The sequence below is a fragment of the Hahella sp. CCB-MM4 genome, from assembly GCF_002260525.1.
Lineage (GTDB): Bacteria > Pseudomonadota > Gammaproteobacteria > Pseudomonadales > Oleiphilaceae > Hahella.
In genome coordinates this window covers 1-57671 of sequence record NZ_MRYI01000018.1, presented here as the reverse complement: position 1 = coordinate 57671, position 57671 = coordinate 1, and the positions used below count along the sequence as shown (strand labels likewise).

The following is a 57671-nucleotide window of genomic DNA, read 5'->3' as shown; positions in this document are numbered from 1 at the left end:
TTCGTGGGCTGGCGGAATCGACTAAATCAGAAACACTTTCCGAGGTTTTGGAGGATGTTGCCCGCAGACTGGAGGGTGGGGTGAATCTGGCCACGGCGATGCGGGCCCACCCGAAAGTGTTTAATGATCTGTTCGTGTCGATGATCCTGGTGGGGGAAAACACCGGCCAGATTGAGGAAGCGTTCAAGCAACTGGCCAATAACATTGAATTAGAGCGGGAGACCCGTAAGAGGGTAAAACAGGCGACTCGTTATCCGCTCATGGTCGTGACAGCGATACTGGTGGCTTTGCTGGTCGTGAATTTCTTCGTCATTCCGGCATTTGCCAGCGTATTCGCGAAATTTGGTGCGGACCTACCGCTGCCCACCAAGATTTTGATTGCCACCTCGCACTTTCTGACCACCTATGGCTGGTGGCTCGTTATCGGTCTGGTGTTGGCGCTGTATACCTTTCTGCGCTGGATTAAAACACCGACAGGGCGCTACCGCTGGGACCGTTTCAAGCTAAAGATACCCATTGTCGGTCCACTGTTTGAGCTGGTGGCGTTGTCCCGCTTTTCCCGCAATTTTTCGATGATGCTGGCTGCGGGACTTCCCGTGACAACTGCGCTGACGTTGGTGTCGGAAGCGGTTAACAACGCCTTTATCGGCAAGGCTATCGCTGAAATGCGGACCGGCATTGAACGGGGCGACACATTGGTCCGTACTGCCAGGACCTCTGAGATGTTCTCCCCGTTGGTCATGCAGATGCTGTCTGTGGGAGAAGAGACCGGGGCGGTGGATGCGCTGTTAATTGATGTGGCGAATTTTTATGACGAGGAAATCGATTTCTCATTGAAGCGTCTGTCTGAATCCATTGAGCCTATACTGTTGGTCTTTATGGGGGGGATGGTGTTGGTGCTGGCACTTGGAGTATTCCTGCCAATGTGGAACCTCGGTGCAGCGGCATTGGGCCGTTGATAGCTTGATTTATGGCCTGGAAATGCATGCTTTGGATACACCCGCTTTGGAAATATATGGTCTTGATCGCTAATCGCAGGCCAGGAAATTTGATGTCTGGTCTGGAGAGGTCGTAATGGGAAGGCTGGTGCAGTCATTAACCAGAGTGGAGCTATGGATGGTTATAGGCCTGATCGCGCTGATTGTGGTGGTGTTTTTTCGCAGCCTGAACAGCACGATCAATCTGGTGGAAGAGTTCAAGCCTGAACAGGTGAAGTCTGCACTGGAGGCGTCTCTCAGGGAAATCCATATCACTTGGCTGGCGAGGGGGCGTCCTGTCGGAGCCGGGGGGGAGATAGAGATTGGACAACAGCGGCTGAATGTAAACGATCAGGGGTGGCCGGTTGCCGTTGGAGGCGAGAGCGCACATGCAGAAATGACCGACCACTCATGCGAGGAAATCTTCTATGCCTTACTGACGGATTATGTGGCAGGGGAACTGATACCCAAGGGAAACGCCGCAGCACCTAAAGTGGGTGTCGTCGCTAGAGGGTTGGAAATAAGAGCGCTGGCAGTGGGAACTGTCTGCGTTTACCAGATTGGTATCGGGCGACAGGTAGGTTTCTCGTTGCTATATAACACTGCCAGCGGTGAGGTCAGGGGGGCAACCTCAGGTTCTGCCGGGCAGTAGGGTGGTGTTATCTTTCAATTTTTAACAAACGGACTTAAACAAACCATCTATACTTTTGATAAGTCAACGTAAAATTTACCTAGCTAGAGGTACTACTTGTGAAGAAGCAGCAATCAGGCTTTACATTGATTGAGTTGGTTATGGTAATCGTAATCTTGGGGATTCTGGCGGCGTTTGCTTTACCCAAGTTTGCGGACCTGACCGGTGACGCAAGGACCGCAAGTATCGAAGGGCTTGCCGGGGCACTGAAATCTGCCGCGGCGATATCTCGGGCCCAGCAACTGGCAAACCAGGGAACCCTGGGAGCGTCCGTGACTCTGGACGGCCAGGCTGTGACAATGGTGAATGGATACCCAACGGCTAATGCTGCCGGCATAGGTGCCGCAGCCGGTGTTGACTCAGCAGATTACTCGTCCTCCGGCGGCGGTACTGCAGGGAACACGACCATTACTTATACGATTAACGGCTATACCGGTGGTACCTGCCAGGTGACCTATACCTCTGCCAATGCTGCCACAGACAATACTGCACCGATTACCGCACAGCCAGCTGTTGCGGTGGATTCATCCGGATGCTGATTGTTGTGGTATGTGGCGTAGACAGGCGGGATTCACTCTGGTTGAACTGATTCTGGTTCTTATCCTTATATCTGTCTTAGCTGTATCCGCAATAGGGCTTTTTTCCACCAAGGGCGGTTATACCGCCCGCACTACCGCAGACCTGATACTCGCTCAGGCCCGGGTTGCACAGCAAGTGGCGCTAGGGCGAGCATTGGCGTCCAATGTCAGCTTTTCTGTCTCCCGCAGCAGTGATGAGATGACTCTCGGGGTCACACAGGACTCGTTTTCCTCTTCCCGCACCACTGACGTTCAGGACGTAACGGTAAGTTGGAAGGAATCAGGAACCACAAGCTGCACCGGTGGCAGCACTTCTGACTTCACGATGCAGTTTAATCGTAACGGCGATGCCTTTTCTCCGGGAGGTAATCCGGTCAACACGCTGATCTGTGTTGTGGGCAGCCAGACCATTCCTATCTGTATTTCCTCTCTGGGATATGCTTATGAAGGCCTGTGCGATTCGTAAGCGATGCCGTCAGAATGGCATCACCCTGATAGAGCTGGTGATCTCTATCGTTGTCCTGGGAATTGCCCTGACGGCCATTGTTTCAGCCATCAGCACATCCGTCAGCCGTAGTAGCAATATATTATTGCAGGATAGAATGATTGAGCTGTCACAGGCATATATGGATGAGATTGTCGGAAAACGGTTTGATGAAGACACGCCGATAGGCGGCTACCCGCCGGTGACCAACTGTACGATCAACACTGAGGAAGGGGATCGTGGCAGCTTTGATGACGTCGACGACTATGATGGTCTCGATGAAGCTCCCACCTCCCAGACGACTGCAAACTTTGCCAACTACACCGATTACCGGGTGACCGTATCGGTTGTTTGTGCCGGTACTGATATGGGGTTGTCTGCTGACAAATGGGCAAAACGGGTCCAGGTCGCGATTACGGCACCTAATGGTCAGGTCATGGTGTTTACCGCGTATAAGGGGAACTATTGATGACCCTTCGGCAACGCGGATTCACGCTCACGGAACTGGTGATGGTGATCGTGATTGTGGGTATTCTGGGAGTTGCTGTGACCCGGTTTATTACCGCCACTGTCGGTGGTTATGTCGATACTGCTGACCGCCAAAAACTGGCTTCGGCCGGTTATATCTCCTCTGAAAAAATATCCCGGGAATTGCGGACGGCACTGCCAAACTCCATTCGCCTGAATGCCTCTAATAGCTGTATTGAATACATTCCAATTTTGGCCGGCACCTACTATACCTCTATCCCGCTGGATGCAGCAGGAAACAGTATAGAGGCCGTTGGTGCGCGGGTCAGCAGTGCGGTGAGCGGTAGGGCCGTGGTCTATCCGGTTAGCGCCTCCGCGCTGTATTCACCGTCCAGTACCGGAGCCATTACATCGGCCACCGCGACACTGCCGGTAGGTACCGATGCTATTACGATCAGCTTGAGTGCCAACCATCAGTTTGATGCTGATTCCCCGGCTCGCAGGGTATTTATTGTTGACTCCCCCAGAGCCTATTGTGTGGTTGGGGGACTGATGTTCCTGTATCGGAATTATGGCTTCAACAGCAGCATTACGCTGCCCCCAACTGGAGGGCAACGAGCGGTTCTCTTGGACAATATATCGACCAGCACCAATGCTTTTGATTATACCCCGGCCTCGCTGGTCCGGAACGCAGTGGTGAACTTTCGTTATACTCTGAGTAAGAATGACGAAACCTGGCAGACTGAACAGGAGGTACACATCCGTAATGTGCCTTGATGTCCATCATTCAGACTTCCTGCCGTCACCTAAAGGTCGACTGGCTGTTGGTAGCCTTGGGTACCAGAGAGGCTCTGGGAACCCTAGAGGCCGTGGATACCAGAAAGGTCTGGGGTTGCCGGCGACCTTGTTCCTGATTGTGGTATTGGGGTTGCTGGTGGTGGCGATTACGGCGCTGGAGCGGTCCACGGCGGAAAGTGTTTCCATCAACGTACAGTCAGCTCGAGCATTTTATGCCGCTCAGAGTGTTGCAGAAGCCGCATTGGTGACGCTGTTTCCGATCAATGAAAGTGACCCGAGCGATGCGGCGGCCCCTACCGATTGCCCAGCACTGGGGGCGATAAATTTTGCCAATGACAATACCGGCTTGATTGGTTGCTCAGCCACGGTGGAATGCTTCAAAGACGAAGTAGGCGGTGAGTTTTATTTCACTCTACGCAGCACCGGAACTTGTGGTTCTGGCGGTGAAGCTGCCGTTCGGGTCGTGGAAGTGAGGGCTCGGTAATGGCGAAAATGAAGCTGCTACTGAAGCCGGTGTGCTATCTGGTATTCATGTTTGCGCTGTTCGCAAACCTGGCTAAAGCTGCCTATACGGTGGAAGAGATCACTGGAACGCCCTTTGATGCGACCAGTACGGCGGTAGCCTGGACCAATGATTCCAGTCTGACGGCGTATCCCCAGGATGATGATTTCGAGCTGGTGAATATTGGATTCACCTTCTATCTGGGGGAGATCGCGTACACCCAGGTCAGAATTCTTTCCAACGGCGCTTTGCACTTTGGTGATGATCAGGGCTTTTACAAAGACTACACCAATGAAAGTCTGCCGATTACCAGCGCCTGTAGTGGGGGCAATTGCCCAGGGTATGAAGAACCGGCAGATCGGGTGATTCTGGGGTATTGGGATGATCTTGAACCGTCTCTAGGGGGTAGCGTCACTTATGACACCCTGGGAAGCGGTTCAGATCGTCGCTTTGTGGCGACCTGGGACTCCGTGCCCCGATATAACGGAGCCTCGACAGCCTACAGTGTTCAGATTGTGCTGTATGAAACCGGGGAAGTGCTATTTCGCTACGGCGATGATGATGCCACTGGCACCAGTGCCACGATAGGAATCGAGGTGGACGACAGTGACTACACAGAGTTTTCTCACAGTTCTGACCGGGTTTCGGATGCCAAGGATTTGTTCTGGGTTCGGGAGTTTCCGGCCATTGCCAGTGTTAGTGCCAGTTGTACTGACTTCAATACCGTGACGGTGCAATTTGATTCGGCAGTACAACCATCGAGAGCAACCAATACCGCCAATTACAGCATTGATAACGGGGTCACCATCACAGCTGCAACGCTCGTCGACAGCACGACCGTAGAGCTGACCACCTCAACACTGTCTGCAGGAACCACCTACACTCTCAGCACGACATACCCGGATCAGAGCCAAAGTTTCAGTCTGACGACCGGGGCTGTTAGTGGAACGTTTGCCGATAACTTCAATTCCAGCAGTTACAGCAATAACACGGGAGACCTGAGTTGGGCCGGGAGCTGGCAGGAGGAAAATGACTATGGCGGTTATAGTAGCGGAGACATTCTGATCAGCGGAAACCGGCTGGTGTTTGATGATGATCAGGGAGATGGTCCTGCCATTTATCGCGCTCTTGATCTCTCGCCGTATGATAATGTCACGCTGACATTTGATTACTATACCCAAGGTTTCCTTGAGAGTAATGACCGGTTTGCTGTGCAGGTGTCCACCAACGGTGGTGTCAGCTATACCACCTTAGCCAGTTACTCCGATGATACCAGTGGCTCTGCGAGTATTAATCTGACTCCTTATATTTCCTCTTCCACACGAATTCGCTTTGCCGTCACTCAGGGATATGGCGGCAGTGGCGAGTTCATGAATATCGATAACGTTGCCGTGGATGTGTCCGGGTCCGGAACTGCCTGTATCAATCCGTTGGTAGGCTTGTGGCGAATGGAGTCCGGTCCTTGGGACGGAACTTCCGGCGAGGTATTGGACAGTTCGGGTAATGATCTCAACGGACGTACCGTCGGCGGTGCGTCCTCTGTAAATACGAATCCGGCGATTGCCGGTGACCCTGGGACCTGTTCCTACGCGGATTTCAATGGTAGTACCCAGTATATTGAAGTGGCAGATAATGATTTATTGGATCTCAGTGATGAGCTGACCATTACTGCCTGGGTTTACCCCAACGCACTGCCGGGGAGTGGGTTGATGAGTATCCTGTCGAAAGATGAGAACTACGAGTTTCATATTACCCCTGCCGGTGAGATCAATTGGTGGTGGAATGATGACACTGGAACGACCAGAGAGTTTGACAGTGTGGGAGCCAATATCACGCCGGGTAACTGGTATCACATCGCCATTTCCTATACATCCGGTGCCCAGGCGATATACGTTAACGGGGTGCAGCGTGCAACGCGCACTTATACCGGCGGCCTGAGAACCAATAGCGATCCACTTCAGATCGGTCAGGACCAGGTATTCGCCGGACGCTATTTTAATGGCCGGATTGATGAGGTCAGAATATACAGTAGTGCGCTTGATAGTTCGGAAATTAATGATATCTATGCAGACACTCATGATTGTCCGAGCTGTACGCTGGGCGGCTTCGCTATCACCCAGCCGTCCTATGGACTGGCCTGTCCGACTACCCGAGCGGAAATCGAGATCCGGGCTATGTGCGATGATGGCGTGACAACTCATGATGCCTATGCAGGTATTGTCGATCTGAGTTCCAATGAAAACAGTCTCAGTGAGTTCTATTCGGTTTCCAGTGGCGGTACTGAAATCAGCAGTATCACGTTTGATGGAACGGAAAATGGGCGACAGAGTGTCTATCTGTACCATAAAAACGAGAATGCGGATGTGGAGGTGACGGCCACTGATCGAGTGACTGGGCTTGATGGTACCGCTTCATCCGGTACAGACTTCAGAAGTGCAGGCCTTCAGGTGTCCTTACCTAATGCATTCAATTGTGCTAATTCCGTAACGCTGACTTTAACGGCTATAGGGCAGGATTCGGGCGGCGGGGCTTCCTGTACGACGTTGACTGGGTTTGATGGCTCAAAGAGTTTAAAGGCGTGGTATTCAGTTAATATCCACACATCAGGGCAGCCAGATGCGGATACTGTTTCCACCCCCATGGTTATTGGAGGGACAAGTTTCAATGACCAGAATAAGCCTCTGACAGATAATTTGTCGTTGACCTTCAACAATGGCGTTGCTACGACGTCGCTGACATACGGTGACAGTGGTGAAATTTTAAAGTTGGATTTTGAACATGATGTGTCTCCTTATGGGGATTCGGACTCCGGTCTGCCTGTATTGGATGGCAGTGCGGCAGGCATTATTGTAACGCCTGAGCACCTGAAAATTACCATCGATACCTCAAACTCTGATTGTGCCAGTGAAGACGAAACCTGTAGCAAATTTGTAAAAGCGGGTGATCCGTTTAGCATGACGGTGTCAGGTGTCTGCTCTGATGAGAGTGTGGCACAAAGTTATCAGGGAGCCGTTAATCTTTCCCATGGCCTGTTAGCACCGTCTGGTGGGTGGGATGGAAACATATCGATGTCACAAGCGACTATCTCGCTGAGTGACAATGGATCAAAGACCATCACAGACCAATCGTTTGATGAAGTGGGGGTTATTTCGTTAACCGCATCTGCCGTGGATAACTATTTCGGTCAAAACGTTACTGAGTCCCCAACAATCACGGTTGGTCGTTTTTACCCAGCCTATCTGGATGTCACCGCTAACGACCCGACGTTCAAGCATGATTCCATGTGTGATTTTATCTACCAGGATCAAGAATTCGGTTACGACACTGGCGCTGAGCCTGAGTTGACCATAACAGCCTACAACCGTAACGGAAGTGTGACTCTAAATTACGATAGCAGCTTCTATAAGCTGGGTGATCCCGATATGAGGTACGAGAACAAACTTATGGATACTCACCCCTCTGTATTCAACGATAATCGGGTTGGGCGAAGTTATATCTATCCAGCAGGAGCTACGCTGGATGGAAAGCGAGCCGTTCAGATTTGGGACGATATACTTACCTTCCAAAAGAGTAGCTATTCAACACCGGATGCTATGGATAAACCTTTTGCTGCTGATATCGATCTTATCTTTGATAGCAATACGCTGACCGATGACGACGGCGCCTGTTATCAATCCAATCCTCCCGCAGGAACCTGCCTGCCATATACCATCTCGAAAGTTGACGGCACTCAAATCCGTTATGGTCGCCTGCATATGGAAAACGCCTTCGGTCCAGAAACCGATCCCCTGACGGTCCCCATACAAGTGGAGTATTGGGACGGAAGTAATTTTGTGGTGAACGATGCGGATGGTTGCACGAGCTATAGTACGGAAAACTCCTGGATCACCATGCAGGATTACACAGACAATCTGGATGACGGTGAAACCAAGCTGGAAATTGACGGTAGTTCAGGAGCGTCAGAAGCCTTTGTCGGAGGCAAGTTTAACTACGGCAGCCGTAAGCAAATGTACCTGACCGCACCTGGTCTGGGTAATGATGGCAGTGTGGAGCTGGCGCCATCGGTTGATGTGTGGTTACAGCATGATTGGGATGCCGACGGAGATCTCGACAATCCCACTTCCCGTGCCACCTTCGGTCAGTATCGTGGACACGACCGCATTATTTATTGGCGGGAAGTGGTGAATTGAAGCGGTGACAGAATTAAATTTTTAAATCGAAATAGACTTCGAACTCGCCTGAATACTCGCCATCATCCTGTCCTGTAAACGAGAATGTGCCGGACATTTTTTCGTCGTTGTATTCAATGAGATTAATTTCGACGTTTGTTAGCCAAAAGCCATTAGAGCCCACAGTGTTGACGAACTCTGTGGCGTTAGAGCCTATATGAAGAGAGATCGGCAGCGTAGTGGGAACATTTAAGGTGGCATATCCATAGCTACCGACTGATAGGTCGTCGTAAATTTCAAACCGCATGCTGATCACTTCATCCCCATAAGGGACAATAAGTTCTATCGATCTGTGAATATCCCAGCTTCGACTCACTTCCCAAGCGCAGACATGGCTATACTCAGTAATAGAGACCGGACCATTGAGTATGAAAGTTCCACTATCTATTTGTACGTTCTCAGATATTTTGCGAAGTGTATAGGTGCTTCTATCTATGTATGCCTCATCGAGGTGGTGCGGCTCTTCAGAAGTCCTTTGTAAGCTATTATCCGATTGAAGACGAAAGCCAGACGAATCATCAGCGGATAAGTAGAGATAATCTTTTGACTTCTGGGCGTATGCTGGAGGTCTATGTCCATATCCCCAGCACCAATCATTTGCTATTCCATAGTTTGTTTCCTCGAAGACATATCTCTGCAGCGTGTAGTGAGTAGACAAATACTTATTGGTGGATTTTTCGTAAACGTCTACTTTAACTTCGTGTAGCCAAGTTCCAGTTAAATCCATTTCCGAGAGGGACTTAATCTGCAATGAAGACTCTTCTGAAGAATTGTTTGAAGTATTATCGGAACCAGAACAACCTTGTATGCATAGAAAAATAGAGTTTAGGAGTAGAGCGAAAATTCCTTTTGACCAGGACACTGCAGTTTCCTCTAGATTTTAAAGTGACAAATTATCTATTTTATAGCAAAGGGTTGGTGGCAGGCCAGAGTCGGGTTAGTTGTTGAATGTGCTAATTGTCCCGTGTAAAGGATAGGTAGTCTTTTGCACGGGACAACGCTTCGTTTTATGCTTTCACACACCGATCTTCCGCCCAGGCACGCAGGGCTTCGATATCTTCTGATCTGACCACCGACAATGGCTGGGTCTTGTACACCTCATCCAGAATTAACTGGGTTGAGAGAGCTTCCCCTTGGGCTGCTGCGGAGTAGAGCGCCGAGACGACGGCCTGTTCAATTTCCGCGCCGGAGAAACCATCGGTGCTTTCCGCCAGTCTGTAGCAGTCAAAGTCCTGTGGGTTCTGGCCGCGTTTCTGCAGATGAATGCTGAAGATCAAGTTTCTGACCGGCGCTTCAGGTAAGTCGACGAAGAAAATTTCGTCCATACGCCCTTTGCGGATCAGTTCCGGTGGCAGGTCACGGATATTGTTGGCGGTGGCCACCAGAAATACCGGATGGGTATTCTCCGACATCCAGGTCAGCAGCGTTCCTAAAACCCGCTTGGACACCCCCTGGTCATTGGTACCCTGGCCAATACCTTTTTCAATCTCATCAATCCAAAGTACACAGGGAGACATCAGCTCGGCCAGTTGCAGGGATTCCCGCATATTGCGCTCGGTTTCGCCGAAGAACTTGTTGTAGAGCGCTCCCATGTCCAGCCTCAGGAGAGGAATGTTCCACATACCTGCAACGGCTTTGGCAGCGAGACTCTTTCCGCCCCCTTGGATGCCCAGCAGCAGAATGCCTTTGGGAGGATCCAGCTGTGGGCTGCCAGAGGTTGCATCACCCTTGCCATCAATAAATGCGTGACGGCGTTGCTTTAACCACTGCTTCAAGCCTTCCAGGCCTCCGACATCATTAAATCGGGCCGTGTCGTACTCGAAGCTCAGTACTCCTTCCATATCCATCAGCTCAAACTTGGCTTTGTTGATTTCAGGAATATCTGACTGAGTGATAGCGCCGTCATCAAAGATTGCGCCCCTGGCAAGACGGCGGGCTTCTTCGAAGCTGACACCGGAGAGGTTGCGCACAATCTGCTGGAGGGTTTTGTTGTCGGTTTTTACTTTCTGGTGCTGATTCTGTTCAGACCACCGTTGCGCCTCATCCCGGATGATATTCATCAACTGGTCCGAATCGGGAAGTCGCATTCTGAAGTTTGCGCTGTAATTTTTCAGCTCGGCCGGGATTCTGACTTCATGACTTAACAGAACCAGCGTATGGCCGTTGCTGCGATGAGCAATGGCGATATCCTTGAGTAACCGGATATGCTTTGGATCATCATCCAGAAACGGGTGAAAGTCGCATAGGACGAAAATGCTGGCAGTACTGGCCCGCTTGATGTGCTCAAGAACTTTGGTGGGATCCTGCAGCTTGTCTTCGGGCATCAGTTCAAGGCCAAAGCCCAGTCGCCGAAGTCCATCCGTCATCGTCCACTGAAATAGAGGCAGCCCGCGTTTTATCGCGAGTCTGGTCAGGGTGTCCAGGGTGCGGGTTTCTTCATGGCTCTGAATGGCGATCAACGGGATTCGCGAATCAATCATCAGTCCAAGGTCATGAACTTCGGGCATAATCTCTCCTTTGCATTGGTGTTATACAGTTTACCGAACCTTGGTATCTCTGCCTATCTCCCTGAATCTTAATGTGGGTGGCCTGATGCCTGGATATGACTGGGCATGGCTGGGTATGCCTGGATATGGACAGAAAGCCGGGATTTTGGGATTTGCAGGGAGTGGGTCCAGTGGAATGTTAGAAATATTGTTCAAAACCACCTATAGTGCCTGCTTCGAAAAGGATTAGCATTATGTCAACTCATCACCCCATCATCGCGTTAACCGGATCGTCCGGTGCCGGCACGACCACTTCCGGTCTTGCCATGCAAAAGATTTTCAAGGAAGAGAAAATCAACGCGGCTGTGGTGGAGGGCGACAGCTATCACCGCTATACCCGCGATCAAATGGCGGCACTTGCCAGTGAAGGAAAATATGGGCAGTGGAACCACTTTTCTCCAGCGGCCAATTACATTGATAAATTGGAAGCTCTGTTTGCTGATTATGCCGCCACTGGGAGTGGGCGTTATCGCTTCTATGTTCATGATGAAGATACACAGCTCCTGCAGCAGGGGTTCCAGCCCGGGAACTTTACACCCTGGGAAGACTTGCCTGCCAACACGGACTGCCTGTTCTATGAGGGGCTGCATGGTGGCTTGAAGGTTGGGCAATACAATGTGGCGCGTCATGTGGATTTCCTGATTGGAGTGACTCCGATAGTGAATCTTGAATGGATACAGAAAATATACCGCGATACCCATGTGCGTGGGTACAGTAAGGAAGCGGTGGTTTCCACTATTCTCAACCGAATGGAAGACTACGTTCGCTATATTGTTCCCCAGTTTGCCAGGTCGGATATCAACTTCCAGCGTGTCCCTACGGTCGATACCTCTGACCCCTTTATCATGCAGGATATTCCTTCAGAGGACGAAAGCATGGTGGTGATACGCTTTCGTCACTATCAGGAGGTTGATTTTCCCTCGTTGATTAACCTTATCCCCGATGCCTTTATGTCCAGGTATGACACGATTGTGATACCCGGCAACAAGCTGTCTCTAGCTATGGATCTGATTGTTCGTCCCAAGGTGATGGAGTTGATTGAAGTGGGTCGCGGGTCCTGATCAGGGCCTCAGCAACGGCTGTCACGGAACTGTAATTGTCATAACAGTGTCACGGAGCTGTCATAACCGGCGTTTAGGTTGTGAATTCGACAATAACAGGCAATGCAGGAGAAATACCGTGCGTTTAGCGAACATTATCCTGGTGGCTGGATTGGGACTGGCCACAGTGGGCTGCTCCACAATGCAGGGAACCATGGGAAATACTACAGCAGAACAATCCATGTCTTCTCTGTATGAGGCTCACACAAAAGGCCGCATATATGTATTTTATGATCGTGGACTCTACACTGAATTTCTGGAATCAGGCCACACACCTTATATGTATACTCAGATCGGAGCGGGCCCCAAAGGTGAAACCCTGGTGTACGCACTGACCAGTGAAGACAAGAAAAAGCGTGAAGGCATTCCCAGTGTTGATATGCTGGCAGGAAAAATGATGCAGGAACCATTCTACGGCGAGACCTATTCCGACGGTCGTATCTATGTCTTCTCTTCGTTGGAAATGATGAATGATTTTCGTCAGACCGGAGAGGCGACATACCGTTATACGGATATCGGTTCAGGCCCTAACGGTGAAACCGTGGTATACGTTCTGTCTAAAGCTGACAGCAAGGAAAGGCCGGACTCTCTGATCAACAGGTTTCACAAAAACCATTCCTGATCACCGCTTATCATTGCGATCAAAAAAGCCCGGGATGCTTTCGCATTCCGGGCTTTTATTCATGCTGACAGGCCTTAGCGAAATGCTCGGGTAATTCTGGCTCCCACGACAATGAGGATGCCTCCCACAGCTCCCAGTAAGTGAGCCTGTTCGGCAACCGGGCCGCCAATCATGCGGGCAATATGACTTTCATCATAATAGGGTGACTGCTCCCAGCCCACTTTGGCTATTACCCCGCCGATAATCACCCAGCGTACCCAGTCCGGGTAACGTGAGCACCACGCGGCGCCGACCAGTGTCAGGCCGTGCAGCACTCCTGACAGGCCGTAGTAGTATTTCAGTCCGGGATAGAAATAGTACAACCCGGCAGAAATAATAATACAGAGCAATACCATGACGATCGGTAGACGCCAGCGATACAGGCCGCTTTCAAAGGCGTCGATAATCAGATACGTGGCAACGGCATTAATCAGCAGATGGGGGATGCTGAGGTGGACAAAATGTCCGGTGATGGCCGGCCAAAACACACCGCGGCTAATTGCCGGGCGGGAGTAGGCCAGTCCCAGATTGAACCATTCAGCTATGAAATAGAGACAAATAAGAAGGGCTGCCATCAGCAGCCCCGTTCGACTCAAGGAAATATTGATCCGTTGCATGTCCTGCCTAAATCACCTTGGGGGATTGATCAGGGCATATTACGTGAATAGAAGATTTCCAACATTTCTTTTTGTAAACGTTCCTGAATGTCCTGACACTCTTCTGCTGGAAGGTTGCTTGCTTTCTCGGCGAAGAGATAGTTATCCAGGTTGAATTCCTTCAGGATCATTTTGGTGTGGAACAGGTTTTCCTGATACACGTTGACGTCAATCATCTGGTAAGCCTCCTGGGTGTCTTCACTCAGGAAGTTCTGGATGGAATTGATGTCATGGTCAATATAAAGCTTGGTCCCGTCTTCATGGCGGGTAAAGCCGCGTACACGGTAGTCGACCGTGACAATATCCGAATCAAAGCTGTGAATCAGGTAGTTCAATGCTTTTAGAGGCGAAATCAAGCCACAAGTGGATACGTCAATGTCGGCACGGAAAGTACTGATCCCATTATCCGGGTGACTTTCAGGATAGGTGTGTACCGTAACGTGGCTCTTGTCCAGGTGGGCCACAATGGTATCCGGCAGTGGGCCTGGTGATTCTTCATCAGATCCGGCTGGCGGAGGTACTTCGTGTTCCGCAATCAGCATGGTAACGCTGGCGCCATGAGGATCGTAATCCTGGCGGGAAACATTCAGTATGTGGGCTCCAATGATCTCGACCACATCGGTCAGGATCTGGGTCAGACGCTCGGCATTATATTGTTCGTCTATATAGGCGATATATTCCTGCTTTGCCTTTTCAGACTTGGCATAGCATATATCGTATATGTTGAAACTTAGTGATTTGGTCAGGTTGTTGAACCCGTGGAGTTTGAGCTTATCAGACATCTCAGACCCTCATAACAGACGATAAAAATAAAGCCGATATAATCGACTGGTTCACCGCAAATTCAATCGTAAGTTGCGCTTCAAACGAGCGGCAGGTGCTTACCCCTATTGCGAAAAGGTCGCATATTATGCAGACAACGAGCCCACTTGAATAGCAAAAAATAGTCTCTTGGCAAAATTCGGCTGGCTCGTGCCAAATTACAATTTTAACTGCCAAGTTTGACACGTTCGTGAACAGTTTCAACCATGTCGGTATGAAAATTGAGCAATAATTGCGTCCCGATAATCCGGCCTGTCAGCGAGTTTTTATATCCCCCAGAAAATCAGACAGTTAAGTCTGTTTCGTTAGAAAGTGGCCGGGGCTATTGCGGTCTTGTGAGATTGTCTGCATAGAATACAGTACGGTTTTTACCGGTTTCCTTGGCTTTCAGGAGGGCCTGATCGGCTTTTTCGATACATTCGCCGATGGAAGTGTCATCTGACCGGGTAATGTAGGCTCCAATTGAAATGGTGAGTGGCGGAATGTCCGAGTGACGAATATTGGCCACGGACTCCAGTGAGCGGCGGGCGGTTTTTCCAGCCTTGGCGGAGGAAACCCCCGGTAGGAAAATGATGAATTCTTCACCCCCGTAACGTGCCAGAAATGCCTGCTCTTCAACCGCAAGCTCCTGTAAACGGTCGGCAACAAGCTGCAGAGCCAGATCTCCAGAGTGATGCCCGTGTCTGTCATTCAATTGTTTAAAGTTATCCACGTCCAGCATCATGATCAGCATATCCTCAGGAACCTCTCCCTGAAAGCTTTCCAAGTGTCGCAGCAGGGCGTAACGGTTGGGGAGCTGGGTCAGGGCATCAGTTAATGCCTGTTTCGAGGCCTGCTGCTTCTGTTCATTCAACTCCATGGATTTCACAAAGTAGGCCACCAAATAGCGTTCTCTATGCTGTACCGCCAGCAACCCCATAAGCACAGCCATGCCGGATACGAGAAGGTTGTTCAGCAGAACCAGTCGGTCCGTATGGGTAAAGACAACGATGCCAATCAGATAAGTGGTCCAGCAGGTAAATGAAATAACGGCGGTATACCGCAGAGGGGCCTGGAACAGAGTACAGCAATAGATAATGATCAGGATGGTTCCCTGCTGATAAGCATACAAACCTTCATTGGCCGCAAGTACGCCGACGTAAACAATCGCAAGGTTATACAGAATCAGCCCAGCTGCCAGCGCCATGAATGCCTGTTTGAGTGAGGCATATTTCAAACTGTAAAGCATCAGCATTGCAACACTGGTCACTGCCACTCGTATCCACAGTACCTGCTGAAACTGTGCCCCCAGAAACTGGTGATCTGAAACCAGAAACAGGAGTGATGCCAGCAATGCGATCAGCGTATATAGCCTGGATGTCCTCAGCTGTGCTTTGCGCACCTGATGATTGAAAGCCTGCTGATCTTTGATGGGTAAGTCGGTAATGAGTTTGATGGTGCACCTCTAACAGAAATTCCGGCAATTTTAGTCTAGTACACAATTTTCCAGCTGCTCTGGCCGACAAGCGGGGAAGCATTTTTATGGTAAATAACGGATGCTGTTAGTGGCACATGTTGGCTTTATCAATACATAGAAAATTTTCTGGCTGATGCGGTAAATTCTGCTGTTAAATGAGCAACCGAGAGGGCTGTGAACTATACTTTTTCCAAGATAGCCGATTTGGAGAGGGGGAGCCCAAATGCCATATGCGGTTAACGGTAAAGTTCGAATCTACTATGAGACCCGGGGAGAGGGGACACCTCTCTTGATGCTGATGGGCTGGCTGGCCAATCGCGCCTGGTGGCCTGAATCGCTGCTGGCCAGTCTTGAATCACATGTACAGATGATTCTGGTAGACAATCGTGGAGCCGGGGATTCCAGTGATACGACTGGAATCTATTCGATGGCAGACCTGGCCCATGATGCGGTTGCGGTACTTGATGATCTTGGTTTGGAGCAGGCTCATGTACTGGGAGTGTCCATGGGAGGCATGGTGGCCCAGGAAATTGCCTTGCACCATGCAGAAAGGGTAAAACACCTGATACTGCTTTCCACGTCTGCCAGTCCTGTATCCTTCCGCTATTTTACCCGCAATCAACAACAATTCTGGTTGAAGAATCTCCTTAAGCGGGACCGGTCGTGGCGGGAATTGCAGCTTGATCTGATGTTTTCCCGTGAGGCAGGGGAAGAGATGAATTCTGAGCTGGAAACCTTCGTTAACCGTATCTATTCCCTTCCTAACTCCAAAGTCACCCATATCAAGCAATATCTGGCCATTATGCGTTTTAATACGTTGAAACGTCTCAGGCAATTGCAATGCCCGACTCTGGTGGCAACAGGGACCAACGATTTGATTTTATCCCATCATCATTCTCGCGATTTACACCGACGAATCCCGAATGCCCGCCTTTATGAAGTGCCCGGAGGAAGTCACGCGATGCTCGGGGAAAGTGAAGAGCTGGCGCGGACCTTTATTGAATTCCTGCATGATCCTGAACCCTCTCGCAAGGCGGAAGCCGGATAGGTGATCGCAAACATCTGCCGGACAGAGTAGGAAGTGGCATTTTGGTAAGAGGCTAGATTGGAAAAGGTATGAGGCTAGATTGAAAAAGTAGGAGACTCGATTGAAAAAAGTAGCCTGGAACGCCTATTGGGGTTAAGGCATAGCCAGGGGACGGGACCTAGTCGGGAACCAGAAGCAGGCCGTTGGAGATTAATGGCACTAGGTCTTTGTGTCGTTCATTGATGTATAGATAAAGCGGCATATCAAAAATGTTGATAACAACAAAGGATTCATCGAAGTTTGGCTGGTGGGTGATTACGTCTAGTGAGTAAGCGCTGACGATGGCAGCATCCAGATGCTGGCTCCTCACCAATTGGAAGAGCGCGGGCATTTCAGAGTGAATACGGGCATCAGGGAACTTTTGTTCCAGAATCAATACACTTTTCTGGAGTCCGATGCGAAGATCCCGCAGGGCTTTGATATCGCTTGTATGGGGGACGTCTTTGTGAAAAACGGCATAGAAGCGTGCCGTTATGATCGGAGTACTCACCCGAATCAGATGGTCTGTAAATTCGGGCTCAATATCGTGAATATCGGCAACCCTCATGAGTTCCGCATCCCCAATAGTGTTTGCCAGGGCCAGACTGCGTCGATAGGGAGCAATATTCAGAGAGGGAGTGAGGTCCAATGTTTCCATCACATATGTCAGGCGGGTAAGGGCTGCTCTGGACATTTCCGTGTCAAAGGAACTAAATATTTGAAACTCGCCGGGTTGTTCCCACTCGTCCTTTATGGCGTCGCTTTGTGCCACCGAAGAGATCATTGTCGTGGCGAAACATATGAGAAAGATGATGACTTTCATAAAGCATGTTTCGGACTTTGATTATACGAAAGCAACCTCCTTACCGGGCGTCAAATTGATGCCAAATTCCTGGTCTCCCATATAAAAATGTTAGATAGGGATAAGCAAAAAGTGAAGCAATTCCACGGGAATGTACTAAAAATAAAGTAAGAGCTGTAATCGAAAACCGCTTCTGAGGTGACAGGATGTTGTTCGCCCGTTTGGATATTCAGGTGCCGCTGGAAGATCTAAAAAAGGAAGTGAATACCCTAAAGGAGACCGATTGGATTCCACACGTTAATCAGCGTGGCTATTCGGGGACATGGGATGTTTTGCCATTGCGTAGTCTGGAGGAACATAAAAACGCCCATCCAATCCTGCAGGGATTTGCCATTCAATGCGGGAATAACTGGGTGAACCTTCCTGTTCTCAGTCAACTTCCTACTGTTGTTCGTGTGCTGGATAGCCTGCAGTGCCCAGTCAAATCCGCCCGCTTTATGCGACTTCACGCCGGCGCAGAAATCAAACCTCACAGGGACCGCGGGCTATCAGTATCCTTTGGTGAAGCCCGCCTTCATATACCTGTTGAATGTAACGATCATCTGGAGTTCTGGATCAGCGACCAGCGTGTGCCGATGCAGGAAGGAGAGATGTGGTATCTCAATGTCGACCAGACACACCATGTTCATAACAGAGGAACCCGTCACAGAATTAATCTGGTGATTGATTGTGTCGCCGATGATTGGCTGTTACGGAAAATACAGGCCAGCAAACAGGGAAGAATTCTGATGAATAGTACTCATCGATTCACATCCGATACATTGTCTGAAAATGCCGGGATTTCTGAAAGTGCCGAGATATCTGAAAGGGCTAAGAGTAAGGTCACTCTGTCCACTACGGCAGGCCGGATCATAAAGCAGCACAGCAGGCCCTTGATGGAGAACTCACCCGATGCCGCGGTGGCCAAACCACACGTAGATGCATTGGTGGAGGCTTTGGCAGAGATAACCGGCATCTCTGCAGATGATGATCTCGGTAATACTTTGGGGATGAGTCTGGATTCGGGAGTGGCGCTGTCACCGATTCAAGCGGCCAAGTGCCTGAAGGATCTGATGCGCACCCACACCTTTATCCGTGCGGTGGCGCTGGCGCTGGCAGAGCAGTTAAGGTTGAAAGGTGGCGTAGACATCCTATACGCGGGTACCGGACCCTATGGATTACTGTTGCTGCCGGTCCTTGCCTGTCTTAATGAACCCCGCATACAAGCCACTCTCCTGGATATTCATCCGGAGAATATTCAGGCAGTAAGGCAAGTTGTCGATACCCTGGAAATTAGCCACTGCATTCGCTCAATCGAGCTGGCGGATGCTACCCGCTGGAACCCTCCGGATGGGCAAAAGTTCGATATCATTCTTTCAGAGACCATGAATTGGATGCTGAAGAATGAGCCTCAGGTAATGATCTTCAGTCACCTGGTTCAGTACTTGAGGGACCAAAGCAGTACCTTGATTCCACAGCAGGTGATTCTCGACGGGTGCTTATTCAATGCCGGGCAGTTTAACGAGTATCGGATGGGAGAGGGAAAAGAGCCGTCGGTCACCGAGTTGGGAATATTTGCCTGTCTTAACCAGGAAGCTTCCATTTCTATAGCAGCAGGGAATCATCGACTTCTGGACGGTACCCTGGTCATTCCAGAATCGGTTCCTGTTGAGCACAACAGTCTAAAACTGCGAACGGAAATACAGGTGTATCAGGATTTATGGCTCAAAGACCGGCAATCCTGCCTGACCAATCCATTGTGCCTTGACGCCAGGCACTTTAAACCCGGAGATCGTATCAGTCTGGAGTATATGCTGGGGCAGTCGGCAGACGGTTCACCTCCAGGGTATAAGATCTATTGGCCTGAGCCACCTAAGACTTTTCAAAATCCGGTTTCTTCAGAAGATACCGGGAAACTGGGAATTAAGCACCTTAAGCGGCTTTGGCAAAAAACCGTATTGGACAGGGAGGGGCGACTTGATCGACGCCTGCGCGGAAGTGAGTGGGAAAAGGATGTCATGCTGATGGATCTGCTTGGGCTTGGGATGGAAGAGTGTGTGGGCCTTCTTTATCGGAAGTTTATAGACTTTGAAAGTTTCGAAAAGTGGGTGTTGGAGAAAAATGGTGGTTCGATCAGTAATGAGCTTATCTCCGAGATTAACCGTTGTCTTACCGGCAGCGGGGAAATATCGAATTCGCGATGCCAAAAGCCCGGCGGCATTCTTAGCAAGGAACAGAAGTCATTCTGGGACCAAAACGGTTACCTGGTCGTAGAAGGTGTTCTGGATAGGGAGCAGTGTCGTCAGTCTGTGGAAAGGATTTATCAACATCTCGGCATGAACCCAGATCAACCTGAAAGCTGGTACCAAATGCATTCCAGTCAGCAAAACATTATGGTCCAGATGTTTCGCGATACAGTACTCGATGCAAACCGGAAATCTGATAAAGCCCGTCGGATATATGAGGATATTTGGGGAGATCCCGAGTTGAGGCCGACGATCGACAGAGTCGGGTTTAATCCTCCGGAAACAGATGGTTACCCGTTCTCCGGCACTCGCCTTCATTGGGATGTTGATTTCACCAGGCCTTTATCTTTCAGTACTCAAGGGTTGATATATCTCTCCGATGTTGCGGAGGATCAGGGCGCTTTTCAATGTGTGCCTGGATTCCATCTGCAATTGAAGCAATGGTTAGAACAGTTGCCTGAGGGGGCAGACCCCAATCAGATGGATCTCTCAAATTTGGATGTTTGTCGAATCGCCGCCCCAGCGGGCTCCCTGATTGTATGGAATAGTTTTTTGCCGCATGGAGGTAGTCCCAATCGTGCAAGCAGTCCGAGAATTGTTCAGTATTTCAATATGCTGCCGATGAATTTCCAGGCCTTGGATTTAATGGCGAGTCTGGAGTGAGGGGGGCAAAAAGGAATTAGCCGCTTATGTTGATTGATGATTTTAATGTCCTGATTGATTCACCAGAAATTCTGAAGCGATGCGCAGGATATTCTGACTTTCAGGTGTTAATGTCTGCGCTGGTCGATCAACTGAAACGTCCGGGTCTGGAGCCTGATCAGTTATATGAAGAGATCCTGAAAGGGAACAGTCGATCAATAGAACCGGACATAAATCAGTTCCGACATCACTGGTATCCTGCCGGGTATTCACAAAACGGTGAAATTAACTGGCGGATAAAAATTGCCGAACTCCCTTTCGCACCATTTTATGATGATCGGGTCTCGCAATTGACCTGCCGTTCGCTGCTTGCAACCCTGATCAAACCCAAACTGAAACTCGACTATTTATTGAAGCATTTCAACGAGTTTGAAGAGGCTGCTCCTGCCGGATTTATCTTCCACTTGTCACGCTGTGGATCCACATTGCTGGCCAATGGACTCTCGGCAACCGGGCGTTTCAGTGTGTTGTCGGAGGCGTCCTTTCTCACAGATCTTTTGTTGGATTCGTCGTTGGGTTTTCAGGATAAAGTCCGGGCGTTACGGATGCTACTTTCGCTATTCAACCCTTCTCCGGTGATCAAACTGAATGCCTGGGATATTGTATATTTCTCTTTGATACGGGAAGCATTTCCAACGACTCCGATAGTGTTCGTCATTCGGGAGCCATTAGAGATCCTTGCATCACACAAGCGCCTGACAGGTATTCATATGGTTCCCGGAACCAAAGTGGCACATTGTTTAGGCCAACCGGCAACAGACTCATTGCTTGAATATCAGGCGGCTGTCCTTCAGCAACTCATGTGTCTTATGTTCGAACATCGCAGCAGAGGCTCGCCGGAATATATCCGGGTCATCGATTATCGCCAGATAGACTTAGAAGCATTGGAGCGAATTGCCGAATTTTTTGGAGCAAAAATTCCCGCAATGCAGATGCTTGATGTCTCCCTGATGCTGCAAAAAAATTCCAAAGCACCGGACGATGCGTTTTGTCCATATGCTCATAATATTGTTCAGAATTTCGATTCAAATGAGATTGATAAAGTAGCTGACAGGCTGGTTCCGCACTATCAGAAACTAAAGTTAAGCTTTGTTGATTTCAACACACAGAAAGTATCCATAGCAGGATATCCGGCAATGTAACTTAACAAAAAAAATCATTATTGGATTTCACGGTTTCAAAAAATGTTGTCTATATTTTATTCAAGTTGGCTGTCTGTTGCTCAAGCTTTACAGCAGTCAGTGATAAACCAACATGGAGACGGAATATGGGTTGGTTGCTATCGAGAGATGTCCGAAAGGCTTTATGTCATTTAAGGCTTCACGCCCTTCACCTATTTCCAGACAGATTAAGTCAGATGGAAATAGAGTCCCAAGACAAGTCACTCTGTAAGCGGTGTTAGGCAGTCAGTTAGTCTGGCTGTGATCGTCGTGACACTGTTGCATTCATTCAGCTGTATACCGGGAAGAATTGTCTCTCAGGTAGTCCGGAAAACTTCCACAAGTTAGCAAGGATTTGGCATGGATGGTTATAAAGGTGATGTAGGAGTTAAAACTCAGCCGAGTTCCGTCGGACTGGCAGGCAATGCGAGGTCCATGTCGGCGAGTGCTACCATGAGCGGCCTGATCAGTGATCATATACGGCGACAGATCGCCGGTTATGAAACGGCCGCACCCTGTAAAGTTGACGATGTAACGACTAAGTCGGAGTCTGCTCTACCTGACCTGCTACAGGCTGCAGTCCTGGTAGTGCAGGAAATCATGGAAAATGATATTGATCGGCAGCAGTTGGATGAGCGGCTGGCGGATTTGTTTGAGCGGCAGGCGAGTCTCTATTACAAACTGCCGATATCCAATGAGCATCGCAAGAAGCAATATATCTCCCGTCACGGATTGGTGATGTCCCCTGATCAGTGCATTACCACGCAATTGGATTCATTGAGAGTTCGCGCATATATTCGAGGGATCCATGCGGCGTTGACCAATCTGGCGTCGAGAGTCACCGGTCCCATCCACATTGTATATCCCGCCTGTGGTCCTTTTGCTCCTCTCCTGCTCCCGCTGCTGGCCTACTATCACAACGAACATTTATACACCCCGGACGAACTGAGGGTGACACTGATCGATATGCAGCCGGGCGCTATTCTGGCGTTACGGGCATTGCTCGCAGAGCAAAATCTTGAGGATTATATCCACGCCGTAGTATGTCAGGATGCCGTCGACTATCAACCGGATATGCCCGTGCACCTGGTGGTGTTGGAAGCCATGCAGCATGGTTTCAGCAGGGAAGGGCACCTGGTTATTGCAAGACACTTTGCCCGCATTATGGAGCCTGATGGTGAGTTTATTCCCCATAAAGTTACTGTCAGAGCGGTATTAAATGTCGGACAGCGGGAATATGTGGATCAATGGAAAGATGTTGCCGGATGCTCTGAAGGAGAAATGAATCAGCAAATAAAGGATGAGCGGACGGACCTGGGTGAAATACTTGAAGTCACTCCCGCAAGCCTAAGAAAGATGGAAATGGAACTCCTGGATGAATTCACGTCGCTGGTGAAGTGTGGCTGTGTGCAGGTGCCTGAACTAAGTCGGGATCATGACAAGCAGCTGTTGTTGATCTGTTCTGAAGTGCAAACATATGAGCTGGAGAGAGTGGGAGAATACGATTCCGGGATCACTCACCCGCTTCCGGACGAACAGGTTTGCATCAACTTCCAGCCGCACAGTCATCGTCCGGGAGATTTACTGGTCAAAAGCGGTGATAGGTTGAGGTTCTATTATTGCATTAACGGACTCCCCGGATTTATGGCGACCATTGAGAGCCATGTTGACAAATCCCGGGAAGTCGATAGCCAGAAAGTCGATAGCCAGGAAGGTGGATATGAATGAGTCAAGATTCCTGAAATTCGTTGTATTCACTTCCAGTCAGATTGCGGCCCCTTTGGTCTCATTCCTTCTGCAAAAAAATATGCTGGGAGGTGTGGTGCTGGCGGGAACCTATAGTGCAGATGAGCAACACTTCGCAGCGGAGCTTCAAAAACACCAGATTCCCTGTGCCTGCTATCCGGCAAAGGAACCGGAGAACCTGAAGGATACCCTGATTCGCTGGGAAGTGAATGTGGGAATAGCCTTTGCCTTCGGACATATTTTTCCTGCCAGCCTGATTGAACAGCTGGAGCTGGGAATATTTAATCTCCACCCGTCACCGTTGCCGGCCTATAGAGGCGCATGTCCTCTGTTTTGGCAGTTAAAAAACGCTGAACGTGAATCTCAACTCTGTGTTCATCGGGTGACGACAAAAGTGGATCAAGGATCCGTTGTCACCAGAGTCCCGTTCCTCATTCATCCCTTGGATACCTATACAAGCCTGATCAATGTGGTGGCCAATACGGTCCCTGAGGCGATGAGCCGGTTTGTCGAAACGCTCAGTTCTGCGGAGATTCGTTTAAACGAGGAGCTAACAGATCCCAGTATGACGGTTTCCAATCTTTCAGAACCGCTAGCCCCTCATCCTTCAGCGAAAGATCTGGCCATTGACTGGATGAGGATGACACCCGAAGAGATCGTCGATCTTACCCGTGCTGCCAATGGTGTGACCGGCGGGGCGATTTTGTATCTGCGTCAGGTTCCTGTGGGGTTGATTCAGGCGACGGCGATGACAGTTCCGATCTATGGGACCCAGCCGGGAACCGTTATCCATGTGGGAGAACCGGATGGCGTTCTGGTGGCGTGTTCTGATGGGGCTGTGAGGTTAGATGTGCTGACAACTGCCGATGGTGTTTTCGGTGGGAATGTGTTTGCGAACAGATTCCGGGTAGACGCGGGGATGCGATTTACCGTACCGGAAGTCCAACAACCACAGAGTGGGGAGAAATAGAGATGGAAAGCTATATTGGTCAAATTACGATGTACGGATTCAACTGGGCACCGAGAGACTGGGCAGTATGTGGGGGGCAACTGATTCAAATCAGCCAGTACCAGGCATTGTACTCATTGATTGGAACCATATACGGCGGTGACGGCCGAATCACCTTTCAGTTGCCCGATATGCGTGCCAGATCTCCTGTCGGCTGGGGGGATGCTCCAGGATTACAGAACTACCCAATAGGTACCAGGCTCGGCCATCAGCTTGTTGCACTTACAGAAACACAGTTACCCAAGCACAGCCATAGTGCGACGTTTATTCCCTCTGGTGGTGGCACTGGTGGTGGCATAGAGGTCGGAGTCGCTGTGTCCAAGGATGACGCAACATCAAGCAGCCCACTTGCTGGTGGTTACCTGGCCACAACTGTTGCGACAGGGGGAGCTCAAGACAAGCCTGAAAATATTTATCGCCCGGATGCCGGTACCAAGGGAGTGGAGTATCTGGGAGGCGTTCAGGTCTCCGGTGGGGGAGGTGGTTCAGGCGGTACCGTCGTCCTGGCAGATACCGGGTTGGGGCAATCCTTTTCCATTGTGCAGCCGGTTCAGATAACGAATTTCTGCATTACGATGGAAGGCGTTTATCCTCCCCGAAATTGAGAAATATGGGGGCCGTTATGGCTCCCTTTTCCCCGTGTCCGGAACTGCGGCTGGGGGCAGGGAAATGCAATGGGGCTGGTTCCCCAAGGATGCGTTATTGATGTCGAGATTTCATTTTATCTCCGGGCTTCCCCGCTCAGGGTCCACTCTGTTAGCGGGTATCCTTCGACAGAATCCGCGTTTTCATGCGGCAATGAGCAGTCCCGTCGCTGCCCTGATGCAGTCCAACCTTGAACTGATGGGGGCGGGCAGCGAATTTTATACTTTCTTTGACGAACCCCGGCGAAAGGACATTTGCCGTTCCGTCTTTGATGCCTATTACCGGCAGTATGAAGACAAGAGTGTCATCTTTGATACCAACCGCCACTGGACCGCGAGAATGCACCAGTTGGTGGAACTCTTTGACGACTTTAAAGTGATTTGTTGTGTCCGTAATCCGGCCTGGATCGCGGACAGTTTTGAGTGTATCTACCGCAAGAACCCATTCGATTACAGCAAGATGTATTCGCCTGCAAGCCGGCTTACCGTGTACTCCCGATGTGAAACACAAATGAGTGCGACGGGAACCGTGGGCAGTGCCTGGACAGCTTTGAAGGAAGCCTATTACGGCGAATATTCCCACCGGCTTTTACTGGTTGACTATGACTTGCTGACCCAGCATCCCCATAAAACCCTCGAACTACTCTATGGCTTCCTTGAAGAGCGATGCTTCGACCATGATTTCGATAATGTTGAGTACGAAGAAGGTGAGTTTGATACGAATTTAGGCGTACGCGGCCTGCATACGGTCAAGCGCAAGGTTTCTTTCAACCCCAGACGCTCAATTCTCCCTCCGGACCTATTCAACAAATATCAGGAAATGGATTTCTGGCAGGACACCAAAGGAACGGCTGCACACATAATTGCCCCCAAAAAAGCGATTCCGGCTGAAGGGGCTTGAGGTAATGCTATGAATAACAGGGTGTTCAATGGGCTGTTGACTTTTTTGTTACCTATGAGCGCATTGGCAGGTACCGGATACGGAGGCAGTTACCTTCGTTCTGCCGGCTATGGTGGTTATGGAAAACCTCGCTCGGTATTGGTGAAGGAATTGGCGCGTCATCCGTCTCAGGGGAGCGTCAAACCTAAGCCACAGCATGAAAAGTCAGGGGAGACCGGGACGCTGGAATTATTCCAGGGGCAAACCGTGAATGAACTGGTCATTCTCGACGGCGCGGTGAAAGACAGGAGTGCGCTCTATAAGGGACTGAAACCGGGCGTCCAGATGGTTGAGATTGATCCTGGTGAGTCCGGACTGGAGCAATTGAAAAAGGTATTGTCACACTACTCTGATCTGGCCGCTGTTCATATTGTCTCCCATGCCAGTGACGGGCAGGTGATGCTGGGCCGTGACACTCTGACCGCAGAAAAACTCCATGATGAAATTACTCTGTTTAATGCCTTGAACCATGCCATACGTGAGGGAGGGGACCTCTTATTTTATGGCTGTGATCTTGCCAGCGGAGAGAAAGGCGAAGCCCTGCTCGAACTCATTTCCGGCAATACCCATGTGGATGTGGCTGCTTCCAACGACTTAACCGGGGCTGAGAATCTGGGTGGGGATTGGGATCTGGAAATCCAGCATGGACAAATCGAAGCACAGCAACCATTCGATGAAATCGCGTTGAAGGACTTCTCATCGGTTTTAGCGCCAGAGCAGTATGTTACAAGTAATTTTTGTACGAGTAGTTGTTATAACTCAAGCTCTTCGCATACATCCTCAGATGGAGATCTCGTTTTTACAGGTGAGGCTAGTGGTTCAGCTGAAAATGTATATGCTTATAGTGCTGGTCGCGCTGAGGGTGGTTTTTATTTGTCATACCAGACAAGTTCCAGTAATGATGGTGACACATCGGGTGCTCTGGTTTTTTCTGCTGATAACGTTAATGTTTATTCTTTTGAGTTGACTGCACTGGTCTATTCTGCAAATGGAGGTTATAGCTGTAGTGGTGGATCTATTGTCGGTTATAAGGCTGGCGGTGGAACTGTTACAGACACCATAACCTGGAGTGGATATACGAACTCTGCAACATTAACAAACCTTAGCGGAGTCCAAATTACCCACTTTAAAGTAAATGGTAGCGGATGTAGCCCTGCCGTATACGAGGTAATGGGAGTCAAGTCGTTTACGGTTGACAACAAGCAAGCACCGAACACCGCACCTTCAATATCCAACCTGGATAGCGACAGCGTCGCCTGGGCTGGCGTAGGTAGCACTGTGACCCTGGATTCCGGAGGTGATGCGACTGTCAGCGATACTGAACTGGATGCGTTAAACGGCGGCAATGGTGATTATTCCGGAGGGTCGTTAACAGTGCAACGTCCCAGTGCCGTCACCAGTGATGTATTTGGGTTTGACACATCAGGTGCGTTATTCACCGTCAACGGAAGTGACCTGCAGGATGCGGGTCAGACTTTTGCCAGCTTCACCAATACCAATGGTGTACTGACGATTACTTTCAATAGTTCCAGTACGGCGGCCACCACCGCATTGGTGCAGGATGTCACCCGGCGTATCACCTATCGCAACGATACACCGGCGGGGGATGCAACGGTTCGTTTTACATTGAGTGACGGTACCAGTACAGATACGGCCGATGTCACGGTCACCTCTGATACCATCTACATCACAAATACCACCGACACCGCCAGTATCGATGCCACCGATGGCGTGAGTTTCAGTGAAGCCATTGCCATCGCGGCAGCGGACGGCTCTGGCACTCAGACCCTGATCGTCGACAGTAGCCTCGCGGGACAAACGGTATCAGCAAGTTCTGCTTCGAGTTTGAGTGAAAGCCTGACTCTGGATCTGGGTGAGGCGACAGGTATGACATTGTCCGGAGGCAGCCTGTCATTAGGTGGCGGTGTGACCTTGACACTGGATAACGACACCGGGGATACCGCCAGTATCAGTACGGCATTCGGTGGAACCGGAGCGCTTGCCAAAACCAGTGACGGCACGGTGACGTTAACGGGATCTCAGTCATACAGTGGCACGACGACTTTCACCGGCGGAACGGTGAGTGTGGCGGGTGATAGTAACCTGGGTAGTGGTCAGCTGATATTTAACGGCGGTACTCTCTCTGCTACCAGCAGCGGTACGATAAACAATGCCTTCAATGTGGCCGCGGATAGCACGATAAACCACAGTACCAATCTTGTCCTGTCAGGCCTGATGTCGGGCAGCCAGAATCTGACTGTGAGCGGGTCCGGCGAGCTGCAGTTCACCAATACCGGCAATGAAGCGTCTTCCAGCGCCGGCATTACCATCACCTCGGGTACTGTATGGACCGATAACGACGATGTATTTCCGTCAGGCACCATTACTCTTGATGGCGGCAATTTTGCCTCCAATGGCTCCAGTGGAACCTCGACCACCATCGATAATAACTTCGCCATGGGTGCCAGTGGCGGTTCATTTGATATCTACGGTGGCGGCGGAAACTATTCTCTGATTCTGACAGGGGTGGTATCCGGCAGTGGGAACCTGACCAAAACTGTTGCCAGTAAATTGTCCCTGACCGGAACCAACACCTGGACCGGTACGACCACGATTAAGGCCGGTCAAATCGTCATTGCCGATGACAGCAATCTGGGGTCGGGAGAAGTGATCTTTACCAATGGCACCCTGACAGTGACCGGCTCCAGTGTCACCATTGATAATAATGTCACTATGTCCAGTGGCGGTACGGTCAGTAATGCTAATGATATATCGCTTTCCGGCGTCATCAGCGGTTCCGGAACATTGACCAAATCCGGCGCAGGTACGTTGACGTTATCCGGTACGCAAACCCAGACCGGAGGAACGAATGTAACAGCGGGTGGTGTCAGCATTGCCGGTGATACAAACATCGGTTCCGGCACTATCACATTGAATGGCGGTAACCTCACGGTGACCGGTACCGGCACTATTGATAACGCCATCAGCATAGGATCCAGCAACGGCACCATTACCAACGCCAACGCGGTGACTCTCTCAGGAGTGATGAGCGGTACCGGTAGCCCAACCAAAGCCGGTGCGGGCACATTAACGCTGTCGGGCACCAACTCCAATTCAGGTTTGTTCAATGTATCGGCGGGTACTGTTGCTGTCAGTGGTACGGTTTCCAGTCTGGTCACGGTTTCCAGCGGGGCAACCCTGGAAGGGGCTGGTGTTTTTGCCAGTCTCGTGGTCGTCAACTCCGGCGGTACGATTCAGGTTGGGTCTTCGCCCGGGACGATGACACTGGCATCCGGTTTTACACTCAATTCCGGCGGTACCCTGGTTGCCCGCATTAACGGCACCACTGCAGGCACGACATATGATCAATATGATGTCAGCGGCACCGTTACACTAGGGGGGACTCTCAGTGTAATCGGTAGCCATAGTGGCAGTGGTGGCGACAGTTTTGTCATCATCAACAACGATGCCAGTGATTCCGTCAGCAGCACCTTTAACGGGTTGTCGGAAGGGGATGCAACGACCACTCTGAATGGCAAGCCCCTAACTGTCAGTTACCTCGGAAGCACTGGCAATGATGTGACCTTGAGTATTGTGCCGCCGACCATCACCGCTGGAAACATCAGCATTTCGGGAGCCTCCGGTACCGGCGGCGCTTATATTATCGGTGACACGGTGACAGCAAGCTGGAATGATACCGGGGCCGGTGACAATAACGGCGATATCACCAGTGTCACGGTTGATTTCTCACAATTTGGTGGTGGCTCAACGGTTGCCGCCAGCAATTCCAGTAATACCTGGACGGCGACTTATACCCTGGTATCGGGATCGGTGGACAATACCAACCGAAATGTATCCGTAACTGCAACGGACACAGACGGCGTGAGCGGTACGACGGCAGACACAACCAACGCCACAGTGGACAATATTGCGCCGACCATCAGCGACAGCAATTTAAGTATCACCGGTAGTTCGGGAACAAGTGGTACCTATATTATCGGCGATACCGTGACAGCCACCTGGAATGATACTTCAGGAGGGGATAACAACACCGATACCATTTCTGGTGTCACCGTCGACTTCTCCTCCTTTGGCGGAGGCGCGTCGGTGGCGGCCAGTAATTCGAGTGACACCTGGACGGCGACCTATACCATTACCTCCGGGGCAATTGACAGCAGCAACCTGAACGTGAGCGCTACCGCAACGGATAATGCCGGTAACACCAATCTCGCCAATGATTCGACCAATGCCACGGTGGATAACCAGGCTCCAACGGTGACCGATGCCAACATCAGCATTTCCGGCGCGTCAGGCACAGGCGGTACGTATATTGTTGGAGATACCGTCATAGCTACCTGGAATGATACCGGTGGAGGCGATAACAATAGTGACACCATCTCCAGCGTTACAGTGAATTTCTCTTCCTTCGGCGGAGGCAGTGCCGTGGCGGCCAGTAACTCCAGCGATACCTGGACGGCCACTTACACCATTACGGCCGGTTCCATTGAAGCTTCCAACCTCAATGTATCCGTCACAGCAACTGATAATGGTGGTAATGCCACCACAACTTCCGACGGAACGAATGCCACAGTGGATAATCAGGCTCCGAGTGGCCACAGCGTGAGTTTTGATGATTCCACGATCAACAGTACGGAAGCTTCCAGCCAGAGTTTCACTTTTGCCAGTGGCGAAGTGGGGGCGGATTACAGCTATAGCATCAGTAGTTCTGGTGGCGGAACCAATGTGACCGGCTCCGGAACTTTGGCTACAGCCACGGACCAGATTACCGGCCTGGATCTTTCCGGCCTGGGTGACGGCACATTGACCTTGTCCGTGACGTTGACCGATAGCACAGGTAACTCAGCCTCGGCGGTCACCGATACGGCGACTTTGGATACCATTGCCGCAAGCGGGCACAGTGTGGCCTTTGATGACAGCAGTATTAATTCAACAGAAGCCTCGAGCCAGAGCTTTACCTTCACCGGCGGAGAAATCGGAGCCGACTACAGTTACACCATCAGCAGTTCCGGAGGCGGCACCAATGTCACGGGCTCAGGTACTTTGGCGACGGCCACAGACCAGATCTCCAGCCTGGACCTGTCAGGACTTGGTGATGGTACGCTGACACTATCCGTTGTGGTGACCGATACCGCCGGTAATGCGGCCTCGGCGGTCACTGATACCGCAACATTGGATACCACCGCGGCCAGCGGCCACAGTGTCAGTTTCGATGATACTGCGGTTAACAGTTCAGAAGCCTCCAGCCAGAGCTTCACTTTTGCCGCAGGAGAAGTCGGAGCCGATTTCAGTTACACCATCAGTAGTTCCGGTGGCGGAACCAATGTCACAGGTTCTGGTACTCTGGCGACAGCCACGGATCAGGTTACCGGCCTGGATCTTTCCGGCCTGGGTGATGGAACGTTGACACTCTCTGTGGTCGTCACGGATAGCTTTGGTAATGCGGCAACAGCCGTTACCGATACTGCCACGCTGGATACCACCGCGCCCAGTGGCCAGAGCGTCAGCTTTGATGATGCGACCATTAATGGCACTGAGGCTTCCAGTCAAAGCTTTACCTTTGCCGGCGGTGAAGTCGGTGCTGACTATGATTACACCATCAGCAGTTCCGGTGGTGGTACCGACGTGACCGGTTCCGGTACTTTGGCAACGGCCACAGACCAGATTACCGGCATCAATATCAGTGGTCTGTCTGACGGCACGCTGACGTTATCCGTAGTTCTCACTGACACTGCCGGAAATGCGGCAACTGCGGTCACGGATACGGCGGCATTGGACTCTGTCGCTCCAACTTTAAGCAGTAGCAGTCCTGCAGACGGCTCTACCACTGCCCGTTACGATACTGACCTTACTCTGACCTTCAACGAGTCTGTGGCCGCCGGAAGCAGCGGTGATTTGGCCATCGCCGTGTATGACGCGGACGATGACAGTCTGGTGGAAAGCAATGACAGCGACTCTGCACAGGTCAATATCAGTGGCACTGTTTTAACGGTTTCCCTGGTTGCGAATCTTGATGCATCCCACAGCTACTATGTCCAGGTTGGTGCAGATGCGGTGGAGGATTCTTCAGGTAACAGTTACGCGGGAATCTCTGATACAACGACATTGAATTTCACCACCACGAATCTGGCACCGACCGCAACCAATGATTCAAGTTCCACCAACGAGGATAACGCAGTAGCGATTAGTGTGCTGGATAACGACTCCGATGAGGACGGAAGTCTGAATGCGGCGAGTGTGACCGTGACAAGCGGTCCCTCCAATGGCAGCACCAGCGTGAATACCGGTACCGGTGTCGTTACCTATACACCAGACAGCGACTTTAACGGCTCTGATAGCTTTACCTACACCGTTGAGGATAACAATAGCCTGGCCTCAAGTGCCGCCACTGTGACCATCACAGTGAATGCGGTCAATGATGCGCCAGTGGCTGTAGCGGATCTGGCCAGCACGGCTGAGGACACCGCGGTTTCTATTGACGTGGCGAGTAACGATACTGATGTGGATAGCGGTGATGCCGTCGACTCATCCACCATCACTATTGTGACCGGACCGGCTGATGGCTCTGCCATCGTTAATAGTGGCCAGGTGGATTACACGCCTGATGCGGACTTCAATGGTTCCGATAGCTTCACCTACACCATTGAAGACGGTAATGGGGCGACCTCGAACACAGCCACCGTGACGATTAATGTCACCAGCGTCAATGATCTGCCGGTCGCTACCGATGATTCAGCGACAGTGGATGAGGACGACTCGGTTGTTATCGATGTTGTGAGTAATGACAGTGATGTGGATGGTACCGTCGATGCCACAACGGTAACGGTTCAGACCGATGCTGGAAGTGGAAGCACCAGCGTTGACAGTGTCACCGGTGAAATTACCTACACCCCGTCGGCTGATTTCAATGGAAGTGACACCTTTACCTACACGGTCAAGGACGATTCGGACGGTACTTCCAACGCAGCGACGGTCACGATCACGATCAACAGTGTCAACGATGCGCCGGTTGCCGTCGATGATACGGCAACATTGCTGGAAGATGTGGCACATACCATCAATGTTCTTGGTAATGATAGCGATGTGGACGGTACGCTGGATGCTTCCACTGTGGAAGTGGTTACAGCTCCTGACAGTGGCGGCACCTCTGTCAATACAACCACCGGGGCTATCATCTACACACCTGATAGTGACTTTAACGGTGAAGATTCTCTAACCTACCGAGTGCAGGATGACCAGGGAGAATGGTCGGCTGAGGCGACAGTGACCCTGACCGTTCAGTCCGTCAATGATGCTCCGCTGGCCAATGCGGACAGCTACAGTCTCAATGAGGATACACCGACAGTGCTGGATATCCTGGATAACGATAGTGATGTGGACGGCACTATTGATGTCACCTCGATCAGCATTCTCACCGACGTGAGTGATGGCTCGTTGTCTGACAATGGCGACGGCACACTCACCTATACACCGGATGCCAACTTCTACGGTTCGGATAGTTTTACCTACATGGTGGCCGACGATTCAGGAGATGATTCCGACGTGGTGACCGTCACCATTACGGTCAACCCGGTGAATGATGCACCGACCATCAGCGGTACTCCGACGGCCAGCCTGGTGCAGGGCGAGAACTACAGCTTTACCCCAACCCTGGATGATGTGGAAGGGGATACCCTCAGCGTCAGTGCTGCGAATCTGCCAAGCTGGCTGTCTCTTAATACTGACACGGGAGCTATCACCGGCACTGCATCTGTGGCGGGTACTTTCAGCAGTATTGTGTTGACCGTCACTGATGGCTCATCCAACACAGCATTGGCAGCCTTCAGCATCGAAGTTGAATTGGATACCGATGGCGATGGTGAGGCGGATAGCGTCGATACCGATGACGATAATGACGGCATGAGTGATGAGTATGAACTCAATGTCGGATTGGATCCGTTGGATAGCAGTGATGCTGACGGCGATCTGGATGGCGATACCATCAGCAATTATCAGGAATCCGTGGATGGCACTGACCCGACTGACGAGGAGGATTATGTGGATACAACCGCACCGGTAGTGGTTGCGCCGGATGAGCTGGTCCTTGATGCGGTTGCGTTGTATACGCCGGTCACTGTCAGGCAGTTACTGGATCTGCCGGCGTCTGCCACAGATGCTCAGGTGGCCAGTATAATGGCTGTTCTTGCCAGCGATAATGTGGACGGCGACAGTTGCTGTAATACCCAGGTACAGGCACTGCTGAACGGAAGTGTACTGCTGCCGCCCGGACGTAATCTGGTGACTTACCGTGCCGTCGACCACAAAGGAAATGTGGGTACGGCTCTACAGGTCGTCAATATTCGTCCGCTGGTCTCTGTCAACAAAGATCAGGTTAGCGTGGAAGGTGCCACGGTGTTGTTCAAGGTGATCCTGAACGGCCAGTCACCCTTCTATCCTCTGACGATCCCCTATGTGATCGGCAGTAACAGTACGGCAGACAGCAGCGATCATGATCTGGTCAATGGCAGCGTGACGCTGACCAAGCCTGCAAACATCGGGCAGACAGAAGCCAGTGTCAGTATTAACCTGATCAGCGATGGCGTGTCCGAGTCGGATGAAATATTGATCGTCAAACTGGATGATCGGACCACCAATGCAGAAGATCTGGCGAACGGATATAACGAGTCTGATCCGGACATCTATGACATCAATAGCGGGGCCAAGACCTTCCATAAGATCACGATTGTGGAGCGTAATGTCGCGCCTGAAGTTTCACTGCAGCTGACTCAGGGCGGAACGGGAACCATTCAAGTGACCAAAGGCGGTGGTCCAGTCACCATCAAAGCGACCATCGTTGATCCGAATGTCAGTGATACTCATCGCTATAATTGGGCGGCCAGTGATGGCTCGCTGGTGGATACCGATGGCAACCTGACCAACCGTAATCTGGTCTTCAGCCCAAGCGGTCTCAGTGTCGGCCGGTACATGGGACAGGTTACCGTCACCGACAGCGCTGGTGCCACGGATACAGCCCGCTTGTACTTCAGAGTGGTTCAGGCCTTGCCGGTATTGCAAAGCGATGTGGACTCGGATGGTGATGGAACCAGTGATGCCGATGAGGGAACCGCAGATACGGATGACGATGGTATCCCCGAGTATCTCGATAACATCGATGCGACCAACGTGCTGCCTGAGGTGGCGTCAGAGACCGCGTCCTATCTGGTCGAGTGTGATCCGGGGGTACGCTGTCGTCTTGGTCAGTTCGCATTGTTAGGCAACAGCGGAGGTGCCCGCTTGGATGATGATGACATTGAAGAGCAGGATGACCTGAGCTCCGACAGGCTGTTTGATAATGTGGGTGGTTTGTTTGACTTTGAAATCCACGAACTGCCGACGATTGGCCAGAGCGTGAGTGTGGTATTGCCGCAACAGGCTGCTATCCCGGCCAACAGCATCTACCGGAAGTTCCAAAACGGTGAATGGATGACCTTTGTCGAGGATGACAATAATCTGCTGCATTCCGCAGCGGGTAACCCTGGATACTGTCCACCTCCTGGCGATGACAGTTGGGAAGTCGGATTGATTACAGGTTATTACTGTGTCCAGCTAACGATTGAGGACGGTGGACCAAATGATGCGGATGGACTGGCAAATGGCAGCGTCGAGGATCCTGGCGGTGTCAGCGTCGATTCCAGAACCTCCAGCACGATCACCAGCACAGGAGGAGGCTCCGGTGGCGGGGCCGTTCATTGGGTGACGCTGTTGACTATGTTTGTCGGGTTGATGCTGCTCAACCGTTCCAGATATGGGAAAGGCACGACTTTGGCCTTATTCCTGATGGTCGGAATGTTACCCGCACCTAAAAGTCAGGCATGGGAGTGGGATGCGGTAAAAGACAAGGTGTATCTTGAGCTTGGGGCCTATCGCGCCAGTGGCTCCCAGGATGCTTCCAGCTTTAGCAGTGGTCTGGAGTCCGCAGATATTGATGTGACATTGAATACCTACGATACCACCCGGCTGGCCTTTCATCTGGTTGCCGGCTATCAGTATCAGGACATGATGGCCCTGGAAATCGGGTTTCTGGATCTGGGAGATGTAGACGTCGATCTGGATGCTCTAAGTCCTAGTGACGAAGAGCTGTCACAGGCCGTAGAGAAGCATTATCCCGTATCAGGAAATGGATGGACGGTGGCTAACCGCTTCCTGTGGGATGTTCATCCTCAGGTGACCCTTTCCGGTGAAGTGGGGCTGTTTCTCTGGGACGGGGATATTCAGTTAAGTGGTGCGGACATCAATCCTGACCTGGACGGTGGTACCGACCCGTTACTGGGATTGGGGGCTGGGTATCAGGTTATGGACAATATTGATGTTTTGCTTCGGATTAAACGTGTCTTTATGGATCATCAACACGTGGATTTGCTGGGCATCGGTGGCGCATACCGGTTTTGATTGCGCTCTCTAAAATCTGACCCCGTAGGGGCGAACCTATGTGTTCGACCTTTATTACGGTGTGTTCAAGCAGGTATCACGGGGTATTCAGACAAGGGCGAACACATAGGTTCGCCCCTACGGGGATCATTTATTCTCAGGCAGACCTGATCTCGTAATCGTGGGTAATTTCAACGCCACCTTTCTCCAGCATGATGGAGGCGGAGCAATATTTTTCCGCGGACAGGGATATCGCTCTTTTCACCGAGGCTTCCTTCAAATCATTGCCGGTAACCACAAAGTGAATGTGAATCTTGGTAAAAACGCTGGGGACGGCATCTGCCCGTTCTGCGTTGATTTCTGCAACACAATCGGTGACGTCCGATTTGGATTTTTTCAGGATCATCATGACATCGAATGAGGTGCAAGCCCCCAGTCCAAGCAGCAGCATCTCCATTGGGCGTGGACCCTGGTTCTCACCACCGTGATCCGGGGGGCCATCCATTACCACTTCGTGACCGGAGCCGGTTTTTCCCACAAATTTGGCGTTTCCGCCCCAGGTAATACTTGCCTGCATGAGTTTGTATCCGTAAATTCCATTATTGAAAGGGAAGGCAGGTTATCACATCTGCCTGGTTGGGAAAATGCTTTACACATGGCAGACCCCGGTCTGTCGGGCTGGTCGGGCCCGTGTAAGGTAGAAAAGGAATAATAGGCTATACTCTAATTGTTTAGCCGAAGGTACCTCGCGTCGTGAGACGCTGACCACGGGTGCCTGAATCGGTTCGGCATGCTTAGTTGTTCAGACCTACCTGTTTAACTAAGGCTAATCGATGGATATAACAAAAGATTTCCCGATTTCGGCGAGATAACAAGGGAGTGCATTTCTCCTTGGAGTATTTCTAAGCGTTTGTAAGTGAATGGGACAAAAACATGGTCACGATAGTGAAACCGGTCGAGCACAAGACGAAGCATTTGGATTATTTCCTTTCTCAGTGCCACCGCCGTCGCTATCCCAGCAAGAGCACCATCATCTACGCTGGCGATAAAAGCGACTCTCTTTTTTATATAGTTAAAGGATCTGTCACCGTCATCATTGAGGATGACGATGGTCGTGAAATGATCATGGCCTACCTGAATGCTGGAGATTTTTTCGGCGAAATGGGGCTGTTTGATACGGATCAAATGGGGTCAAGGAGTGCCTGGGTTAAAGCAAAAACAGAATGTGAAGTGGCTGAGATCAGCTACACAAAATTCCGTGAAATTGCCCAGGAAGATCCCAGAGTTTTATATTTCATCGGCGAGCAAATGGCTTCCCGTCTGCGTCAGACTACCCGTAAAGTGGGTGACTTGGCGTTTCTGGATGTCACCGGCCGGGTAGCCAGGACCTTGCTGGATCTGTGTAAAGAACCGGATGCCATGACCCATCCGGACGGTATGCAGATCAAGATTACCCGCCAGGAAATCGGCCGCATCGTCGGTTGTTCCCGGGAAATGGTCGGACGAGTGCTTAAAGCTTTGGAAGATCAGGGGCTGGTTCAGGTCAAAGGGAAAACCATGGTTGTGTATGGCACCCGCTGACCACTTTCACATCTAAAAAAAACGGGATCTTCTGATCCCGTTTTTTGTTCCTCGCTGATCCTTCAGTAATCTGTCCATAGCCATACTTTCCCTGGTGATGGTCTCTCCATTAACGCTGCCAGAAGTGTTTATTCAGTTCCTGGGCTCTGTCATATTCCGTCAAACCCAGATCCTTCAGTATGTGGGAAGGGAGTTCAGCCAGGTGCTTCCGCTCTCTGGAGACCATTTCCCATTGTTGGATAGTGTGAATTACCCGTCTTAATTTTTCTAATAGAAGACGAGACCATGATTCCCTGTTTGAAAAATGGAAGTTGAATAGTGACGCGGTACGTGCTTTCATAACTTGCCTCCTCTGTATGGTCTTCATTAAGCCAGAAAGGGAAAAAACAAAATAACGCTATTTTCTTTTGTTGATATAAGTTGAGCTTATGAGTGAGCGTTGGCCCCATCTACTGAAAGCGTTCTGGGTGTTGGATGTAGTCGTACGTAAGGGAAGCTTTTCGACAGCCGCTAATTATCTGAATGTCAGTCAGTCCGCCGTCAGTCAGCAGATCAAGCTGCTGGAAGAAGAATTTGGACCCTTATTTGAACGCCATGGCAAACAGATCGTGCCGACGGACCTATGCCGACGTTTTGTTTCCCATCTGCGCAAGGGCTTCACACATATTGAAGAGGGCGTGGCAGTCACCAACCGTTGCTGCAATCAGATAACGGTGACGGTACTACCTTCCTTTGGGGGAGCCTGGCTGGTGCCCCGGCTTTACAAGTTCACCGAAAAGTACCCTGACATAGAAGTGCGTCTGGCGATGTCGGATATGTTGTCGGATTTTACTGACGGCGGAGTGGATGCTGGTATTCGACTTGGTGGTGGCGACTACCCGGACCTCATTGCCAAGCAGCTGTGTGAGGATGAATTATTTCTGGTATGTAGTCAGTCTATGAGGGAGGAATTCCCGGAAGAGCCGCAGTATTCGGATCTCAAAAACTTTCTCCTGATTCATGACAATGCCAGAGAATCTCAGAACTGGCCCGCCTGGGTTGCCGCTACGGGCGAACAGAACATTCCAGTGAAAAGTCGGGTGATGATCAGTGACTCCAGTCAGGCAATTCGCCTGGCGCTGGGAGGCCGTGGCGTGTTATTGGTGAGACGGTTGCTGGTGGCAGATGAATTGGCTTCAGGGGCGATGGTGAAACTGTTTGATACCAGTGTCAGATTGAAGAGTCGCTATTTTTTTGTCATGCCCAAACGCTCGCGCGGAAACCCGGCACTGACAGCGTTTTACGAATGGCTGGTTGAAGAAATGGAGCCTTATCAGATTTTCTAGGGTTGAGAAGAAGAGACGCAGAAGAGAAGGGCGCACCTGTCTGCGCCCTTTCCAAGATCAAGCGAAGAACAATTCTTTCAGCTTGGCGCCGGGATCATCTGCCCGCATGAAGGATTCGCCTACCAGGAATGTATTGACCTGATGACGGCGCATCAGCTCCACATCCTCGCGGGTGTGAATACCGCTCTCTGTCACAACGATTTTGTCGTCAGGAATCTGGTCCAATAACCCGGTTGTTGTCTCCAGACTCACGTTAAACGAGTGCAGATCGCGGTTGTTGATGCCCAGTAGGGGAGTGTTCAGAGGCAGGGCCTGACGCAACTCAGCTTCATTGTGTACTTCCACCAGAACATCGAGACCAATCTCTCTGGCCAGGTCACAGAACTTTGTCATCTCTTCCTGGGTAAGGCAGGCGGCAATCAGCAGGATACAGTCTGCCCCCAGCATTCGGCTTTCGAATACCTGATACTCATCGACAATAAAGTCCTTGCGGATGACCGGGAGATCACAGGCATTTCTGGCCTCAACCAGGTATTGATCTGCGCCCTGAAAGAAATCGATATCAGTCAGTACAGAAAGACAGGCAGCTCCTCCGGCAGCATAGCTTTGGGCGATCTCTGCGGGGATGAAATTCTCCCTGATAACACCTTTGCTGGGAGAAGCCTTCTTGATTTCAGCAATCACCGCCGGTAATCCCGCATCCAGTTTGGACTGGATGGAGCGGACGAAGCCGCGGGCCGGTGAGGCAGCATCAAGTTTCTCTTTTATCAGGGATAGTGGTAGCCGGGCTTTGCGTTCTGCCACTTCCTCTTTCTTGCGTGCAACAATACGCTTGAGGATTGTTGGAGTATCGTTCATTGAATAGATCCTAGTCTTCTTTAAAGCAGGCGGTGAAGCTGACCAGCTCTGACAGCTTGGCCAATGCCAGTCCGGAGCCGATTGCATCCTGAGCCATTGCCACTCCCTCTTTGAGGGAGGCTGCCAAGTCAGCTGCATAAATGGCCGCGCCGGCGTTTAGGGCGATAATATCCCTGGCTTTCCGGCTCATCTCGTCGTCCTCTTTGCCAAGGGCTCCCTTGATCAGGTTGAGGCTTTCCTGGGCGCTGCTGACAGTCAGTCCGATCAGGCTCTTGCTTTCGATACCCAGCTCTTCAGGTGTGATGCGGTATTCGATCACTTCGCCGTCCTTCAGCTCTGCCACATGAGTAGGGGCGGCGAGGCTGATTTCATCCAATCCGTCATCGGCATGAACCACCAGGACATGGGTGCTTCCCAAACGTTTCAATACTTCCGCCATTGGTCGGCAAAGAGCTTTGCTGAAAACACCGATAACCTGTTTTTTGACCTTGGCAGGGTTAGTCATGGGGCCAAGCATATTAAAAATTGTGCGCACTGCCATTTCCTTGCGTGGGCCAATCGCATGTTTCATGGCGCTATGATGAGCTGGCGCAAACAAAAAACCCACGCCGATCTCCTTGATGGCACGTGCCACCTGCTCGGGGTTCAGATTCAGGTTAATGCCGGCAGCCTCCAGAACATCTGCGCTGCCGGTGCTGCTGCTTACGCTGCGGTTGCCGTGTTTGGCCACTTTGCCGCCCGCGGCTGCAACAACGAATGCGCTGGCGGTACTGACGTTGAACAGGTTGGCTCCGTCTCCGCCGGTGCCGCAGGTGTCCACCAGGTAGGGCTCGTCAATATCTACACCGCTGGCAAGCTGGCGCATGACCATTGCTGCCCCGGTAATTTCATCGATGGATTCGCTTTTCATGCGTAATCCCACCAGGAAGCCACCGATCTGGGCCGGAGTGGCTTCTCCCGTCATGATTTGCTGCATGACGTCCTGCATTTCTTCTGTGCTCAGGTCCTGATGATCAATAACCCGGGCAATTGCTGCTTTGATATCCATAGTTGTTGTCCTGTACCGTCGTTATCGCTTTAAAAAGTTCGCCAATAAATCATGCCCATGCTGGGTCAGAATGGACTCGGGATGAAACTGGACGCCCTCGATATCGAGTTCTTTATGACGCACGCCCATGATTTCCTCCACCGAGCCATCTTCATTTTCTGTCCAGGCGGTTATTTCCAGGCAATCCGGCAGGGTATCCTGGCGAATCACCAGCGAGTGATACCGGGTGGCCTCAAACGGATTTGTGAGCCCCTTAAAGACGCCGGTATTGTTATGGTGCACCATTGAGGTTTTGCCGTGCATGACTTTACCGGCGCGAACAATGTCGCCGCCATATGCCTGCCCGATACTTTGATGGCCGAGGCAGATGCCCAATAATGGAACTTTTCCGGCAAAGTATTTAATGGCGTCAATGCTGATTCCTGCTTCATTGGGGGTGCAGGGGCCCGGGGAAATGACGATCTTTTCCGGGTTCAGCTTGGCGATGTCATCCACGGAAACTTCGTCATTGCGAAATACCCGCACATCTGCACCCAGTTCGCCCAGATACTGGACGACGTTGTAGGTAAAGGAATCGTAGTTATCTATCATGACCAACATTGGATCAACCCTCTCGAATTCGTTTAAAGACCTTTTTGTGCCATTGCCACGGCGCGGAAAACCGCGCGCCCTTTATTGAGGGTTTCTTTCCACTCCAGCCGGGGAACCGAGTCGGCGACGACGCCTGCTCCCGCCTGAAGGTACAGAACCTGATCCTTGATAACTGCGGTACGAATCGCGATTGCTGTATCCATGTTGCCGTTCCAGGATAAGTATCCGACAGCACCACCGTAAACGCCTCGCTTCACCGGCTCAAGTTCATCAATGATTTCCATTGCCCGGATTTTCGGGGCTCCGCTTAGGGTTCCGGCCGGTAAGGTTGCTTTGAGTACATCAATGGCGGAGAGGCCTTCTTTCAGTTTGCCGGTAACGTTCGACACAATGTGCATGACATGTGAGTAACGCTCGATAATCATCTTGTCGGTCAGCGTCACTGATCCGATTTCGCTGACCCGTCCCACATCATTTCGGCCGAGATCAATGAGCATCAAATGTTCCGCCAGCTCTTTAGGGTCGGCCAGCAGTTCGGCTTCCAGTGCCAGGTCTTCTGCTTCATTGCGGCCACGCTTACGGGTTCCCGCGATCGGACGCACCGTGACTTCGCCGTCTTCCAGTCGTGTCAGAATTTCGGGAGATGAACCCACTACATAAAAGTCATCCAGATGCAGGTAGTACATGTAAGGAGACGGGTTCAGGCAGCGAAGGGAGCGATAAAGGTTAATGGGCGGGGAGGAAAAGGGAGTGGACATACGTTGGGAAATGACGGTTTGCATGACATCTCCCGCGAGGACGTATTCCTTGATTTTGTCCACCGCAGCTTCGAAATCGGGCTGGGCAAACCGGGATTGGAAGTCGTCTTCCTCCGCCTGTTGTTCGTGCTCCACATGAAGATTGTGCTCGGGAAGCGGGCGCCGTAACCGGGTTTCCAGTTCATCCAGACGCTGTTCCGCTCGGCTCAATCCATTCTCGTCTGCCGGGTCCACATGATGGATGAGGATCAGGCGACCACTGAGATTGTCAAAGACCACCACTTCGTCCGACACCATCAACAGAATATCCGGCGTATTGAGTTCATCAGGTGGTACAGAATCCGCTAATTTGGGTTCGATGTAGCGAATGGTGTCATAGCCGAAATAACCTACCAGACCGCCATTAAAGCGGGGAAGGTGATCCAGATCCGGCACTTTGAAACGTTGCTGGAATTCTTCAATAAAGGCCAGCGGGTCCTTGCTTTCATAAGATTCGACTTCGGTACCGGAACGGGTGATGGAAATATGATGTCCGGTGACTTTCAATATCTGTTGGCAGGGAAGGCCGATAATGGAGTAACGCCCCCATTTTTCTCCGCCCTGGACCGACTCCAACAGGTAGCTGTAGGGCTGGTTGGCGAGTTTCAGATAGGTGGATAGCGGAGTGTCCAGGTCCGCCATCACCTCACGAACCACTGGGACGCGGTTGTATCCTTGTTGTTTAAACTGGGCAAGTTGCTCAGGAGTCATTTTCTTAAACCTGTATCAGGGGCCTGTCGTGTTACCTTTTGATTAGCTCGTGTCCATGATCAATTCATGATACACGGGTAAACAGGCGAATTGTCCGAACTAATTGCGTCAATCGGCAGAATCCGGGCCGATCGATCAACTCAAAACGATATATTGGAGCTTGACGATGACATGCTGGTTATCGTCGGGGCGAAAGAAGAATGTAAGGCGCCTAGCGCCATCGAAAGGAGGCACCTGAAACAGGTTTGGTGAGGATGTGGTGTGTTGTTGTGTTCACAGTTTTGCTCTGTTACATCAATCAAGCCAGTAGCTTACAAAAGCTCCGCCAATGAATCAACCAGCAAGTCGGGTCCTGATTCACAAATGTCAGCGCCGTGGTTGTACCCATAGCTGACACAGACCGCGCTGATGTCTGCCGCCCTTGCCGCATTCAGGTCATGCACGGAATCACCGATCATGATGGTTTCCGATGTTGGAATTCCCAGTTCGCGACAGGCATGAAGCAGAGGCATGGGGTCGGGTTTCTTCACTGGTAACGTATCGCCGGAGAGCATCACGGAAAAGTATCTGGAGATTCCCAGTTCCTGACAGAGTGGTCCGGTAAACTGCCCGGGTTTATTCGTGATCAGGCCAATCGTGATGCCTTGCTCATGCCAGTGCCGCAGCAGGTCCAGAGTGCCGCTATACAACACGGTGCGGTTGGCAAAGTGCTGTTGATAATGATCAAGGAACCGCTGGTAGGCTTCCTGGTAAACCTCTTCCGGCACAGCTTCTGTGGAAGTAAGAGACAAAGTATGGGCCAGTGCCCGCTTCACCAGCATGGGAGCGCCGTTGCCCACCCACAGCCGGACCAATCCTTCTCCGGCAGGCGAGTAGCCCAGGCCTGCCAGGCTGTAATCAATCGCATCGGCCAGATCCGGAACGGAATCTACCAGGGTGCCGTCCAGGTCGAACAGCGCCAGTCGGAACCGGCGCTCTCTGATCCTGTTCAGCAGGTCATGATTGGATGGCGGGACTCGATTCATACGCTTTCGGCGAGGGCAATCTGCTTGCGCATCTCTGCGATTGTGGCGGCGTAGTCATCGGTATTGAAGATGGCAGAACCGGCAACGAATGTGTCTGCACCGGCGGCGGCAATATCCCGGATATTGTCCACTTTAACACCACCATCAATTTCCAACCGGATCGGCAGGCCGCTGGCATCGATTTTCGCGCGAGCTTCACGCAGCTTCTGCAAGGTTGCCGGGATAAACGCCTGGCCGCCGAAGCCGGGGTTCACACTCATCAGCAGGACCATGTCCAGTTTGTCCAGTACGTAGTCCATGTAATGAAGAGGTGTCGCCGGGTTGAACACCAGACCAGCTTTGCAACCGGCAGACTTGATGATTTGCAGGGACCGGTCGATATGCTCGGACGCTTCAGGGTGAAAAGTAATGTATGTGGCACCGGCCTCAATGAAGGATTCAATCATGGAATCCACCGGTTTTACCATCAGGTGAACGTCGATGGGGGCTTCAATGCCGTAATCACGCAGTGCTTTGCAAACCATGGGGCCAATGGTCAGATTGGGTACGTAGTGATTGTCCATTACATCAAAATGCACAATATCTGCACCGGCTTTGAGAACATTCTCAACTTCTTCTCCCAGGCGGGCAAAGTCGGCGGACAGGATGGAAGGGGCAATCAGTGGGGCAGCCATGATAAAGCGTCTCCGGGTTGGTGTTCATGTCAGGCGCCGGGGAGGGACTTCATCCCCAGGCAACAAAGTCGGCTATTGTAACGTGCTGGGGCCTGCGGGCCTATACTGTTATGCTTAATGTTCAACAGAAACTCTAAGGGGCTGACGCCGGTCAGCTGGAAAAGCCTGTTCTATATGAAGATCATTCATCATCACACTGAAGCGCCTATGGATTTCTATAAAAACTGCCGGAACATATTTGCAGTATTGAACAGACCTTCGGTCGTTCTGATGTTCGTCCTGGCGCTGCTCTTAATGCCGGTATCATCGCTGTCGGTATCGGCAGCGGATCCTGAACCGGCTGCGGGAAATGACACGGCAGCTGAAAATGTCTCAAGCAAAGAAGATCAGGACACGATGGCCGCGAATGATGCATCCCGGCCACCGGTGGAGAACTCAGAGAAGTCCCAACTCTTGCAGTTGGCCCGTAGTATCGATCCCAAGCAGGTGCTCTGGCTGAACGGACGGCAGGGAGATGTCGCTGCCGTCATGGCCCTGTACCTGCCTGCGAATAAGGCTCAGGCTGAGGGAGCGATGCTGATGCTACATGACGTGGGGCAGCATCCGGATTGGCCCGGTGTTATCGGCGAATTGAGAAAATCCATGCCGGACGCCGGATGGCACACCTTGTCTCTGGCGTTATCCTATCCGGATGCACCCGGTCTCCCCGAACGTGTGTTGCTGCCCAGGACGGACGAAAATTTTCCCTATCCGAAAGATCCTTCCTCTGAGCAGAAGAATGCTGAAACAGAGCCCACCACAGGTGGCTCCAATGCTGTTGAAGAACCGGACGCCAGTGGGCCGGAGCTGTCACAAAGTGAGCTTGATGCGACCAATGAGGCCACCGCGAAACTTGAACAGGAAGCCGTACCGATAGAAGAGGCCGTTTCAGAGAAGATCGACATTAATGCCCAAGAAACGCAAAGCCAGAAATCGAGACCCGATTCTGGCGGAATTGGCAATACCCAACGAATCAATCTCGGTTTGACCCAGCTGCAAGGGTTCGGACTGGAAAACCGGGTAATGCTTGGTGTTGGGAGAGGTGCCGAGGAGATGGTCAGATTCTTGATCGCGTATCCGGAATATGCCCAAAGCCTGCAGGGATTTATCTGGGTCGATGCGGAATTTGATCAGGATCTGTTGGTTGAACTGAAGGAGGCTGCCCCCGGATTTCTTGAGCGTAAGGTGCTCGATATCTACGATTCATCAAAGGAGGGTCTGAAGGATGCAGTGAAGTCCCGTATGGATTTTGCTCATCGGAACGGAATGGAGTTCTATCGCCAGGATGGACTTGCGGGGAGTACTGTCCTGATTGGAAGTGGTACCCGGCAGCTGCAGAATCGTGTCCATGCCTGGCTGAAGAAGGAAGCTCCGGGAATGAAATATGTCGACAAAGGAAATGCTAATTGATGTTGAGCGGGGTCTTGTGACCCCAGTCCAGCCCGGTCGTTAACCGGGCGGCTCGCTCTGTTTATTGTCCAGCACCCAGTTTATTGTCCGGCGCTCAGTTTGTTATCCAGCCACTGTAATCTTTCCGGTGTTCCAATGTCGTACCATTGTCCGGTGAAATGTTCTCCGCTGACTTTACCTTTCTGCATGGCGTTTCTTAATACAGGGGCCAATGGATAGACTCCCCTGGGGACCGATGCAAACAGGCTTGGACGGTAAATGCCGATACCCGCGTAGGTCAGCATGTTGGTGCCACGGGTATGGACCCGCCCTTGATCGTCGAGGTAAAAATCTCCAGTGGTATGATGCTCCGGATTATCCACCAGCACCAGGTGCGCCAGGTCATCGGCCGCCAGGGATATGCCAGCCAGTCTGCCTAAATCAAGGTCTGTCCAGATGTCTCCATTCACCAGCAGGAATGGCTGATCGTCACCTTCATCCAGCAAAGGCAGAGCCTGACGGATTCCGCCCGCGGTTTCCAAAGGTTCCCGTTCTGCTGAATAACTTATATTGGCGCCATAGCGGGAGCCGTCACCGAGAAAATCCTCTACCTGCTGGCCCAGCCAGGCGTGATTGATCACCAGCTCTGAAATCCCGGCATTGACCAGCTTGATAATGCTGTGTTCGATCAACGTGTGGGCTCCGGCTTTCAACAACGGCTTCGGTGTTTTGTCCGTGAGCGGACGCATGCGGGTACCTAGCCCCGCGGCAAGAATCATGGCGCGCATGGGGAGTCCTTACTGTGATCCTCTGATGGGTTATCCGTGGAAGCGGTATCTGGAGAAGCATTATCCGGTGAATTTAAATGCTGAAGAAATTGAGGTTTCAACTCGTCCTGTAGCCATTGGTGAAAGGCTGCCAGTTCAGGATAGCGGCTGCTGGCGTCGATAATGTAATCGAGGGTAAGCGGAATATCCTTCAAATACCCATGTTTCCCGTCTCTCAGTGAAAGACGGGAAAACAGCCCGGCGACTTTGATATGTCGTTGCATTCCTATCAGGTCAAACCAGCGGCGAAACTCTGCCGGATCTATCTCAGGTTCTTCCTGGCTGGTGCGTTGTTCATTCAGTTTTTCTAGATAATAACTCAGCCATTCAGAGACTTTGTCCTCGGGCCAACGGATGTAGCAGTCTTTGAGTAGCGACGCCACGTCATAGGCGATGGGGCCGATAACGGCTCCCTGAAAATCGATTACGCCCAGGCTGCCGTCCTCTTTGATCATCAGATTGCGGGAGTGGTAATCCCGATGCATGACAACCTGAGGTTGAGTCCGGGAGTTCTCTGCCAGAATATCGAAGGTACTTTGTAATAGTTGAGACTTCTCATCTGACAAAGACAGCCCCAGCAGTTTCTCCAGAAACCATTCAGGGAAAATTCCCAGCTCGAACCGGCACATAGTGTCGTCAAAGGGAGGCAGGGGGTAATCGTCTGGAATGGGGGCTTGCTGTATTGGCAGTAATGTTTCCAAAGCCAAGGGATAAAGCTGGTCACTCTGTTCCCTGGCATTGTTCAGGAAGGTTACGTCGCCAAAATCCTCCAGTAGCATGAATCCCTGATCAAGGTCTGCTGCATAGACCAGTGGCACCGGAATGCCAGCCTGACGCCAGGTGGTGGCAATGGCGAGAAACGGATGGCAGCTTTCCTTATCCGGAGGAGCATCCATCAAGGCATATCGCTGAAATCCATAGTGCACGCGAAAATAGCGGCGAAAGCTGGCGTCGTCGGAAAGTACCGAAATTTCGAAATCGGCATTGCTGAAAAATTCGCTCAGCCACTGGTGTGCGAGTTCTAATCTGGAATCCATTGACAAGAGAGGCCTTGTGATCACATCTTGGGAGGACGGATTATGCCGCGACTGGAGTCGGGGGACAATGATCTCAACCGGAAAGCTGGATCTGTTCACAAGTGACTCAAGTGGCTCAAGTTATCATTGATAAGCAGATAAGCAGATAAGCAGATAAGCAGATAAGCAGATAAGCAGATAAGCAGATCGGCCAAGAATGAATCATAAGGGGTGGCAGTGATGAATAACCAGCCGAATAAACAGCTACAGGTTAATGGTGGATGTCTGTGTGGTGCGGTTCGGTACAGGATTGAAGGTGAGCTGGTTGATGCCGGGTATTGTCATTGCCGGCTTTGCCAGTGTTCCAGCGGCGCACCGGTACTTGCCTGGCTTACTGTCCAGCAGGAGGCTTTGACAATCGTTCAGGGTAAACCCAAAGCCTATAAGTCTTCCGCCCATTACCAGAGGAAATTCTGTAGTCAGTGTGGTACGCAACTCATATTTCGCAAGACCACGCGCCCGAGAACGGTGGATATTACCATCGCCAGTCTGGACAAGCCGGCAGCAGTGGTTCCGGAATATCATATCTGGACTGACAGCCGAATTCCCTGGTTCGACACCAACGATACATTATGCCGCTACGCTGATGCGGGCCCGGATGTAGATTGAAGTGGATTGATGCGGATTGGTATAAATTCGGATTGGCGTAAATTAAAGCGCGCAGGGATGGCGGGAGAAATGTGAACAGGGAGGTCGATAGATCGAACGTCAGATAAAAAACGGGAGCCTTGAGGGCTCCCGTTGATATTACTGTGTTGTTATCAGTTATCTGATCAGGCGTTTTCCCAGGCGATGGTATCTCCGGACTGATCCAGGTTCGTCATCAATTCGCCGTAACGCTCTTCAAGCTTATTTCTTTTTACCTTGAGCGTCGGGGTGACAAGGCCGGTATCCGGTGACCAGTCTGTATTGGAAATCACAACACCGGAAACTTTCTCATGGTTCAGCAATGTTGTGTTGATCTGCTTGAGAAACTCCGTAATGTCTTTGCTCAGCTGATCTTTCGGCGTGTTCAGGACCAATTCGTTGAGAGTGACCACCGCGATCGGTTGCTTCAAGCCGGTACCGGCGATGCAGATCTGTTCAAACCCTTTAAAGGATGAGAGCTTGGCTTCGATGGGAGCCGGTGCCACATATTCACCCTTTTCGGTCTTGAAGATCTCTTTCACCCGGCCGGTCACTCTTAGATAACCTTCGCCGTCAATTTCACCCAGATCGCCGGAACGGTAGTAGCCGTCTTCGGTGAGCGCTTCCCGGGTTTTCTCCTCGTCTTTGTAGTACTCGGACATGACGGTTGGACATTTGAACAGAATTTCGCCTTCCGCGCTTAGCTTGAAGCCATTGTCAGGCATTGCCTTACCGACAGTACCCTGTTTGTTGTGCCCAGGGCGGCCGATAAAGCCATAGGCGAAGTTTTCTGTCATCCCATAGCCTTCTACAATCTCAATGCCCAGCTTGGAATACCATTCGAGCAGAGCAGGAGAAATTGGAGCTGCGCCAGATACGATAATCCTCGCCTGACCGAGTCCCAAGGCTTTACGCAGCTTCTTCGCGATCAGGCTGCGTACCAAAGGAATTTTCAGTAACTTGTCCAGCTTCTGCTGGGGCACTTTGGTCAGAATGCCGCCCTGGAATTTTTTCCAGAGTCGTGGCACGGAGAAAAATACCGTCGGCTGTACGGAAATCAGATCATTCTGGAAAGTGTTCAGGGACTGGCTGAAACTGATGACCATGCCTGAATACAGACTGGTGGTTTCTACCAGCAAACGTTCTGCGACGTGGGCCAACGGAAGGAACGACAGGCAACGGTCATTCCCGTTGATATCAAAGGTCTCCAGCGCGCGATAGCCGACGTGACGTGGTGCCCGATAACCGTGTACCACCCCTTTCGGATAACCGGTGGTTCCTGAGGTATATACGATGGTCCACACATCGCTGTCTGAGGGAACGGGGCTTTCAGCGTAGGGGGTTGAATCTGCAATCAGGTCCGCCAGCATATGATCAACTTCGCCCTCACGCTGGAAATCGCCGTCAGCGCCGTGGAACGAAAAGCCGATTTTAATCAGGTCTTCCGGCACACTGCTTCCAAGCCGATCCCATACCGGTTTGTCCAGTTTTCCAACAAAGATGGCTTTGCTGTCCGAGTGCTCAAGGATATAGCGGAAGGTATCCGGCGTTTGGTCCACATATAGAGGAACGCTGACGAAACCGCCAAGTTGCAGTGCAAGATCGGTGATGATCCACTCGGCGCAGTTCTTGGAGAGCAGTGCGATCTTGTCGCCTCTCTCGAAGCCGAGTTTGTATAGGGCACTGGTCAGGCGTCGAACCTTGTCGCTTACCTGGGACCAGGTGAATTCATGCCATTGTCCGTTGACCGGCTGGCGTAAGTAGAGATGGTTGGGGGCGTTTTTCTCCCAGTGATAGAACATCTCGATAGGAGACTTTCCTTTAACTAACTCTTTGAGACTCATACTTTCCTTCCTAGTCTGATGTATACGGTTGTTATATGAACGGGGCGTGTACTCCCGAATTTATATTTATTAGTCCGTTCATGGACGAATTATTTTTATTTGAGTGTGTGGCAGTTCCGACATCAAATGCTTACGAGTCCCCTTCTTGGGGTGGGCACCCCGGGGGTGTTCATTCGTCTGCGGTGGGTCTTTAGCCAGAATTGATGCTAGCCATGTCTTCAGCGCCGATGCGTGACTCTAATCACAAAATGAACGTTGGTCCACTTTATTCTGTATATAAACTGAGAGAATGTGGGGCTTTGGCGGATTATTGAAACTCGTACGGTTCAGGCATGAGTTCACCAATACCGAATTGATTGCCCAACCTGTCATAGGCTGGTTCATCCCGAAACTGCCGGTAGGCTTCGGCAAATTCCATCGCTTGGTGAGCAGCCGCTTTTTGTGAAAAAGCGATATACATCCTGGTTCCTGCAAAAGAAGCGCCTTCGAGTCGTTTAACCTGTTTCTCTATGCCTGAAATTTCCTCCGCCGCGATAGCCAAGGCGCTGGTAGCGCCGAAAATGGCATCGTACCGGCCACTCATCAGCATGATAAACAGCTGGTTCTGGGTGACTGTCGGCTGTTCAATGGGGGCGCCGTTTTTCAGCATATAGATGACTTCATCATTGATGTAATAGCCACCGGGCATTGCGGTGCGCCATTTCGTCACCATGTGCTGCAATGGTGGTACATAGATGATTTCATTGGCGCGTTTTTTCAGAATGTAGAGAGTGGAGCGGGAAATATGGAGCAAATTGTCTGGTAGGAAGGTGGCAAACTCTTCCCGTTCAGACGATTTTGCTACGTAGGTGACAGCATGAAACTCGCCGTCTTTCAGTCCTTTGATGACCCATTTCCAAGGGTGGCGCTGGAATCTTACCTCCCAGCCCAGGCGGTGCGTCACTTGTCTGACAATTTCAACATGAAAGCCCGTGAGTTTTACATTGTCATCAACATACTCAAAAGGCGCGTTATTGGCTTCCTCCATTCCTACCACCAGGGTGAAGGCCAAGGAGTACTGGCTGCAAAAAAATAGCAAGGCTGCTGTTAATGCGCGCATACGATTTACCTCTAAAGAATCGATAACCTCCAGAGCACCGACATCCCTGCTATCTCTCAACTTGGTATCTCTCAACCTGCTATCTCTCAAAGTGCCGATATCCTTGCGTTCGCTCAAATAGCCGCATCCTTGGAGTTTCCCAAATACCGACCCCGAGACTTTTAATCAGATGGAGCCCGTTATGGGAATCAGGTTAAGAAAAACCTGATCTTGCTATACAAGTATAGGTGGGTATCTCAAGTATAGGAGGGTATCAGTCATTAGCCCCAAAACGGGCTAATTCTACTGGCAAGAAGATATATGCGAGCCGGGTATTGGATGCCTCACTAGATCCATACGTCGTTTTCAGCTGTCAGGTCTCCACCTTCTGAACCGGTGTTTGTAATGCCCTTTGGTTCAATCACCAGCATTTTTACTTCTTCCTCGGCAAAGGGTTTGTGCTCCAGTCCTTTGGGAACCACATACATTTCTCCGGCACCGATATGGACGTGTCCATCTCTGAAATCTATGCGTAACCGCCCTTCCAGCACGATGAAAGTTTCATCGGTTTCTGGATGGTCGTGCCAGACAAAGTCTCCCTGAATCTTCACAACCTTGAATTGGTAGTCGTTCATTTCGGCAATGACCTTGAGGGACCATTGCTCGCTGAACTGGTTGAACTTGTGTTGGAAGTTAATCGCCTGATATTCCATGAATCTTCTCCAGAGCTAAATACGGTTTGTTATGCTGTGAACATGTTTGTTTATCATGCAAATCAGAGGCATAAACCGCTAGGACAAAATTGCGGGATTCATCATACCGCATCTGTCCCGGCCATTAGCCGGGGCTTCGGCTAAATAGACCTCAGACTGGTTACTTTGAATCCTGGGAGGGGGAATTACTACAAGGCACTTTGGCCCGTTTCCCCTGTGCGGATGCGGGTAGCCTGGATCAGGTCGAATACGAAAACTTTGCCGTCACCGATTTTGTCGGTTTTGGCGGCTCTGGTGATGGCTTCTACGACAGGTTCAAGAATGTCGTCCTCCAACGCCACCTCGACCTTTATTTTGGGAACAAAATCGATCACATATTCTGCCCCTCGATAGAGCTCGGTGTGTCCATGCTGACGGCCGAATCCCTTGACTTCGGTGGTCGTCATTCCCTGCACGCCGACTTCAGATAAAGCTTCACGGACTTCGTCGAGTTTGAATGGTTTTATAATGGCAATGACCAGTTTCATGCAGATACTCTCCGGAACGTTAGGGCTCAGCAGGTATCAAAGCATAGAGGATGCCAACAGAGATTCACTATTAATATCAGACGGATAGTGAAGCGTTTGGCATCAAGCTCCACCCCAAATACGCACCAAAAAGGAATTCCGGGCCTGACGATGGTAGATATGTGTGCGCATTCTCTACCATGGCAGGACCCTGGAACTTCCAGAGTTTCCACAAAATATTGATGGTCTCTCCAAGCCACACTGTAAGGCTGGAGGAGGGGACGTTCCCTCTGCTTAACCGGCTATACGAGCTTTTGCGACCAAGACCAGTTCTTCTGCCATCGCGGCAATTCGATCAGAAAGTACCTGATCCTGGAGCTGGCCATGTTCATCGAAAGCCTTAAACGAGCCAGGAACGGCTACTTGCTTGGGGATCACCAGACTGCCGACACTGGTCAGAATATCCCTTAAATGGCTAAGTCCACGAATACCGCCCAGGCTGCCGGGAGAAGTGCTCATAATGGCGGCGGATTTCTGGTCAAAGTTGGGTTGATATCCGGAACCATCGTGAGCAGGACGGGACAACCAGTCGAGTACATTCTTTAATACGCCGGATAGCGAGCCGTTGTATTCGGGGCTGGAGATCAGCAGGCCGTCGGCTTGCAGAAACAACTCCCGAAGCTTTTCCAGGTTTGCCTGTGTTTCACCGGTTGTTTCCATATCTTCCGAAAATAGCGGGAGTTGGTAATCGCGCAGATGAATCACTTCTACAATTGCGCCGGCCTTCTGTGCTGAGCGGGCTGCATTGGTCACCAGCTTCTGGTTCCAGGAGTCGGCGCGAAGGCTTCCTGCAAAAGCCAGGAAAACCGGGGGACGGATATCTTGTGTATTGTTCATCGTAGGGCTCCTTTCATTTAGGAATCAGATGTCTGAATGTTGGAGCCATTTTGGTATGTTTTTTCTTGAACAAAAATAGAATAAATGCAAATCTCTTGTGCATGAATGCACAGAAGTCTTCCTTACATCATCGAATTCAATCTGGTGCCCAGGCGGGCGACTGGAGCGATATTTACTTCGCCTTTCAGGTTGCCAGGCTTGGAACGCTGTCTGCAGCGGCCGAGGTGTTGGATGTTCATCACTCTACAGTGCTGCGTCGAATTAACCTGTTGGAAAAGCGCCTGAAGACAAAACTGTTTCATCGTCACGCACGAGGGTATTCGCCCACCGAGGCAGGAAAATTATTACTCCAGGTCGCCACTCAGACCCAGGAAGAATTTGACCGGTTGATGGGGCAATTATCAGGTATCGACGAGCAACTGACCGGAAGCCTAATTGTCACCACTGTAAATTCCTATGCTTCGGTATTAATTCCGTTGTTGGCAGAGTTTCAGGAGTTACATCCCGGTATACGCATCGAATTCGTGGCGGACCCCCGTATCTTTAAACTGGAATATGGTGAAGCTCATGTGAGTGTTCGCCCCGGGGCGAAACCGAAAGATCCGGATCATGTGGTCCAGCCTCTCAAATCCGTGCCCTATACGCTTTATGCATCTCATAAGTACATTGAGCGATTCGGCAGAATGAAAAGCCGTGAAGATATTGAGGGCCATCGATTTGTTGCCACCGTCACCCCCTTTAACAATGTTCCTGCGATGGCCTGGTTGAACAAGCATGTGCCTGAAGATCAGATATATCATCGCAGTTCGGACTTTGTTTCGATGATGCACGCTGCTGAATCAGGACTGGGGATCGCTGCTATTTCCTGCTGGCTGGGGGACCGCACCAATCAATTGACAAGGTTGATCGAACCACAGGAGGAATGGGAGTCACCATTATGGCTGATTACTCATAGAGATATTCATCGGACTCCCAAGGTTCAGGCGCTTACCGGGTTTCTGAAACAGCGGGTCCCTCAGCTGTGACGGATCTGTTTCTCGAATGCTAATAGCCTGATGCTCAACGTTTGCTGGACGCTTAGATCTGAGCCAGAATCACAACATAGTTTTCGCCGTACTTTTTCGAGCATTTAGGGCAGGTGGTGTAGAAGAAATAGAGCTTCTGAATCTCTCTTCCCTGCTTCCGGGCAAACGCTGTCATATCAGCAACCCAATGTTTCATATTCCGGTAAGGACCTTCGAAGACCCGGGAGAGAAATGTCCCCGACAAGGTGGCGGTTTTTACGCCTTTGATTTCTTTGGATATAGGCAGATATACATCAGCGCCCCAGAGAGAGTTCTCGTCTGACAGCACGAACATCTCCTCCGATTCCGCTCCGGCGGCTTCGATGACTTCCATATCGCGCTTCATCACTGCCCCAAAGTTGAGTGGCATATGGAACAAGCTAACTACATGGTCCTGCAGGAATCGCTTGTTATCCCACACAATCTCTTTGTCTTCCCAAGGCTCGGGGTCAAATCTGGGGCAACACTCTGTTGCTTGCGCGCTCATCGTCATCTCCTGAATCAAATCCTGTTGATGTGAGAATCATGACTGCCGTTCCTATGACTCGGTGGCGCAGGATAGCGTGAAAAGGGCTGGAAGGAATTGATTTGGGGCAGGAAATAGGCTCCGTCCAAATGGTCTATTCAACTGGGTGTATACAATTTGTATCCTTGGGGGGGGGCGAGAATTTGCTTGATGGAATTCGTAATGTGGAAGGGAGAAAGGAATGTTCAAGGTATCCGAATATCTTCATTTGTTTCATGAAGATTTGTATCGCATGGTAAATAGCAATTCGCCAAGAATCACCCTGGAAGAGCTGGTAGCTCATTGTGAAAGGTTTATGAAGAAATAGGAGCAAAAATGAGCAACATAAATTTATCACTGGATAAGATGGCGACATACGTACTATTGGAGGCTTTGACAAACGAAATAGAGCGTTGGAAAAGTATGACAGAGGAGACTGTTGGTGAGGATGCTTTAGCCGACTATGGAAATGACATGATTCATTTGGTCAACTTATATGATGAGGTAAAAGAAAAAGCTGTTAAGGAATATGGTGAACACATTTTGGACTTTTCACGTGGGTAAATATGCATCTAGCCGCATTTAAAAAGGCAAGATAATGGAAATAAGTCTTGAATGGCAGAACTGACATATAAAGAGATTTCCTACATAAGGTCTGCGTTAAAGTTCCGTCTGGACTGTCTGGAAAAAGAACTTGAGATGGATAACTCCGCTGAGCCTGAGCATCAGTTGGATGAAGATGAAAGACATGACCATCAAGAGGATATCGTCTTTTACGATAAGCTATTGTATATGTTTGAGAAGGCCGAAAAGCAGTCTGAGGACCTTAAAGTTGTCCAATCCATAGAAGTTCCTGAGAGAAATAAATAGATTTTCCAGGAGCAGCTTTACCAACATGAAGGGCGAAAGATGGTTTTGTCAGTTCGGTATTCTCATGTAAGAAATCTGGTTGAACACTACGCCCAAGAAATGTCAGATGACAGTGTTTTATCTATATTGGATAAAGGCCTGCATACAGAGGATGAAGCAAAACATTTAAGCTATTTCATATGGAAAATGATTGATGAAATGGCGAAGGATAGAAGGCAAGGCAAAGTTGTTCTGGGAGGAACAGACAACACCTCTATGCTTCCTGATGTGTCATATGAAATGGACGTATTGATGTCAGATTGTGGTTTTAGTGATATTTGGGAAAAAATATCTGATGACGCCTGAGATGTTTGTAGCTCGCTGGATATAGCACCCATTCGAGATGGACGGAGTTGCCACTGAGAGTGATGGTTAGTATTCTTTCTGTAGGTCGGCCTTAGGGTTTTCCCGGTCGATACCTTGGACGATGTGGAAAATTAATTTTCTGGGACAGTCGGTAGAAAGACACACTTTGTGAGTAGATTATTGACAGGCCAAGGTTACCACCCCATGAAAATAACAATGGATCTATAGGAGAGAATGCATGTTCAGTCACGTAATGGTTGGTTCGAACGATATTGAGCGCTCAAAGCGCTTTTACAATGCAGTGTTGGGAACTCTTGGGGCAAGCGAGCCATTCTGCCACAAAGCAGACTCCGGCCACATGAGACTCTTTTATCGGCATGATGGAAGTACCTTTTGCGTTACCGAGCCGGTAGTGTTCAGAATTCTGTGTCATTTCTTTATCCTATGCAAAAAAGAGATGACTTATGACCAACCCCTCCTTCGACATGGAAGCCGCACTGCAAGCATTGCGTGAAGGCAAAGACTTAACCGGTA

General features: G+C 50.8%; 50 protein-coding genes (1 of these 50 running past the window's edge). 27 read left to right on the top strand and 23 right to left on the bottom strand.

The features are described from left to right. From BTA51_RS23695 to BTA51_RS23660, 8 genes are all read left to right on the top strand, one after another. A protein-coding gene (locus BTA51_RS23695) for a type II secretion system F family protein (protein WP_094711571.1) crosses the window boundary here: on the top strand, positions 1-959 show its 3' portion. The gene continues 271 nt to the left of window position 1, outside the view; only the last 959 of its 1230 coding nucleotides appear in the window; its start codon lies off the left edge, out of view; it ends in the stop codon at positions 957-959. Positions 960-1074: 115 nt separating this feature from the next. Beyond that, entirely contained in the window at positions 1075-1629 is a 555-nt protein-coding gene (locus BTA51_RS23690) for a hypothetical protein (RefSeq protein WP_094711570.1), read from the top strand. Between the two features lie 98 nt (positions 1630-1727). Further along, a complete protein-coding gene (locus BTA51_RS23685; RefSeq protein WP_094711569.1) occupies positions 1728-2207 on the top strand; it encodes a prepilin-type N-terminal cleavage/methylation domain-containing protein in 480 nt (159 codons plus the stop codon). Positions 2208-2217: 10 nt separating this feature from the next. After that, positions 2218-2712, top strand: coding sequence for a prepilin-type N-terminal cleavage/methylation domain-containing protein (locus BTA51_RS23680; protein WP_094711568.1), 495 nt, complete (start codon positions 2218-2220; stop codon positions 2710-2712). After that, a complete protein-coding gene (locus BTA51_RS23675; protein WP_094711567.1) occupies positions 2690-3199 on the top strand; it encodes a prepilin-type N-terminal cleavage/methylation domain-containing protein in 510 nt (169 codons plus the stop codon). Before BTA51_RS23680 ends, BTA51_RS23675 begins: the two co-directional genes overlap by 23 nt. Beyond that, the gene (locus BTA51_RS23670; RefSeq protein ID WP_094711566.1) at positions 3199-3975 is read left to right on the top strand and encodes a type II secretion system protein; all 777 of its coding nucleotides are present in this window, start codon (positions 3199-3201) and stop codon (positions 3973-3975) included. Before BTA51_RS23675 ends, BTA51_RS23670 begins: the two co-directional genes overlap by 1 nt. Further along, positions 3965-4480, top strand: a complete 516-nt coding sequence (locus tag BTA51_RS23665) for a hypothetical protein (RefSeq protein WP_246841149.1) — start codon at positions 3965-3967, stop codon at positions 4478-4480. The genes BTA51_RS23670 and BTA51_RS23665 overlap by 11 nt, the downstream gene beginning before the upstream one ends. Then, positions 4480-8688 carry a DUF6701 domain-containing protein gene (locus tag BTA51_RS23660; protein ID WP_094711565.1) on the top strand — a complete coding sequence of 1403 codons (4209 nt, stop codon included), beginning with the start codon at positions 4480-4482 and terminating at the stop codon, positions 8686-8688. Before BTA51_RS23665 ends, BTA51_RS23660 begins: the two co-directional genes overlap by 1 nt. 13 nt (positions 8689-8701) lie before the next feature. Here the strand turns inward: BTA51_RS23660 and BTA51_RS23655 are convergent, their stop codons facing one another. Both BTA51_RS23655 and BTA51_RS23650 read right to left on the bottom strand, forming a co-directional pair. Continuing rightward, positions 8702-9589, bottom strand: coding sequence for a hypothetical protein (locus BTA51_RS23655; RefSeq protein WP_141215666.1), 888 nt, complete (start codon positions 9587-9589; stop codon positions 8702-8704). A 145-nt stretch (positions 9590-9734) separates the two neighbouring features. Continuing rightward, positions 9735-11234, bottom strand: coding sequence for an AAA family ATPase (locus BTA51_RS23650; RefSeq protein WP_094711563.1), 1500 nt, complete (start codon positions 11232-11234; stop codon positions 9735-9737). Between the two features lie 233 nt (positions 11235-11467). Here BTA51_RS23650 and BTA51_RS23645 point away from each other — a divergent pair, with 233 nt between their 5' ends. Together BTA51_RS23645 and BTA51_RS23640 are read left to right on the top strand one after the other, a co-directional pair. Next, positions 11468-12334 carry a phosphoribulokinase gene (locus BTA51_RS23645; protein ID WP_094711562.1) on the top strand — a complete coding sequence of 289 codons (867 nt, stop codon included), beginning with the start codon at positions 11468-11470 and terminating at the stop codon, positions 12332-12334. A 118-nt stretch (positions 12335-12452) separates the two neighbouring features. Next, complete coding sequence (locus tag BTA51_RS23640) at positions 12453-12995, top strand: hypothetical protein (RefSeq protein WP_094711561.1); 543 nt, start codon at positions 12453-12455, stop codon at positions 12993-12995. Between the two features lie 74 nt (positions 12996-13069). Here the strand turns inward: BTA51_RS23640 and rrtA are convergent, their stop codons facing one another. The 3 genes from rrtA to BTA51_RS23625 all read right to left on the bottom strand — a co-directional run bounded on the left by rrtA (position 13070) and on the right by BTA51_RS23625 (position 15893). After that, on the bottom strand, positions 13070-13609 hold the full coding sequence (gene rrtA / locus BTA51_RS23635) for a rhombosortase (protein WP_246841148.1): 540 nt from the start codon (positions 13607-13609) through the stop codon (positions 13070-13072). Between the two features lie 71 nt (positions 13610-13680). Continuing rightward, positions 13681-14472, bottom strand: a complete 792-nt coding sequence (gene speD, locus BTA51_RS23630; RefSeq protein ID WP_094711559.1) for an adenosylmethionine decarboxylase — start codon at positions 14470-14472, stop codon at positions 13681-13683. A gap of 362 nt (positions 14473-14834) precedes the next feature. After that, positions 14835-15893 (bottom strand): diguanylate cyclase, encoded by a 1059-nt coding sequence (locus BTA51_RS23625; protein ID WP_094711558.1) that lies wholly within the window; start codon positions 15891-15893, stop codon positions 14835-14837. A gap of 298 nt (positions 15894-16191) precedes the next feature. Here BTA51_RS23625 and BTA51_RS23620 point away from each other — a divergent pair, with 298 nt between their 5' ends. After that, positions 16192-17016 (top strand): alpha/beta fold hydrolase, encoded by an 825-nt coding sequence (locus BTA51_RS23620; protein ID WP_094711557.1) that lies wholly within the window; start codon positions 16192-16194, stop codon positions 17014-17016. Between the two features lie 157 nt (positions 17017-17173). Here the strand turns inward: BTA51_RS23620 and BTA51_RS23615 are convergent, their stop codons facing one another. After that, entirely contained in the window at positions 17174-17857 is a 684-nt protein-coding gene (locus tag BTA51_RS23615; protein WP_094711556.1) for a hypothetical protein, read from the bottom strand. 185 nt (positions 17858-18042) lie between these two features. Between BTA51_RS23615 and BTA51_RS23610 the strand changes: the two genes are divergently transcribed. From BTA51_RS23610 to BTA51_RS23580, 7 genes are all read left to right on the top strand, one after another. Further along, on the top strand, positions 18043-20784 hold the full coding sequence (locus tag BTA51_RS23610) for an aspartyl/asparaginyl beta-hydroxylase domain-containing protein (RefSeq protein ID WP_094711555.1): 2742 nt from the start codon (positions 18043-18045) through the stop codon (positions 20782-20784). 26 nt (positions 20785-20810) lie between these two features. Continuing rightward, a complete protein-coding gene (locus BTA51_RS23605; protein ID WP_094711554.1) occupies positions 20811-21965 on the top strand; it encodes a hypothetical protein in 1155 nt (384 codons plus the stop codon). Positions 21966-22343: 378 nt separating this feature from the next. Further along, positions 22344-23711: a hypothetical protein gene (locus tag BTA51_RS23600; RefSeq protein ID WP_094711553.1), complete on the top strand. Its 1368-nt coding sequence runs from the start codon at positions 22344-22346 to the stop codon at positions 23709-23711. Next, positions 23704-24699 (top strand): methionyl-tRNA formyltransferase, encoded by a 996-nt coding sequence (locus BTA51_RS23595; protein ID WP_168188276.1) that lies wholly within the window; start codon positions 23704-23706, stop codon positions 24697-24699. The genes BTA51_RS23600 and BTA51_RS23595 overlap by 8 nt, the downstream gene beginning before the upstream one ends. A 2-nt stretch (positions 24700-24701) precedes the next feature. Then, positions 24702-25343 carry a phage tail protein gene (locus tag BTA51_RS23590; RefSeq protein ID WP_094711551.1) on the top strand — a complete coding sequence of 214 codons (642 nt, stop codon included), beginning with the start codon at positions 24702-24704 and terminating at the stop codon, positions 25341-25343. A 100-nt stretch (positions 25344-25443) separates the two neighbouring features. Further along, entirely contained in the window at positions 25444-26283 is an 840-nt protein-coding gene (locus BTA51_RS23585) for a sulfotransferase (protein ID WP_094711550.1), read from the top strand. Positions 26284-26292: 9 nt separating this feature from the next. Continuing rightward, a complete protein-coding gene (locus BTA51_RS23580) occupies positions 26293-36768 on the top strand; it encodes a tandem-95 repeat protein (RefSeq protein WP_094711549.1) in 10476 nt (3491 codons plus the stop codon). A 136-nt stretch (positions 36769-36904) separates the two neighbouring features. On the opposite strand, the gene BTA51_RS23575 is transcribed toward BTA51_RS23580, so the two are convergent. After that, positions 36905-37324, bottom strand: coding sequence for an OsmC family protein (locus BTA51_RS23575; RefSeq protein WP_094711548.1), 420 nt, complete (start codon positions 37322-37324; stop codon positions 36905-36907). A 356-nt stretch (positions 37325-37680) separates the two neighbouring features. Here BTA51_RS23575 and crp point away from each other — a divergent pair, with 356 nt between their 5' ends. Further along, entirely contained in the window at positions 37681-38328 is a 648-nt protein-coding gene (crp, locus tag BTA51_RS23570; RefSeq protein WP_020408663.1) for a cAMP-activated global transcriptional regulator CRP, read from the top strand. A gap of 109 nt (positions 38329-38437) precedes the next feature. Here the strand turns inward: crp and BTA51_RS23565 are convergent, their stop codons facing one another. Then, complete coding sequence (locus tag BTA51_RS23565; RefSeq protein WP_094711547.1) at positions 38438-38668, bottom strand: DUF1127 domain-containing protein; 231 nt, start codon at positions 38666-38668, stop codon at positions 38438-38440. Positions 38669-38756: 88 nt separating this feature from the next. Between BTA51_RS23565 and BTA51_RS23560 the strand changes: the two genes are divergently transcribed. After that, entirely contained in the window at positions 38757-39653 is an 897-nt protein-coding gene (locus BTA51_RS23560; protein WP_094711546.1) for a LysR substrate-binding domain-containing protein, read from the top strand. Between the two features lie 57 nt (positions 39654-39710). Here BTA51_RS23560 and trpC read toward each other — a convergent pair whose 3' ends face one another. The 6 genes from trpC to rpe form a co-directional block, all read right to left on the bottom strand. Beyond that, a complete protein-coding gene (trpC, locus tag BTA51_RS23555) occupies positions 39711-40511 on the bottom strand; it encodes an indole-3-glycerol phosphate synthase TrpC (RefSeq protein ID WP_210404910.1) in 801 nt (266 codons plus the stop codon). A gap of 10 nt (positions 40512-40521) precedes the next feature. Next, positions 40522-41559: an anthranilate phosphoribosyltransferase gene (gene trpD, locus BTA51_RS23550; RefSeq protein ID WP_094711545.1), complete on the bottom strand. Its 1038-nt coding sequence runs from the start codon at positions 41557-41559 to the stop codon at positions 40522-40524. A gap of 21 nt (positions 41560-41580) precedes the next feature. Then, on the bottom strand, positions 41581-42159 hold the full coding sequence (locus tag BTA51_RS23545) for an aminodeoxychorismate/anthranilate synthase component II (RefSeq protein WP_094711544.1): 579 nt from the start codon (positions 42157-42159) through the stop codon (positions 41581-41583). A 23-nt stretch (positions 42160-42182) separates the two neighbouring features. Beyond that, positions 42183-43658: an anthranilate synthase component I gene (trpE, locus tag BTA51_RS23540; RefSeq protein ID WP_094711543.1), complete on the bottom strand. Its 1476-nt coding sequence runs from the start codon at positions 43656-43658 to the stop codon at positions 42183-42185. A 311-nt stretch (positions 43659-43969) separates the two neighbouring features. Further along, positions 43970-44683, bottom strand: coding sequence for a phosphoglycolate phosphatase (locus BTA51_RS23535; RefSeq protein WP_094711542.1), 714 nt, complete (start codon positions 44681-44683; stop codon positions 43970-43972). Continuing rightward, complete coding sequence (rpe, locus tag BTA51_RS23530; protein WP_094711541.1) at positions 44680-45357, bottom strand: ribulose-phosphate 3-epimerase; 678 nt, start codon at positions 45355-45357, stop codon at positions 44680-44682. Before rpe ends, BTA51_RS23535 begins: the two co-directional genes overlap by 4 nt. 117 nt (positions 45358-45474) lie before the next feature. Between rpe and BTA51_RS23525 the strand changes: the two genes are divergently transcribed. Further along, complete coding sequence (locus BTA51_RS23525) at positions 45475-46806, top strand: DUF3530 family protein (RefSeq protein ID WP_094711540.1); 1332 nt, start codon at positions 45475-45477, stop codon at positions 46804-46806. A gap of 80 nt (positions 46807-46886) precedes the next feature. Here BTA51_RS23525 and murU read toward each other — a convergent pair whose 3' ends face one another. Next, on the bottom strand, positions 46887-47573 hold the full coding sequence (gene murU, locus BTA51_RS23520; RefSeq protein WP_094711539.1) for an N-acetylmuramate alpha-1-phosphate uridylyltransferase MurU: 687 nt from the start codon (positions 47571-47573) through the stop codon (positions 46887-46889). Beyond that, entirely contained in the window at positions 47561-48649 is a 1089-nt protein-coding gene (locus BTA51_RS23515) for an aminoglycoside phosphotransferase family protein (RefSeq protein ID WP_094711538.1), read from the bottom strand. Before BTA51_RS23515 ends, murU begins: the two co-directional genes overlap by 13 nt. A 219-nt stretch (positions 48650-48868) precedes the next feature. Here BTA51_RS23515 and BTA51_RS23510 point away from each other — a divergent pair, with 219 nt between their 5' ends. Then, the gene (locus BTA51_RS23510; protein ID WP_094711537.1) at positions 48869-49297 is read left to right on the top strand and encodes a GFA family protein; all 429 of its coding nucleotides are present in this window, start codon (positions 48869-48871) and stop codon (positions 49295-49297) included. 164 nt (positions 49298-49461) lie between these two features. Here the strand turns inward: BTA51_RS23510 and BTA51_RS23505 are convergent, their stop codons facing one another. The 5 genes from BTA51_RS23505 to BTA51_RS23485 form a co-directional block, all read right to left on the bottom strand. Beyond that, entirely contained in the window at positions 49462-51159 is a 1698-nt protein-coding gene (locus tag BTA51_RS23505; RefSeq protein ID WP_094711536.1) for an AMP-binding protein, read from the bottom strand. A gap of 307 nt (positions 51160-51466) precedes the next feature. Continuing rightward, positions 51467-52375, bottom strand: coding sequence for an ABC transporter substrate-binding protein (locus BTA51_RS23500; protein ID WP_246841147.1), 909 nt, complete (start codon positions 52373-52375; stop codon positions 51467-51469). A gap of 209 nt (positions 52376-52584) precedes the next feature. After that, positions 52585-52950, bottom strand: coding sequence for a cupin domain-containing protein (locus tag BTA51_RS23495; RefSeq protein ID WP_094711535.1), 366 nt, complete (start codon positions 52948-52950; stop codon positions 52585-52587). 188 nt (positions 52951-53138) lie between these two features. After that, positions 53139-53477, bottom strand: a complete 339-nt coding sequence (locus BTA51_RS23490) for a P-II family nitrogen regulator (RefSeq protein ID WP_094711534.1) — start codon at positions 53475-53477, stop codon at positions 53139-53141. 273 nt (positions 53478-53750) lie between these two features. Beyond that, positions 53751-54353: an NADPH-dependent FMN reductase gene (locus BTA51_RS23485; RefSeq protein WP_094711533.1), complete on the bottom strand. Its 603-nt coding sequence runs from the start codon at positions 54351-54353 to the stop codon at positions 53751-53753. A gap of 101 nt (positions 54354-54454) precedes the next feature. Here BTA51_RS23485 and BTA51_RS23480 point away from each other — a divergent pair, with 101 nt between their 5' ends. Continuing rightward, the gene (locus BTA51_RS23480; RefSeq protein ID WP_094711532.1) at positions 54455-55378 is read left to right on the top strand and encodes a LysR family transcriptional regulator; all 924 of its coding nucleotides are present in this window, start codon (positions 54455-54457) and stop codon (positions 55376-55378) included. Between the two features lie 52 nt (positions 55379-55430). Here BTA51_RS23480 and BTA51_RS23475 read toward each other — a convergent pair whose 3' ends face one another. Then, entirely contained in the window at positions 55431-55904 is a 474-nt protein-coding gene (locus BTA51_RS23475; RefSeq protein WP_246841146.1) for a hydrolase, read from the bottom strand. A 220-nt stretch (positions 55905-56124) separates the two neighbouring features. Between BTA51_RS23475 and BTA51_RS30815 the strand changes: the two genes are divergently transcribed. From BTA51_RS30815 to BTA51_RS23460, 4 genes are read left to right on the top strand one after another with little or no spacing between them, the layout of a single operon-like run. Next, entirely contained in the window at positions 56125-56250 is a 126-nt protein-coding gene (locus BTA51_RS30815; RefSeq protein WP_256385754.1) for a hypothetical protein, read from the top strand. Positions 56251-56258: 8 nt separating this feature from the next. Then, positions 56259-56486, top strand: coding sequence for a hypothetical protein (locus BTA51_RS23470; protein WP_094711530.1), 228 nt, complete (start codon positions 56259-56261; stop codon positions 56484-56486). Between the two features lie 51 nt (positions 56487-56537). Further along, a complete protein-coding gene (locus BTA51_RS23465) occupies positions 56538-56792 on the top strand; it encodes a hypothetical protein (protein WP_094711529.1) in 255 nt (84 codons plus the stop codon). Between the two features lie 39 nt (positions 56793-56831). Next, positions 56832-57137, top strand: coding sequence for a hypothetical protein (locus BTA51_RS23460; protein WP_094711528.1), 306 nt, complete (start codon positions 56832-56834; stop codon positions 57135-57137). Positions 57138-57417: 280 nt separating this feature from the next. Here BTA51_RS23460 and BTA51_RS30540 read toward each other — a convergent pair whose 3' ends face one another. Beyond that, positions 57418-57570: a hypothetical protein gene (locus BTA51_RS30540; protein ID WP_210404909.1), complete on the bottom strand. Its 153-nt coding sequence runs from the start codon at positions 57568-57570 to the stop codon at positions 57418-57420. Positions 57571-57671 lie beyond the last annotated feature (101 nt).

Excerpts from the sequence above, each read along its gene's own strand:
- BTA51_RS23470 (WP_094711530.1), top strand. The coding sequence starts at position 56,259 with ATGAGCAACATAAATTTATCACTGGATAAGATGGCGACATACGTACTA.
- BTA51_RS23650 (WP_094711563.1), bottom strand. The coding sequence starts at position 11,234 with ATGCCCGAAGTTCATGACCTTGGACTGATGATTGATTCGCGAATCCCG.
- BTA51_RS23610 (WP_094711555.1), top strand. The coding sequence starts at position 18,043 with ATGTTGTTCGCCCGTTTGGATATTCAGGTGCCGCTGGAAGATCTAAAA.
- BTA51_RS23560 (WP_094711546.1), top strand. The coding sequence starts at position 38,757 with ATGAGTGAGCGTTGGCCCCATCTACTGAAAGCGTTCTGGGTGTTGGAT.
- BTA51_RS23605 (WP_094711554.1), top strand. The coding sequence starts at position 20,811 with ATGTTGATTGATGATTTTAATGTCCTGATTGATTCACCAGAAATTCTG.
- crp (WP_020408663.1), top strand. The coding sequence starts at position 37,681 with ATGGTCACGATAGTGAAACCGGTCGAGCACAAGACGAAGCATTTGGAT.
- BTA51_RS30540 (WP_210404909.1), bottom strand. The coding sequence starts at position 57,570 with ATGACACAGAATTCTGAACACTACCGGCTCGGTAACGCAAAAGGTACT.
- BTA51_RS23545 (WP_094711544.1), bottom strand. The coding sequence starts at position 42,159 with ATGTTGGTCATGATAGATAACTACGATTCCTTTACCTACAACGTCGTC.
- BTA51_RS23595 (WP_168188276.1), top strand. The coding sequence starts at position 23,704 with ATGAATGAGTCAAGATTCCTGAAATTCGTTGTATTCACTTCCAGTCAG.
- rrtA (WP_246841148.1), bottom strand. The coding sequence starts at position 13,609 with ATGGCAGCCCTTCTTATTTGTCTCTATTTCATAGCTGAATGGTTCAAT.
- BTA51_RS23460 (WP_094711528.1), top strand. The coding sequence starts at position 56,832 with ATGGTTTTGTCAGTTCGGTATTCTCATGTAAGAAATCTGGTTGAACAC.
- rpe (WP_094711541.1), bottom strand. The coding sequence starts at position 45,357 with ATGGCTGCCCCACTGATTGCCCCTTCCATCCTGTCCGCCGACTTTGCC.
- BTA51_RS23465 (WP_094711529.1), top strand. The coding sequence starts at position 56,538 with ATGGCAGAACTGACATATAAAGAGATTTCCTACATAAGGTCTGCGTTA.
- BTA51_RS23565 (WP_094711547.1), bottom strand. The coding sequence starts at position 38,668 with ATGAAAGCACGTACCGCGTCACTATTCAACTTCCATTTTTCAAACAGG.
- BTA51_RS23475 (WP_246841146.1), bottom strand. The coding sequence starts at position 55,904 with ATGAGCGCGCAAGCAACAGAGTGTTGCCCCAGATTTGACCCCGAGCCT.
- BTA51_RS23535 (WP_094711542.1), bottom strand. The coding sequence starts at position 44,683 with ATGAATCGAGTCCCGCCATCCAATCATGACCTGCTGAACAGGATCAGA.
- BTA51_RS23480 (WP_094711532.1), top strand. The coding sequence starts at position 54,455 with ATGAATGCACAGAAGTCTTCCTTACATCATCGAATTCAATCTGGTGCC.
- BTA51_RS23575 (WP_094711548.1), bottom strand. The coding sequence starts at position 37,324 with ATGCAGGCAAGTATTACCTGGGGCGGAAACGCCAAATTTGTGGGAAAA.
- BTA51_RS23585 (WP_094711550.1), top strand. The coding sequence starts at position 25,444 with ATGTCGAGATTTCATTTTATCTCCGGGCTTCCCCGCTCAGGGTCCACT.
- trpD (WP_094711545.1), bottom strand. The coding sequence starts at position 41,559 with ATGGATATCAAAGCAGCAATTGCCCGGGTTATTGATCATCAGGACCTG.
- BTA51_RS23620 (WP_094711557.1), top strand. The coding sequence starts at position 16,192 with ATGCCATATGCGGTTAACGGTAAAGTTCGAATCTACTATGAGACCCGG.
- BTA51_RS23495 (WP_094711535.1), bottom strand. The coding sequence starts at position 52,950 with ATGGAATATCAGGCGATTAACTTCCAACACAAGTTCAACCAGTTCAGC.
- BTA51_RS23485 (WP_094711533.1), bottom strand. The coding sequence starts at position 54,353 with ATGAACAATACACAAGATATCCGTCCCCCGGTTTTCCTGGCTTTTGCA.
- BTA51_RS23660 (WP_094711565.1), top strand. The coding sequence starts at position 4,480 with ATGGCGAAAATGAAGCTGCTACTGAAGCCGGTGTGCTATCTGGTATTC.
- BTA51_RS23665 (WP_246841149.1), top strand. The coding sequence starts at position 3,965 with ATGTGCCTTGATGTCCATCATTCAGACTTCCTGCCGTCACCTAAAGGT.
- trpE (WP_094711543.1), bottom strand. The coding sequence starts at position 43,658 with ATGACTCCTGAGCAACTTGCCCAGTTTAAACAACAAGGATACAACCGC.
- BTA51_RS23690 (WP_094711570.1), top strand. The coding sequence starts at position 1,075 with ATGGGAAGGCTGGTGCAGTCATTAACCAGAGTGGAGCTATGGATGGTT.
- BTA51_RS23515 (WP_094711538.1), bottom strand. The coding sequence starts at position 48,649 with ATGGATTCCAGATTAGAACTCGCACACCAGTGGCTGAGCGAATTTTTC.
- BTA51_RS23505 (WP_094711536.1), bottom strand. The coding sequence starts at position 51,159 with ATGAGTCTCAAAGAGTTAGTTAAAGGAAAGTCTCCTATCGAGATGTTC.
- trpC (WP_210404910.1), bottom strand. The coding sequence starts at position 40,511 with ATGAACGATACTCCAACAATCCTCAAGCGTATTGTTGCACGCAAGAAA.
- BTA51_RS23490 (WP_094711534.1), bottom strand. The coding sequence starts at position 53,477 with ATGAAACTGGTCATTGCCATTATAAAACCATTCAAACTCGACGAAGTC.
- BTA51_RS23510 (WP_094711537.1), top strand. The coding sequence starts at position 48,869 with ATGAATAACCAGCCGAATAAACAGCTACAGGTTAATGGTGGATGTCTG.
- BTA51_RS23590 (WP_094711551.1), top strand. The coding sequence starts at position 24,702 with ATGGAAAGCTATATTGGTCAAATTACGATGTACGGATTCAACTGGGCA.
- BTA51_RS23525 (WP_094711540.1), top strand. The coding sequence starts at position 45,475 with ATGTTCAACAGAAACTCTAAGGGGCTGACGCCGGTCAGCTGGAAAAGC.
- BTA51_RS23670 (WP_094711566.1), top strand. The coding sequence starts at position 3,199 with ATGACCCTTCGGCAACGCGGATTCACGCTCACGGAACTGGTGATGGTG.
- BTA51_RS23675 (WP_094711567.1), top strand. The coding sequence starts at position 2,690 with ATGAAGGCCTGTGCGATTCGTAAGCGATGCCGTCAGAATGGCATCACC.
- BTA51_RS23645 (WP_094711562.1), top strand. The coding sequence starts at position 11,468 with ATGTCAACTCATCACCCCATCATCGCGTTAACCGGATCGTCCGGTGCC.
- BTA51_RS23680 (WP_094711568.1), top strand. The coding sequence starts at position 2,218 with ATGTGGCGTAGACAGGCGGGATTCACTCTGGTTGAACTGATTCTGGTT.
- BTA51_RS23580 (WP_094711549.1), top strand. The coding sequence starts at position 26,293 with ATGAATAACAGGGTGTTCAATGGGCTGTTGACTTTTTTGTTACCTATG.
- BTA51_RS23600 (WP_094711553.1), top strand. The coding sequence starts at position 22,344 with ATGGATGGTTATAAAGGTGATGTAGGAGTTAAAACTCAGCCGAGTTCC.
- speD (WP_094711559.1), bottom strand. The coding sequence starts at position 14,472 with ATGTCTGATAAGCTCAAACTCCACGGGTTCAACAACCTGACCAAATCA.
- BTA51_RS23615 (WP_094711556.1), bottom strand. The coding sequence starts at position 17,857 with ATGAAAGTCATCATCTTTCTCATATGTTTCGCCACGACAATGATCTCT.
- murU (WP_094711539.1), bottom strand. The coding sequence starts at position 47,573 with ATGCGCGCCATGATTCTTGCCGCGGGGCTAGGTACCCGCATGCGTCCG.
- BTA51_RS30815 (WP_256385754.1), top strand. The coding sequence starts at position 56,125 with ATGTTCAAGGTATCCGAATATCTTCATTTGTTTCATGAAGATTTGTAT.